The organism is Solibacillus daqui, assembly GCF_028747805.1.
Classification (GTDB): Bacteria; Bacillota; Bacilli; order Bacillales_A; family Planococcaceae; genus Solibacillus; species Solibacillus daqui.
Map to the genome: position 1 here is coordinate 1962985 of NZ_CP114887.1, position 57671 is coordinate 2020655.

The 57671-nt window shown below is 35.3% G+C and carries 60 protein-coding genes and 2 pseudogenes (2 of these 62 only partly in view); 44 read left to right on the forward strand and 18 right to left on the reverse strand.

From position 1 onward, the window contains the following. A protein-coding gene (locus O7776_RS09470; RefSeq protein ID WP_274310342.1) for a TraB/GumN family protein crosses the window boundary here: on the forward strand, positions 1–692 show its 3' portion. 661 nt of this gene lie to the left of the window's left edge; 692 of the gene's 1353 nt are visible here — the last part of the coding sequence; its start codon lies beyond the left edge, outside the window; its stop codon occupies positions 690–692. Positions 693–754: 62 nt separating this feature from the next. Here the strand turns inward: O7776_RS09470 and O7776_RS09475 are convergent, their stop codons facing one another. After that, positions 755–2122: an FAD-binding oxidoreductase gene (locus O7776_RS09475; RefSeq protein WP_274310343.1), complete on the reverse strand. Its 1368-nt coding sequence runs from the start codon at positions 2120–2122 to the stop codon at positions 755–757. 174 nt (positions 2123–2296) lie between these two features. On the opposite strand from O7776_RS09475, the gene O7776_RS09480 reads away from it, so the two are divergent. Both O7776_RS09480 and O7776_RS09485 read left to right on the forward strand, forming a co-directional pair. Next, complete coding sequence (locus O7776_RS09480) at positions 2297–2812, forward strand: sigma-70 family RNA polymerase sigma factor (RefSeq protein WP_274310344.1); 516 nt, start codon at positions 2297–2299, stop codon at positions 2810–2812. Beyond that, entirely contained in the window at positions 2799–4091 is a 1293-nt protein-coding gene (locus O7776_RS09485) for a hypothetical protein (protein ID WP_274310345.1), read from the forward strand. Before O7776_RS09480 ends, O7776_RS09485 begins: the two co-directional genes overlap by 14 nt. A gap of 98 nt (positions 4092–4189) precedes the next feature. Here the strand turns inward: O7776_RS09485 and O7776_RS09490 are convergent, their stop codons facing one another. Then, positions 4190–4528: a GlpM family protein gene (locus tag O7776_RS09490; RefSeq protein WP_241369637.1), complete on the reverse strand. Its 339-nt coding sequence runs from the start codon at positions 4526–4528 to the stop codon at positions 4190–4192. 393 nt (positions 4529–4921) lie between these two features. On the opposite strand from O7776_RS09490, the gene O7776_RS09495 reads away from it, so the two are divergent. The 9 genes from O7776_RS09495 (at position 4922) to O7776_RS09535 (ending at position 13299) form a co-directional block, all read left to right on the forward strand. Beyond that, complete coding sequence (locus O7776_RS09495; RefSeq protein WP_274310346.1) at positions 4922–5728, forward strand: AraC family transcriptional regulator; 807 nt, start codon at positions 4922–4924, stop codon at positions 5726–5728. Between the two features lie 115 nt (positions 5729–5843). Then, entirely contained in the window at positions 5844–6845 is a 1002-nt protein-coding gene (locus tag O7776_RS09500) for an ABC transporter substrate-binding protein (RefSeq protein ID WP_274310347.1), read from the forward strand. A gap of 327 nt (positions 6846–7172) precedes the next feature. Next, positions 7173–8183 (forward strand): FecCD family ABC transporter permease, encoded by a 1011-nt coding sequence (locus O7776_RS09505; protein ID WP_274310473.1) that lies wholly within the window; start codon positions 7173–7175, stop codon positions 8181–8183. Then, positions 8173–9201, forward strand: a complete 1029-nt coding sequence (locus tag O7776_RS09510) for a FecCD family ABC transporter permease (RefSeq protein ID WP_274310348.1) — start codon at positions 8173–8175, stop codon at positions 9199–9201. Before O7776_RS09505 ends, O7776_RS09510 begins: the two co-directional genes overlap by 11 nt. 6 nt (positions 9202–9207) lie before the next feature. Further along, positions 9208–9996, forward strand: a complete 789-nt coding sequence (locus O7776_RS09515; protein ID WP_274310349.1) for an ABC transporter ATP-binding protein — start codon at positions 9208–9210, stop codon at positions 9994–9996. 9 nt (positions 9997–10005) lie between these two features. Further along, on the forward strand, positions 10006–10734 hold the full coding sequence (locus tag O7776_RS09520) for an alpha/beta hydrolase (protein WP_274310350.1): 729 nt from the start codon (positions 10006–10008) through the stop codon (positions 10732–10734). Positions 10735–10962: 228 nt separating this feature from the next. Beyond that, positions 10963–11724 carry a membrane protein insertase YidC gene (gene yidC / locus O7776_RS09525; RefSeq protein WP_274310351.1) on the forward strand — a complete coding sequence of 254 codons (762 nt, stop codon included), beginning with the start codon at positions 10963–10965 and terminating at the stop codon, positions 11722–11724. Between the two features lie 259 nt (positions 11725–11983). Beyond that, a complete protein-coding gene (locus tag O7776_RS09530) occupies positions 11984–12574 on the forward strand; it encodes an NADPH-dependent FMN reductase (RefSeq protein WP_274310352.1) in 591 nt (196 codons plus the stop codon). Between the two features lie 92 nt (positions 12575–12666). Continuing rightward, entirely contained in the window at positions 12667–13299 is a 633-nt protein-coding gene (locus tag O7776_RS09535; RefSeq protein ID WP_274310353.1) for a nitroreductase family protein, read from the forward strand. A gap of 245 nt (positions 13300–13544) precedes the next feature. On the opposite strand, the gene O7776_RS09540 is transcribed toward O7776_RS09535, so the two are convergent. Further along, positions 13545–14735, reverse strand: a complete 1191-nt coding sequence (locus tag O7776_RS09540; protein WP_274310354.1) for an MFS transporter — start codon at positions 14733–14735, stop codon at positions 13545–13547. Positions 14736–14826: 91 nt separating this feature from the next. Between O7776_RS09540 and O7776_RS09545 the strand changes: the two genes are divergently transcribed. Continuing rightward, entirely contained in the window at positions 14827–16479 is a 1653-nt protein-coding gene (locus O7776_RS09545) for an ABC transporter substrate-binding protein (RefSeq protein WP_274310355.1), read from the forward strand. A gap of 212 nt (positions 16480–16691) precedes the next feature. Here the strand turns inward: O7776_RS09545 and O7776_RS09550 are convergent, their stop codons facing one another. Continuing rightward, on the reverse strand, positions 16692–17999 hold the full coding sequence (locus O7776_RS09550; protein WP_274310356.1) for a DUF2252 domain-containing protein: 1308 nt from the start codon (positions 17997–17999) through the stop codon (positions 16692–16694). A 178-nt stretch (positions 18000–18177) separates the two neighbouring features. On the opposite strand from O7776_RS09550, the gene O7776_RS09555 reads away from it, so the two are divergent. From O7776_RS09555 to O7776_RS09565, 3 genes are all read left to right on the forward strand, one after another. Further along, positions 18178–18633, forward strand: a complete 456-nt coding sequence (locus tag O7776_RS09555) for a helix-turn-helix transcriptional regulator (protein ID WP_274310357.1) — start codon at positions 18178–18180, stop codon at positions 18631–18633. Between the two features lie 15 nt (positions 18634–18648). Then, entirely contained in the window at positions 18649–18924 is a 276-nt protein-coding gene (locus O7776_RS09560; RefSeq protein WP_274310358.1) for a hypothetical protein, read from the forward strand. Between the two features lie 85 nt (positions 18925–19009). Next, positions 19010–19486 (forward strand): hypothetical protein, encoded by a 477-nt coding sequence (locus O7776_RS09565; protein ID WP_274310359.1) that lies wholly within the window; start codon positions 19010–19012, stop codon positions 19484–19486. A 209-nt stretch (positions 19487–19695) separates the two neighbouring features. Here O7776_RS09565 and O7776_RS09570 read toward each other — a convergent pair whose 3' ends face one another. Then, positions 19696–20355: a DUF2711 family protein gene (locus O7776_RS09570; protein ID WP_274310360.1), complete on the reverse strand. Its 660-nt coding sequence runs from the start codon at positions 20353–20355 to the stop codon at positions 19696–19698. Between the two features lie 440 nt (positions 20356–20795). Here O7776_RS09570 and rsgA point away from each other — a divergent pair, with 440 nt between their 5' ends. Beyond that, positions 20796–21851, forward strand: a complete 1056-nt coding sequence (gene rsgA / locus O7776_RS09575; RefSeq protein WP_274310361.1) for a ribosome small subunit-dependent GTPase A — start codon at positions 20796–20798, stop codon at positions 21849–21851. Positions 21852–22139: 288 nt separating this feature from the next. Here the strand turns inward: rsgA and O7776_RS09580 are convergent, their stop codons facing one another. Then, a complete protein-coding gene (locus O7776_RS09580; protein ID WP_274310362.1) occupies positions 22140–22529 on the reverse strand; it encodes a spore coat protein in 390 nt (129 codons plus the stop codon). A 483-nt stretch (positions 22530–23012) separates the two neighbouring features. Here O7776_RS09580 and O7776_RS09585 point away from each other — a divergent pair, with 483 nt between their 5' ends. Continuing rightward, on the forward strand, positions 23013–23513 hold the full coding sequence (locus O7776_RS09585) for a CDI toxin immunity protein (RefSeq protein ID WP_274310363.1): 501 nt from the start codon (positions 23013–23015) through the stop codon (positions 23511–23513). Between the two features lie 105 nt (positions 23514–23618). Here O7776_RS09585 and O7776_RS09590 read toward each other — a convergent pair whose 3' ends face one another. Beyond that, on the reverse strand, positions 23619–24098 hold the full coding sequence (locus O7776_RS09590) for a gamma-type small acid-soluble spore protein (protein WP_274310364.1): 480 nt from the start codon (positions 24096–24098) through the stop codon (positions 23619–23621). Positions 24099–24246: 148 nt separating this feature from the next. Between O7776_RS09590 and O7776_RS09595 the strand changes: the two genes are divergently transcribed. From O7776_RS09595 to O7776_RS09610, 4 genes are all read left to right on the forward strand, one after another. Further along, on the forward strand, positions 24247–24411 hold the full coding sequence (locus O7776_RS09595; protein ID WP_274310365.1) for a hypothetical protein: 165 nt from the start codon (positions 24247–24249) through the stop codon (positions 24409–24411). A gap of 197 nt (positions 24412–24608) precedes the next feature. Beyond that, positions 24609–25118: a MepB family protein gene (locus tag O7776_RS09600; RefSeq protein WP_274310366.1), complete on the forward strand. Its 510-nt coding sequence runs from the start codon at positions 24609–24611 to the stop codon at positions 25116–25118. A gap of 475 nt (positions 25119–25593) precedes the next feature. Continuing rightward, positions 25594–27042: a cardiolipin synthase gene (cls, locus tag O7776_RS09605; RefSeq protein ID WP_274310367.1), complete on the forward strand. Its 1449-nt coding sequence runs from the start codon at positions 25594–25596 to the stop codon at positions 27040–27042. Positions 27043–27284: 242 nt separating this feature from the next. Further along, positions 27285–29081, forward strand: a complete 1797-nt coding sequence (locus tag O7776_RS09610; protein ID WP_274310368.1) for a M3 family oligoendopeptidase — start codon at positions 27285–27287, stop codon at positions 29079–29081. A 48-nt stretch (positions 29082–29129) separates the two neighbouring features. Here the strand turns inward: O7776_RS09610 and O7776_RS09615 are convergent, their stop codons facing one another. Then, a complete protein-coding gene (locus O7776_RS09615; protein ID WP_274310369.1) occupies positions 29130–30194 on the reverse strand; it encodes a nucleoid-associated protein in 1065 nt (354 codons plus the stop codon). 625 nt (positions 30195–30819) lie between these two features. Between O7776_RS09615 and O7776_RS09620 the strand changes: the two genes are divergently transcribed. From O7776_RS09620 to O7776_RS09625, 4 genes are all read left to right on the forward strand, one after another. Then, complete coding sequence (locus O7776_RS09620; RefSeq protein ID WP_274310370.1) at positions 30820–31326, forward strand: hypothetical protein; 507 nt, start codon at positions 30820–30822, stop codon at positions 31324–31326. Positions 31327–31506: 180 nt separating this feature from the next. Next, positions 31507–31707: a hypothetical protein gene (locus O7776_RS20330; RefSeq protein ID WP_420802173.1), complete on the forward strand. Its 201-nt coding sequence runs from the start codon at positions 31507–31509 to the stop codon at positions 31705–31707. 544 nt (positions 31708–32251) lie between these two features. After that, positions 32252–32329 carry an ArsB/NhaD family transporter gene (locus O7776_RS20335; RefSeq protein WP_420802174.1) on the forward strand — a complete coding sequence of 26 codons (78 nt, stop codon included), beginning with the start codon at positions 32252–32254 and terminating at the stop codon, positions 32327–32329. A 133-nt stretch (positions 32330–32462) separates the two neighbouring features. Further along, positions 32463–33155 carry a DUF2642 domain-containing protein gene (locus O7776_RS09625; RefSeq protein WP_274310371.1) on the forward strand — a complete coding sequence of 231 codons (693 nt, stop codon included), beginning with the start codon at positions 32463–32465 and terminating at the stop codon, positions 33153–33155. A 1081-nt stretch (positions 33156–34236) separates the two neighbouring features. On the opposite strand, the gene O7776_RS09630 is transcribed toward O7776_RS09625, so the two are convergent. From O7776_RS09630 to O7776_RS09640, 3 genes are all read right to left on the reverse strand, one after another. After that, positions 34237–35595 (reverse strand): arsenic transporter, encoded by a 1359-nt coding sequence (locus tag O7776_RS09630; protein WP_274310372.1) that lies wholly within the window; start codon positions 35593–35595, stop codon positions 34237–34239. A gap of 220 nt (positions 35596–35815) precedes the next feature. Then, complete coding sequence (locus tag O7776_RS09635; protein ID WP_420802175.1) at positions 35816–35950, reverse strand: transposase; 135 nt, start codon at positions 35948–35950, stop codon at positions 35816–35818. 348 nt (positions 35951–36298) lie between these two features. Continuing rightward, positions 36299–36607, reverse strand: coding sequence for an IS110 family transposase (locus O7776_RS09640; RefSeq protein ID WP_274310373.1), 309 nt, complete (start codon positions 36605–36607; stop codon positions 36299–36301). A 595-nt stretch (positions 36608–37202) separates the two neighbouring features. Here O7776_RS09640 and O7776_RS09645 point away from each other — a divergent pair. The 6 genes and pseudogenes from O7776_RS09645 to O7776_RS09670 all read left to right on the forward strand — a co-directional run. Continuing rightward, a pseudogene (locus tag O7776_RS09645) lies at positions 37203–37369 on the forward strand (IS3 family transposase); the annotation flags it as partial. A gap of 508 nt (positions 37370–37877) precedes the next feature. After that, positions 37878–38474: a YpjP family protein gene (locus O7776_RS09650; RefSeq protein ID WP_274310374.1), complete on the forward strand. Its 597-nt coding sequence runs from the start codon at positions 37878–37880 to the stop codon at positions 38472–38474. Positions 38475–38794: 320 nt separating this feature from the next. After that, a complete protein-coding gene (locus tag O7776_RS09655; protein ID WP_241369662.1) occupies positions 38795–38986 on the forward strand; it encodes an ABC transporter permease in 192 nt (63 codons plus the stop codon). A 169-nt stretch (positions 38987–39155) separates the two neighbouring features. Then, on the forward strand, positions 39156–39872 hold the full coding sequence (locus tag O7776_RS09660; protein ID WP_274310375.1) for a class I SAM-dependent methyltransferase: 717 nt from the start codon (positions 39156–39158) through the stop codon (positions 39870–39872). Between the two features lie 146 nt (positions 39873–40018). Further along, positions 40019–40999, forward strand: coding sequence for a thymidylate synthase (locus O7776_RS09665; RefSeq protein WP_274310376.1), 981 nt, complete (start codon positions 40019–40021; stop codon positions 40997–40999). A gap of 13 nt (positions 41000–41012) precedes the next feature. After that, positions 41013–41483, forward strand: coding sequence for a dihydrofolate reductase (locus tag O7776_RS09670; protein WP_274310377.1), 471 nt, complete (start codon positions 41013–41015; stop codon positions 41481–41483). A 193-nt stretch (positions 41484–41676) separates the two neighbouring features. Here O7776_RS09670 and trhA read toward each other — a convergent pair whose 3' ends face one another. Then, positions 41677–42318 carry a PAQR family membrane homeostasis protein TrhA gene (trhA, locus tag O7776_RS09675; RefSeq protein WP_274310378.1) on the reverse strand — a complete coding sequence of 214 codons (642 nt, stop codon included), beginning with the start codon at positions 42316–42318 and terminating at the stop codon, positions 41677–41679. Positions 42319–42517: 199 nt separating this feature from the next. Between trhA and O7776_RS09680 the strand changes: the two genes are divergently transcribed. The 5 genes from O7776_RS09680 to msrB all read left to right on the forward strand — a co-directional run bounded on the left by O7776_RS09680 (position 42518) and on the right by msrB (position 46418). After that, positions 42518–43363: a DegV family protein gene (locus O7776_RS09680; protein ID WP_274310379.1), complete on the forward strand. Its 846-nt coding sequence runs from the start codon at positions 42518–42520 to the stop codon at positions 43361–43363. Positions 43364–43956: 593 nt separating this feature from the next. Continuing rightward, complete coding sequence (locus O7776_RS09685) at positions 43957–44871, forward strand: GDSL-type esterase/lipase family protein (protein WP_274310380.1); 915 nt, start codon at positions 43957–43959, stop codon at positions 44869–44871. A 5-nt stretch (positions 44872–44876) separates the two neighbouring features. After that, the gene (locus tag O7776_RS09690) at positions 44877–45449 is read left to right on the forward strand and encodes a YpmS family protein (RefSeq protein ID WP_274310381.1); all 573 of its coding nucleotides are present in this window, start codon (positions 44877–44879) and stop codon (positions 45447–45449) included. Between the two features lie 10 nt (positions 45450–45459). Beyond that, positions 45460–45990: a peptide-methionine (S)-S-oxide reductase MsrA gene (gene msrA, locus O7776_RS09695; RefSeq protein ID WP_420802163.1), complete on the forward strand. Its 531-nt coding sequence runs from the start codon at positions 45460–45462 to the stop codon at positions 45988–45990. Then, positions 45990–46418 (forward strand): peptide-methionine (R)-S-oxide reductase MsrB, encoded by a 429-nt coding sequence (msrB, locus tag O7776_RS09700; RefSeq protein ID WP_274310383.1) that lies wholly within the window; start codon positions 45990–45992, stop codon positions 46416–46418. The genes msrA and msrB overlap by 1 nt, the downstream gene beginning before the upstream one ends. Positions 46419–46464: 46 nt before the next feature. Here the strand turns inward: msrB and O7776_RS09705 are convergent, their stop codons facing one another. After that, the gene (locus O7776_RS09705) at positions 46465–48117 is read right to left on the reverse strand and encodes a methyl-accepting chemotaxis protein (RefSeq protein ID WP_337999468.1); all 1653 of its coding nucleotides are present in this window, start codon (positions 48115–48117) and stop codon (positions 46465–46467) included. Positions 48118–48346: 229 nt separating this feature from the next. Here O7776_RS09705 and O7776_RS09710 point away from each other — a divergent pair, with 229 nt between their 5' ends. Both O7776_RS09710 and deoD read left to right on the forward strand, forming a co-directional pair. After that, positions 48347–48571: a YozE family protein gene (locus O7776_RS09710; protein WP_274310385.1), complete on the forward strand. Its 225-nt coding sequence runs from the start codon at positions 48347–48349 to the stop codon at positions 48569–48571. Between the two features lie 195 nt (positions 48572–48766). Then, the gene (deoD, locus tag O7776_RS09715; protein WP_274310386.1) at positions 48767–49474 is read left to right on the forward strand and encodes a purine-nucleoside phosphorylase; all 708 of its coding nucleotides are present in this window, start codon (positions 48767–48769) and stop codon (positions 49472–49474) included. 447 nt (positions 49475–49921) lie between these two features. Here deoD and O7776_RS09720 read toward each other — a convergent pair whose 3' ends face one another. Continuing rightward, entirely contained in the window at positions 49922–50470 is a 549-nt protein-coding gene (locus O7776_RS09720; RefSeq protein ID WP_274310387.1) for a DinB family protein, read from the reverse strand. A 167-nt stretch (positions 50471–50637) separates the two neighbouring features. On the opposite strand from O7776_RS09720, the pseudogene O7776_RS09725 reads away from it, so the two are divergent. The 4 genes and pseudogenes from O7776_RS09725 to O7776_RS09740 all read left to right on the forward strand — a co-directional run. Further along, a pseudogene (locus O7776_RS09725) lies at positions 50638–50760 on the forward strand (purine-nucleoside phosphorylase); the annotation flags it as partial. 588 nt (positions 50761–51348) lie between these two features. Continuing rightward, complete coding sequence (locus tag O7776_RS09730; protein ID WP_274310388.1) at positions 51349–52680, forward strand: stalk domain-containing protein; 1332 nt, start codon at positions 51349–51351, stop codon at positions 52678–52680. Positions 52681–53389: 709 nt separating this feature from the next. After that, positions 53390–53809, forward strand: coding sequence for a pyridoxamine 5'-phosphate oxidase family protein (locus tag O7776_RS09735; RefSeq protein ID WP_274310389.1), 420 nt, complete (start codon positions 53390–53392; stop codon positions 53807–53809). 409 nt (positions 53810–54218) lie between these two features. After that, on the forward strand, positions 54219–54707 hold the full coding sequence (locus O7776_RS09740; protein WP_274310390.1) for a metal-dependent hydrolase: 489 nt from the start codon (positions 54219–54221) through the stop codon (positions 54705–54707). Positions 54708–54915: 208 nt separating this feature from the next. Here the strand turns inward: O7776_RS09740 and O7776_RS09745 are convergent, their stop codons facing one another. From O7776_RS09745 to O7776_RS09760, 4 genes are all read right to left on the reverse strand, one after another. Then, a complete protein-coding gene (locus O7776_RS09745) occupies positions 54916–55521 on the reverse strand; it encodes a kinase (protein WP_337999469.1) in 606 nt (201 codons plus the stop codon). A gap of 144 nt (positions 55522–55665) precedes the next feature. Then, positions 55666–55983, reverse strand: a complete 318-nt coding sequence (locus tag O7776_RS09750; protein WP_420802164.1) for a hypothetical protein — start codon at positions 55981–55983, stop codon at positions 55666–55668. A gap of 259 nt (positions 55984–56242) precedes the next feature. Beyond that, entirely contained in the window at positions 56243–56719 is a 477-nt protein-coding gene (locus O7776_RS09755) for a DUF4871 domain-containing protein (RefSeq protein ID WP_274310392.1), read from the reverse strand. 356 nt (positions 56720–57075) lie between these two features. Beyond that, positions 57076–57279: a DUF4083 family protein gene (locus O7776_RS09760; RefSeq protein WP_274310393.1), complete on the reverse strand. Its 204-nt coding sequence runs from the start codon at positions 57277–57279 to the stop codon at positions 57076–57078. A 298-nt stretch (positions 57280–57577) separates the two neighbouring features. Between O7776_RS09760 and O7776_RS09765 the strand changes: the two genes are divergently transcribed. Continuing rightward, positions 57578–57671 carry the beginning of a GNAT family N-acetyltransferase gene (locus O7776_RS09765; protein WP_274310394.1) on the forward strand. Its footprint extends 536 nt past the window's final position, so the window shows 94 of its 630 coding nt (coding positions 1–94); its start codon is at positions 57578–57580; its stop codon lies off the right edge, out of view.

The following is a 57671-nucleotide window of genomic DNA, read 5'->3' on the forward strand; positions in this document are numbered from 1 at the left end:
ATATCGTAGATCCAGAAGGTATGGAATACTATATGGAAAAAGCGATTTATGAAGAAGGCAAATCTATAAAAGATGATATTAGTGAAGAAGCGTATGCTAAGCTAAAAGAAGTTGCTGAGCTGCTAGAGATGCCAATCGAAGAACTGGAAACGATGAAGCCTTGGTTAATTACTAATAATTTTTCATCGTTAGCAATGGATGGTGCATTTGGTTTAACAGTTGAGGAAATGGCGATGCATGGAATCGATATGCAGTTTTTACTAAACGCTTATTTGCAGCAAAAGCCGATTTATGAGCTAGAAGGTGTCAATGCACAGGTTGATATGTTTGATGGATTATCAAAAGAAGCACAAGAAGAGTCTCTAGTTGGTGTGCTTGATAGCATTTTAGAGCCAGTAGAACAAACGGATGAAGACATTGCATTACTCTCAGAATGGTTTATGAACTGGAAAGTTGGCGATGTTGATAAATTCGCGAAGAGCTTAACTGACATCGAAGGCGATGAATCGGAATATAATAAAATGCTATTCGGTAAACGCGACGAAAACATGGCGAATTCGATTGTGGAAGTCCTTAAAAATGAACCAGGTAAATTCTTTGTCGTTGTGGGGGCAGGGCATTTCTTAGTCGATAAAAATATTCGCTACCATTTAGAGCAAGCTGGATATAGTGTAACACCATTTTACGAATAACATTTCTCCATTGTAACAAGCTCCAAAGCATGTTATTAACTATGCTTTGGAGCTTTTATGATTTAAATAAGTTTATTTGGGTTCAATATATTTTTGGGGTCAAGTGCATGCTTGATTGCTTTCATAGCTGCAAGTGCATTTCCATGCTCTTGTTGCTGATATTCCATTTTTCCAACACCAACTCCATGTTCGCCAGTACAAGTACCCCCGATAGACAAAGCATATTCTACAATTTTTTTATTGTATTGCTTCGCTCGTGTAACCTCATCCTCATGATTCAAATCAATCATTAATAACGCATGGAAGTTGCCATCGCCTACATGGCCAGTCAGCCCACCAATTAAGCCGCTCACTTCTAACTCTTTGCGCGCAAACTCAATCGCATTTGCTAATTCGTTAATTGGCACACAAACATCGGTAGACATAAGCTTTTTACCAGGATTGGCATGAATAAATGCGTACGCTAAATTATGGCGTGCATTCCACAATTGATTACGTGCGGTTGTGTCCTTTTCAAATTGAATATGGGTACAGCCAAAATCTTGTAAAATTTCCGTAGCAAATTCGATATCTTGTTGTAAACCAGCTTCATTACCGTGAAATTCTAAAAATAATGTAGGCTGTTCTGGATAATCCGTTTCACTATATTGATTTACCATACGGATTGATGCAGTGTCTACCAGCTCCACACGTCCAATTGGAATCCCAGCATGTTTTATCGCAGTAACAGCTTGAACTGCAATATTGGTTGAAGAAAATACTGCGCGGCCAGCCACTTCATGTTCTGGAATACCATATACACGCAATGTAAGCTCTGTAATACAGCCTAATATTCCTTCTGATCCAACAAACAAGCCATTCAAATGCAAACCTGACGAAGATTTAGCAGCAGAATTACCTGTATGAATAATGTCGCCATTTGCCAAAACAACCTCTAAATCACGCACTTGATCGCGCATAACCCCATAACGTACCGCCGTCGTACCACTAGCATTTGTAGCGGCCATCCCGCCTAGTGAGGCATCTGCGCCTGGGTCAACTGAGAAAAATAATCCGTGTTTTTTTAGTGCTAAATTAAGCTGAGAGCGAGTGACACCAGGTTGTACTTTTACGAGTAAATTTTCAGGCTCAATCGATAGGATAGTGTTCATTTCATTAAAATCGATCGAAATGCCGCCATTATAGGGAATAATATGACCCTCCAAACTCGAACCTCGTCCAAATGGAATAACTGGAACTTCAAATGTATTCGCTATTTTTAAAATGTCACTAACCTCTTGTGTTGAGCGAGGAAAAACAACTAAATCTGGTAATGCGGGTACGTGATAGGATTCGTCTTGTCCATGTTGTGCGCGAATAATGTCATTATCTGAAACTTGTTCAGGCGTTAAGAAAGCAAGTAACTCAACTTTTATTTGTTCATAATGCATAACATTGCCCCCAATAATCGTAATGTACGTCAACAATAACGAAATTACTTAAAATTGTAAATGTGTTTCTGAATTTTCTTGATATTAATAATTGTATATTTATAGAAAAAATAATAAAATTTTCAACCATCATACATTTTGCCTCGTTATACTAAATAGAAGGGAGTGAAAACCGTGAAAGAACAGGAGCTCGACTTATTAATGAAACAACATAGTGCGCAACTTCTACGCATTGCCTATTATTACACGAAAAATTTACATACAGCCGAAGACATTGTTCAGGATGTGTTTATAAAATTTTATCATTTGAAGCAGCCAATTGATCCGACAATAACCGAGCGATATTTAATAAAAATGACAGTCAATAAAGCGAAAGACTATTTGAAAAGCTGGCATTATCAGCGTCTTGTTTTTCAAGAAAAATGGCTGTCTTTAAAAACTTCGCAACAGGATGCACTCATTGTGCGTGATGAAGAACAGCTCATAAGCGATGCGGTACTGAGCTTGCCAATGAAAGAGCGAGAAATAGTTGCGTATTACTATTTAGAAGGGTTGACGTTGAAGGCGATTTCGGAGCTTCTTCAAATTAATGAAAATACACTGAAATCACGGCTAGTAAAAGCAAGAAAGCTATTAAGAGTGCAATTACAAGAAGTGGAATGGGAGGTGTTAAAGGATGACACGTTATAAATTAAAACAAGTAAAGCAAACTGATGAAATCGAACAGCGAATACGACAAAAGGTGCAGCAGCAAATCAGACAACCAAAGCGACAACGCAATTTTCTTATTCCGATATTAACGATCGTCGTAAGTACAGCCCTTATCTTTTTACTCATTCAGCTATTAACACCGATTGACACACGACACAATACAGCAAGCGAGCCAACCTTAATGAATATTTTTCACGAAATAGAAGGAGATGGCGTCACCTATAATCAAAATTATATGGCTTTCGATATGCAGAATTTAAGAACGCTAAAATATTATAAAGAAGTTCCATATACCGAATTTTTACAGAAAACCAACGTGAATACAATTGATATTCCTACACCATTTCAAATAGAGGATGGTAAAGTAATTGCAGTAAATGATGGCTATTTAACCGAACTTCAATTCCATTTTCCACACAAAGAAGAGTTTATCAATATTTCGATGTCAAGAACATTCGTGGAACCAATCGATTATGACACGCTTGCTGCAACACCAACAGATGCTTATGGAACACCGATTGAGCTAGAGCGCTTAAATCCTTCGACAACTCTAGTAAAAAAATTTTTAGAGGGTAATGGGGGATTAGTGTACAACTATTATTCTTATGATGAAGAGAATAATAGCGTTCATTTGACAGCGACAACTGCTAATGAATTTTATACGATTGCAGATGGTTATATTTATTACATCGGATTTAGTGAAAGTAGCTCGTTGTCAAAAACACAAATGACGGAATTTGTGAAAACTTTTATTAGTCATAATGAGTTTAAAACGCTTGAATTAGAACAAGCAACATTTGAAGATTCATGGCTTACACGTGGTGGGAAAACGATGCTCATATGCTTAGTAATAGCGATTGTAAGCTTTATTGTTGTTCCATTACTCATACAGAAACGTTCGCAAAAGGTACAAAAAATTGTATGGTCACTAGTATGGATTTTCATACAAGCGCCAATTTTGACATGGCTTATTGCTTTTTCTGTAGGTACTTTGTATCGTGACGGTTTTGCCGCTGTTGGTATGTTGACTATTACGTTCCCAGTTTTGCTGATTCTCGGGATTCTCATCATAATTTTCGCAAACAGAAAACGAATAACTTGGCTTGTAATCTTGCATGTTCTTACATTTATTTTTGCTTTTAGTACAGCGATATGGAACAGTCAATATACAGAAACTGATGAAGCAATGTATGATTTTTCTGTACCGCAATCATCCGAACTCGACTCGACAAAAACAATCAGTTATGAGAATAGCTAGGATCAAGTAATTGGCACTTCTCACCCTATTTGGTGGCAGCTTACTCACCCGTATCAAAAAACGTAACCGCGCTCCTCTTGAATGAGAAGCGCGGTTTTTCAGCTTTGTAGCATGGCCATAATCGGCTTACCGATCACCATAAACACAATGTAAATCCCAAGCGCACTTAGTACGGCTTGACCTGGCTTCCAAATGCTTGAGAAATAAAATACTAGGCTTGTAAACAGCACCATACCTATCGCACCGAAAATCGCATTTTGCTGTACAAGCTGAAATGTTTCCGCTGTCATGCTTTTCATTTGCAGGCGCATATTAAGCAGCGTTAAAATCGGCAACAGTGTAATTACACCCGATAAAAAATGCAAATTCGAACGACTTAACCATGAAGCAAGAAGCATCACGGTGCCGCCAATAATAAATTGAATGATATAAAACACGCAATAATTCCCTCAATTCCACTAAAATACAATTACTATATCGTAGTGAGAATGTTTGCACAATAGTATTTACTACGGAATAGCAACAAAGCCAACATGAAAGAAATAACCAAACAATTTTTAGCAATAATCTGCTTTCTCATATTAAAAAAATCCAGATTACAATCGCAAAAATTCATTTTGTAATTTATTCAATTTTGCTACGATTAAAATAGAATTTATGTGAAATTGAGGTAATGCCCTAAAGAGGCTTCCGTGGTAGTAAGCTTACATAAAACGATTAAAAAATTTAAAATATGCAATAAGTTTCTTGATTTATCATAACCGCTTGATGAAAATGATTATCATTTGCATAATTGAAATCATATTATATATATCAAGAAGGGAACGACAATGAATATACCAATTAATGAATTAATAAAATATTTTGCAAATGAAACAATTCAATTCTCAGATTTATTTGTGACGAGCTTAAACCCAAATATCCAAGATAGCAATCGTTACACAGCTGCCCATTATAATGGGCTCGTCATCACTTTGTCTGGCAGTGCCAATTTTTCTTTGAACGGTGAGTGCTATGCCGTGAACAAAGGGGTAGTGTTACATGCCGGTCCGCGAATGGAAATAAATATTGAAGTGACGAGTGATGAGCCTTGGCATTATGTTGTACTACATTATGAAGTTATTGAAAGTACAGTACAGTTTAAAAACTATCATTTTACTATTGATAGTGGTGAAAACCATAAAATTGATTATTTTGTACAGCAAATTATTCAGACGGAAAAAATTCCTGGAGATTTAAATAAACTTAAGTGTAAATCTAATTTTTTACATTTAATTGAAGTTCTCCTTATTTGCGCAAAAATGAAGACTGCAAATAATGTCGTCGATCATGCAGTAAGTTTTATGACTGAAAATTATGCGCAGCAGATAGCGATTGCAGAAATTGCTGAGGAGGTTGGCTGTGATCGCCGTCGTTTAGCGTATTTTTTTGATAAACAAGTGGGCATGTCACCAATTCAGTTTTTAACGGAAATTCGTCTAAAGCACTCGAAAGAAATCCTTCGTACAACAATGATGCCAGTGAAGGAGATTGCTGAGCTGGTAGGTTATCAGGACTCGTTTTATTTTTGCCGTGTCTTTAAAAAGCAATATCAGATGACGCCGACCGATTATCGCAAGCGATTTTTACAATATTGAGCAAAAGTCCATATTTGTTGTAAAAAAATCTATTTACCCTTAATCGTCAGTTTGATATCATCATGAATGTAAATAAACGATAATGAGAATCGTTATCGATACGGAGGAGTATATTTTGAAAAAATATCGTGCTTTAGTTGGTGCAGCAGCGTTAACACTTATGCTTGCGGCATGTAACGGAGATGAAGAGGAAGTAAAATCTTCAGATGCTGCTTCAACGGATGCTAAAACAGAAGAAGTAGCAAAAGAAGTGAAGCAAGAAGAGGCAACTACTCAAAAAGTTACATATTTAGGCAACGAATATGAAGTACCTACACAAACTAACACAATCATCGCAGCAAGCTTAGAAGCGATGGAAGATTCAGCTGTTTTAGGCATTAAACCGGCGGGTGTTATTTCAATGGATGGCTCTTCAATTCCAAAATACTTAGAAAACGAATTAGCTGGTGCGACAGTTGTTGGTAGTAAGAGAGAGCCTAGTGCAGAAGCGATGTTATCACTAAGCCCAGATGTAATTTTAGGTACTAGTAAATTTGATGAGACTCAAATGGCAAACTTTAATAAAGTAGCAACTACATTTCCATATTCACATATCTCAACAAATTGGAAAGAAAATTTAACTTTGCTAGGTCAGTTAGCTGGTAAAGAAGCAGAGGCAGCAGAAGCAATTACGAATTATGAATCTACTTTAACTGAGACAAAAGATAAAATTGCTAATAGCGATTTAAAAGACAAGGATGTTTTAGTTATTCGTGTACGTAGTGGATTAGCAGTTTATCCAGAAGCAGTGTATTTAAACCCTTCATTATATGAAGACTTAGGATTACAAGTACCAGCTGGATTAGCTGTTTTAGAAGCGAAAACAGAAACTAAAATTACATATGAAACGCTTGCAGAATGGAATCCAGATGTGATTTTATTACAATTCGCAGCTGACGAAAACACTGAAAATCCAGAGTTACTTAATGAAATTTTAGAAAACTCAATTTTTAAAAGCGTTACAGCAGCAAAAGAAAATCAAGTTTATGTAAATATTGTTGAACCACTGGCGCAAGGCGGAACAGCTTGGTCAAAAATCAATTTCTTAAATGCATTTAAAGAAAATGTAGTGAAATAGTGATGTGAAAAGCTGGTAAGAATTTTCTTACCAGCTTTTTAACTTTAACTTGCTTCAGCAAATTCTTTTTGTACCGAAAGCGAAGCGACAGGTAAGAAAAGGCCCTTACTTCTATAAGTGGGGGTTCAAACCACGGCTGAATAGAGGTACTTAGGCTAAGGACGCCGCATCGTGCGGCAACGCCTAAGTGACCAACATCGTGTTGGCATAAGCCCCCGGCGGATGTCACAGATTTTTAGAGGAATTTTTCAAGTGAACTTGAAAAAATCTGGACACAATTACGCCGAGGCGTAATTGATTTTATGACAGAAAAGGAGGTTTCAAATGTTGAAAAGTTCAAATCGACACATTATATTATTTTCTATCATTATGCCTATCTTAATCGTGTCGGTATTTTTATTTTCAGTTTCATTTGGTACAAAATCGATACCATTATCTGAAATCTTTAATGCGATATTTAATTTTGATGAAAATGAAGCAAACCATCAAATTATATGGTCTGGCCGAATTCCTAGAGCGCTAGCAGTTTTATTTGTTGGTGCCTTTTTAGCTGCGGCCGGGGCAATTATGCAAGGAATCACGCGAAATTTCCTAGCATCTCCTTCGATAATGGGGGTAACTGATGGTTCAGCATTTTTCATTACAATGACCTTTGTATTTTTACCTGGGATTTCTAGCTTTAAATTAGTAGTGATCTCAATGGTAGGGTCTCTTTTTGGAGCCGCATTAGTATTTGGTTTTGCTTCCATTATTAAAAATGGATTATCACCTGTACGACTCGCAATTATAGGTACAGTTATTGGTACATTTTTGAGTAGCTTTGGAACGGCCGTTGCGATGTATCATCAAATCTCGCAAACAATAACAATGTGGTATAACTCAAAAGTACATACAGTAGATATGGATTTAGTGTTGCTTTGTGTGCCAATCGGACTTGTTGGACTTGCACTTGCTATTTCATTGTCTAGTGCAGTGACGATAACAGCGCTTGGAGAGGATGTAGCGATTAGCTTAGGACAAAAAACGCGCACCGTAAAAGTGTTAAGTATGCTTTCAGTAGCTATTTTGACAGGTACTGCAGTTGCTTTAGTTGGAAAAATTGCTTTCGTAGGATTAGTTGTTCCCCATATTGTACGTATGCTTATTGGGGTGGACTATCGAATGATTATCCCATGCTCGGCAGTTTTCGGAGCATTTTTCTTATCAGCATGTGACTTAATTAGTCGTTATGTAAACTTTCCTTTTGAGACACCAATTGGAGTAGTTACGGCCATAATTGGTGTACCATTCTTCTTATATTTAATTCGTAGCAAGGGCGGTGAAAAATATGCCGCATAAAAAATCAAAATGGATATTTACTATAATTATAATGTTTCTTATGCTCCTTGCAGCGATGTATCTACATTTAACAAGTGGTATATTTACGATGTCTACATCTGAAGTGTTTAAAACGTTATTGCGCATCGAATCTACCCAAAACTTCGATTTAGTCATATTTGATTTGCGATTACCACGTCTCGTTACCGCTGCACTTGTTGGAATGGGTCTCGCGATGGCTGGGGTTGTGTTACAAGGAATTACGAAAAATGCACTTGCCGATCCAGGTATTATTGGGATTAATGCTGGTGCTGGCTGTGCAATCGTTATTTTTATGTTCTTTTTCCAAGTAGAATTAATTGATGTAGAAATTAGTAGCCTCGTGAAAATTTTAATAGTCCCTATTTTTGGGTTTATAGGTGGGGCAATTGCCGCTGCAATCATATTATTTATGTCTTACAAATATGGGCGCATGGATATGCAAAAGCTTATCTTAACCGGAATTGCGATCAATACGGGATTTAGTGCATTGACCTTGTTTTGGTCATTAAAAATGGACGAAAATGACTATCAAGCTGCTGCAATCTGGATGAATGGCTCCATTTACAATTCGAACTGGTATTTTGTATCAGCTATGCTACCTTGGTTATTCATATTAGGTTTCTATATTTATCGAAAAGCGTATATCCTTGATTATTTTCAATTAGAAGAGGAAACGATTCTTAGCTTAGGTATTTCACTTGAAAGGGAAAAAATCAAGCTTCTTTTGGCTACTGTTGGTTTAGTAAGCGCTTGTGTCTCTGTATCTGGAAGTATCGGATTTATTGGGCTGATGGCACCACATATTGCAAGACAGCTTGTTGGTATTTACCATCGTTATTTAATGCCAGTTAGTTTGTTTGTAGGGGCAATTTTACTTGTATTTTCGGATTATGTGGCGAAAACGTTATTCGCTCCGGTTGAATTGTCAGTTGGTATTGTCGTTTCAATCATAGGCATTCCTTATTTCTTATTTTTACTTGTAAAGGCGAAAGGATAAAATACAATGAAAACAGTATTTAAAGTGGATCATTTAACGACCGGCTATGAACAAGCCCGAATTATTGAAGACTTAAATGTGTCGATACCTGAAGGCAAGGTGACGACAATTATTGGTCCAAATGGTTGTGGGAAATCGACATTATTAAAAACGCTTGGTCGTATTTTGAAAAAAGAGCGTGGAGATATTTATCTACAAGAAGAAAATATGAATACAATGTCAACCAAAGATATCGCAAAAAAATTAGCACTTCTTGCGCAATCACCATCTGCGCCTGGGCAATTAAAGGTGCATGAATTGATTGCTTATGGCCGTTATCCGCACCGTAAAAATGTTGGTCGTTTAACAAAAGAAGACATTGAAAAAATCAACTGGGCGATGGAAGTCACTCAAACGAACGAGTTTCGTGAGCGTGAAATCGCAGCATTATCAGGGGGGCAACGGCAGCGTGTGTGGCTTGCGATGGCACTTGCACAAGAAACGGACATTTTATTACTAGATGAGCCGACAACATATTTAGATATGGCACATCAGCTAGAGGTGCTAGAAATTGTGGAACAGCTTAATAAAAACTACGAATGTACCATTATTATGGTACTGCATGATTTAAATCACGCAGCTCGTTTTTCACACGAATTGATTGCGATGCGTAAAGGCCAAGTGTTACATACTGGCACACCAAAAGAGTTGATGACAAAAGATATATTACAGGAAGTTTTCCAAATTGAGGCAAAAATTATTCATGATGACGAGCATGACGTTCCAGTTTGCTTTTCATACAATTTAATGAAGTAGGTGTATACATTGAAATCAACATTTAATGATTATGAATACCAGCTTGATATTTTCGTACCAGAAGAAGCTGCGCCAGCAGAAGGTTTCCCAGTGATTATCGTTTTAGATGGAACACGGTATGCACGTATGATGCACGATACACTTGCTAATCAGCTACGCAATCGTGAAAAAACCGGTGTTGAGGCTGCTATTATCGTTGGTATTGGGCATCATGAAAAAGACATTCCAAATCAACGTTTTTACGATTTTACGGCACCAGCAGAAAACTATAAATTCCCCATGCGTCGTGGCAAAGAAATGCAACCACTACCAGCAGGTGGCGCGGAAAAGTTGATGCAGTATATAACTGGGCAAGTGCTTCCACATATGGCAAAGCAATATGAAGTAAATCCTGAAAATGTATCGCTATATGGTCATTCATTGGGTGGGTTATTTGTATTATGGAGTTATTTACAACACCCGCATGTATTTACAAAATTTGCGGCACTAAGTCCATCGATTTGGTGGAACGAGCACGAGTTACTAGGAATTTTACAAAGTACCGATTTACAAAATCCTGCACCACTTTATATTACAGTCGGTGGTGAGGAAGGCGATATGGTTGACGATGCACAAAAATTCCATGAAATTGCCCACACAAAAGGCATTCAAAGTGAGTTTTATGTCGCAGAATGGGAAAATCATGCGTCGATTATTCCGACAACAATGAGCCGTGTATTACGATTTATAAAGGCATAATGTGATGGAGGAAAAAGGCTTTTGCATCGGTAAAAGCCTTTTGAAGTTTCGAAATAGTGGAATGTATTTCCAATCTCGTATAACTATTACTCAGAAAAAAGCTCGCACTAGTATATTGCGAGTTTTTTTTACTAATGAAAAACTTCCAAAATTTCAGAGTGAATACTGTTGTAAAAGTCAAAAATAGTGTACGATATTTACGGTACAAATAATGCAAGCAGGTGAATCATGAAAAAATTACAATTAAGTTTATTGTTATTAAGCACAACAATTTTATTAGCAGGCTGTCAAAGCGTTGAAAATAAGGAAGGCTTCTTCTATGCAACGTTTGTAAAGCCAATGAACTGGGCACTTGATACATTAGGAAATGCCTTTGATGGTAGCTACGGTTTAGCAATTATCGCTATTACATTAATTATTCGTTTAATCTTACTACCATTTATGTTGAAAACTTATAAGAGTCAATCCGAAATGAAAGTAAAAATGGACAGAGTTCGTCCGCAAATGACTGACATTCAGACGCGATTGAAAGAAGCAAAAACGCAAGAAGAGAAAATGAGCATTCAACAAGAAATGATGGCTTTATACAAAGAGCATAATTTAAACCCATTAAATGTAGGGTGCTTACCGACGCTTATCCAAATGCCAATCATCATGGGGCTATATTTTGCAATCAGGTATTCGACTGAAATTAAAACGCACTCGTTCTTATGGTTTGACCTTGGATCAACAGATTTAATCATGACGGCTATTGCAGGTATTGTCTACTTCATCCAAGCAAAAGTATCATTACAGACCGTTCCAGAAGCGCAAAAGGCACAAATGAAATTAATGATTTATATTTCGCCTATTATGATCGTGTTTATTTCATTATCATCTATGGCTGCACTTCCATTGTATTGGGCAGTAGGAGGAGCATTCTTAATTATCCAAACGTATATAGGAAGAAAGTTATATCCACCAGCACCTGTTGCAGAAAAAAATGAATAAACGTTTAAGACTACTGGCTAAACTGTCGGTAGTCTTTTTATTTGTGGAAATGAAAGTATAAGTTTTTCAAAAAAATCCACATTAGAAAAGATGTTAAATCGCGGAAAAGCAGCAATGATTATGTTTTGAAATAACTTTATAAAAGGTAGTTACTTTTTGTAACTTTTATGTTGACACATACTTTGCGGCGTGATATATTTATCTCGAATTTAAAATAATTCAATTCAAGGTAAAATATTTAAATGAGGTGACTTAAGTCATGAGCTTTTTCAATAAATTATTTGGTAAACACAAAGAGGAGGAATTACAAATGACACAAACATTAAACATCGGGATTATTATCGGTTCAACTCGTGAAGGGCGCGTATCTCCACAAGTAGCTGCGTGGGTAAAAGAAGTAGCAGACAAACGAGGTGATGCAAATTATACAATTATCGACATCGCGGATTACAACTTACCATTTCTAGGAACTGCTGATGCACCAGGCGCAGCAGATTGGTCTAAAGTGGTTGGCGAACAAGATGGATTCGTATTTATCGTACAAGAATATAATCACTCAATTACAGGGGCACTTAAAAACGCATTAGATTACTTACGTGTAGAATGGAATAACAAAGCAGCTGGTATTGTTTCGTACGGTTCAGTTGGTGGAGCACGTGCAGCCGAGCATTTACGTGGTATTTTAGGAGAATTGTTAGTAGCAGATGTACGCGTACACCCAGCATTATCATTATTTACAGATTTTGAAAATGGTACAAAATTCACTCCGAAAGATGTACAAGAGGATTCTGTAAACCAAATGTTAGATCAAGTAATTCCATGGTCTACAGCGTTAAAAACAATTCGATAATATGGTAGAATAGTGAATGGAATGTCCGAAAAGATTTTTCGCGACAACCCATTCCTATTTTTCATACATAATATATAAAGTGAGGGGTTAAGATGGATTTCGAACAATTAGCAACAGCGCGTCATTCAGCAGTTAATTTTGAAAAAGACTTTAAAATGACAGAAGCAGATTTTGAAAAAATTTTCAACTTAACAAAAACCGCGCCAAGTGCGTACAATTTACAATTTACAAACTACTTAGTTATTATGGACGATGATAAAAAAGAGCGTGTGCGTGCACTAAACTACGACCAATATAAAATTCATTCTGCAAGTGCAGCTGTTATCGTACTGGGAAATCGTCAAGGCATTGAGATGGAAAATGCAGAAAAAATTTATGGTCCAATGAAAATGCTAAAAATGATGGATGAACATACATACGACATGACAATGGATCTTATTCGTGGTTATTCAGAAGGCTTAAAAACAAATGATACATTAGTAAGAGAAGAGATTATCCGTAACTCCGGTCTTCATGCAATGCTGTTCATGCTTGCTGCAAAACATTATGGCTTTGATACTTGTCCTATGCATATTCATAATGTAGCAGATTTAAAAAAGGAGTTTAATATTCCAAGTCATCTTGAACCAATTATGTTAATTACGATTGGTAAAAGCGTAGATAAAACTCGCCCACGTGGCTACCGTAAGCCTGTTGGAGAATTTGTACAATTTAATAGTTTTTGATTTTCAAAACTAACTGCGATGAACTGCTGCAGTTAGTTTTTTTGTGCTATTGGGAGGGGCGGAATATTAGAGCAGCCAGATTCGAGCATATAGAATATCATGATTTTTTTTAGTGGATAAGGAATAGTCACTTTCATCTATCGGGCGTTGCTAGCAATCCTCTGTAGAAGTGAGATGATACCGTTTTATATGAACCCCAAAAAATAAAGTAGCGTTCTAATATACAGAACACCCCCAATTTTTTATTAAACCGTATGTTGAAATTTGTTTTTTAGCAATAAGACAAAGTTAAATAAAATAACTGCTGCACTTAATAAAAAGATTGGAGCAACTGGCAAGATGTCTGCCCAGATCCCACCGATAAATAAACCTACAGGTAATGCGAGCTTCATTATCATCGAAGTTGTACCCGCAACACGGCCGAGTAAATGATTTGGTGTCGTTTCTTGACGAATTGCTAAGTACACAATATTGGTCATGGTAGAAGTAGCAGTTCTAATGGCCAATAAAAGGCCCATCAATAGCCAATGCCCACTGAAAAACATGAGTGTTAAAGCCGTTGCATCTGCTAACATACTAAACGTATAAATTTGTCCACGTGTAAATCGTATACGCAATGGATGGATTAATTTAGCTCCGATAATTCCACCGAATGCAGATACAGTAAACATAAAGCCTAACTGTTCTTTCGTAAAATGCAGCTGATCTAACACATAAAATGTGAGAACGCCAATAACTAGGCTCGATGCAAAATTTGAGAAAAAGATCGTCCATGTTTGTAATAATAACGATGGATTCCCTACTAAAGCCTGTATACCTTCTCTCATCTCAGCGATAATCGAGCCTTTATTATTGCGCTTCGGTGTCGGTACAGAATCAATAAATAGTGCAATAACCGTTATACAAAGTTGACAAAAAACAAAGAGCCATAAAAACAATTCATTTGAAAGCCATAAGAGCAGCATGCCAAGTAAACCAGGTCCGATAATAGTAATCATTGTACTTAACAGTGAAAACTTAGCTTGCATGTCGGTCATAAGTGCTTTATCAAACAATTGTGGCATAATCGCATTTAGCGCACTTCCCACTGTATAGCCAATTGTCGATAATAAAAACCCAAGAACATACACATGCCACAGTACAAAATCTGTCGAAGTTAATATGTATACAAATGTTAAGGCAATAACTAATCGAATTATATTGCCGTATACTAAAACGAATTTTCGATTTATTCGATCTACAAAAACCCCAATCAGCATTCCTAGTAAAATATTTGGCAAGAAATCCATCATCCGCATTGTGCTCATCGCGAGTGCAGATTTTGTTAAGTCATACAAAATAATCGGTAAAATAAATGAAAAAATGGTCATTGAAATATTGACAAAAAAATGCAAGGTATAAATTTTTAGAAAAGTATGATTTTTGTATAAATTCATGTCCCTCACTCCTTAAAATCAGTGTAAACTAATAAAAGGAGAACAAAAAGTGAATGGTAATTTTAATTACTTCACCTTTTAGGAGGTAGCTATGAATTATGAACTAGCATTATTCAAACATTTCGAGACGCAACAACGAACAGAAACGTCTATTGAGTTAATTGCATCCATTTGGCATTGTTCGACAAGACATGCGAAAACACAATTGCATCGTTTACATGATGAGCAACTGATACAATGGGAACCGTTTAAATGGCGCGGAAAAAAACCGTTTTTAACAATTACTGCAGAAGAAATTGACATACTCCTATATGCAATGAAAACTTTATGGAAGAAAAATAAATATGAAGAAGCCATTCAATTAGCAAAGGACATGGAAAAACTCAATCATCCAACAATTCAACAATGGCTAAATGCACAATTTGGCTTGCAAAATGAAAATAACAACCACGTCTTTCGTCAAACCATGTATTATGTGGAACTTTGTTTAGATCCACTAAAGGCCTTGTCTCGCCATGATATGCATGTGTTAGAGCAAATTCATGAAACGTTATTTAAAATAGACGATTGTGGCATTGCACAACCGAATTTATTATTTCATTATGCTACGAAGGACTCTCGTACTTGGCATTTTATTTTAAAAAAAGGTGTACAATTTCATCACTTGCAAGAATTGACTGCTCAAGATGTTGTAGCAACACTTACAGCCTCTGCCAATTACTTTACTCATTTATTTAAAATTGTAAAAATAATAGCAATGGGACGGTACGAATTTCATTTGGAATTGAAAAAGCCCTGTGCACTTTTACCGTATTTTTTAGCAAGCACACGCCTCGTTATTTTACCAACGGATCGGTCGCCACAAATTGGCTGTGGGGCATTTATGTTAAAGGAAATCAGTGAAAAAGGACTAACACTGCAAGCATTTGTAAATTATTTTAATGAACGTCCTTGGATAGACAAAGTGGATATTGTATACAATGAGGCGTTTCAAAGTGATTCGATTCGTTATGAACCTTACGAGAAATCCATTCCGAGTCGAAAAATTGTATATAAAGAACCGGGAGCTTGTTATATGTGTCTCAATAGTCGCTATGGCCCGTTAGTAGATAAAGAGTTGCGTGCAGCTATTTGGCATAGGATAAAGGCGTCAGAGTATATACTGCTTGAAGAAAATGAAAACGTGGCACATGGTTGGCAGTTAGATGCAACACCTATTAATTTAGTAGAATCTAATAAAGGGCTGTTATTTGTAGGACAATTAACGATTGGTTACCAACAAATTCGTGAAGGGGTTAACCATAAAGAAAAGGCCGAAGTTTTACAAAAGCAACTAGCAAATATGGGGATCGCTTCAACCTTACAATGTATTAATTTTAAGAAACCACAGGAAGATTTAAATCAACGAATTGATATTTTTATTGGTGGAATTGCGATAGGAAAAAATGTTCCTTTATCACTCGTTCAAATGTATTTAGCTGAACCTAAACCTATGATGCAATTTGCAACGATTGAAGAAGAGCAACAAATTACAGAACGATTGCAAACAATCTTAGAAACGAATATAGACCTTACATCTTTCGAATGGATAGAACATCGTTTGCAGCAAAATTATTCGTTGAAATTTTTAACGCATCGTCATCATATTTATTACGTTAGAGAAGATACCCCGTACAAACACGTTCAGTTCGATAAAAATGGTCGTATCGATTATCGAAATATGTATTTTTCAATGGATACTTAAATCGCAAATAAATTTGTCAAGGAGACGGTTTAATAGTCTTTTCATTAAGATAATAATTTTTCGAAAGTTAGAGAATTAGAATTAAGATTGATAAAAAATTATCTTAAATAATTGCGATTTTTAGATTTAATTACAAGTAAAAAGTCGATTCATACTAAAAATTTTAGTGTGAATCGACTTTCATTGCCTGAAAGCGAGCTAGATGGACTTTTCTAACTGTGAGTTATATGTTGCGCTTCAAAATGCTGTAAATAATCTGTAAACAATACGTAATCGGCGTTTACAATCTGCTTATAGCGCATTGCTTGTAGGATAATTGCCTCGATAAAAATTTCCTCATGTCCTCGCAATTGTTTTAAAATTTCATCCTCGCTGTGATACGTAAAGACCGGTGAGTAATCCAAATCAGCACGTGAGTGAATTTTAGCTGCGATTTTCCCCATAATTTCAGTTGTCGTGTAGTAATCCTCTAATTTTCTGTAGTTTTTTGGCTTCACTTTCCGTTTGTACGGGGAACGCTCCCGAATATAATATTCCTTGTCGTCCATTGTCACATATGCTAAATACGGGTCCTGTAAATGGTGCATGGCCTTTTGTGTTCCGACCACACGTGCCCCCTGATGCGCATAATGGTTCCAAAATGGCTTATTGTAAGGCAGGAAATAGGCAGGAATCGCTGAACGTACTTCTTTCATTTCTAGCACTAAATCCTTACCACCAAGCGCATCTTGATGGCTATTAACAAGTAAATAATAGCGTTCCAATCCGATTGATGCCGTACCGGAGCCATATTTAATGGCAATATCTTTTACATGATAGTTTGGGACAAGTGCTACAATTTTCGCAAAAAGTGTTTTGTCAATTGGTTGAATTTCGTCATTCCAAATAAACACACGTTCTCCATTTGCGTTTATTTCTGTAATGTCATCTATTAGTGCTTCACGTTGGCGTTTTTCTAATTTTTTTAGCACACGCTTAATTGGGCCTTTTGTGTTCTGTTGCGTAAATACAAAACTGAGTGCGTCATCCTTTTTACTTTGGAATCGCTTTAGTTGCTTTATGTAGGCTTGTAAAAAGCGCTCAATTGCTTGCTGTTGCGTGGCTTCATCAAGTTGCTGCTCCTCTAAATAAAGTCCGATACTAATGCTCATACGAAGTACATCGTATAAAAAGGATCCAACATAGCCTTCGTCAAAATCATTGACATCAAAAACAATGTCGCCATTTTCATTTTGGAAGGCACCAAAGTTGTCCATATGCATATCGCCCATAATCCATGTTGGACGATCCTCAGGCGTATGGAACGGAGAAGGTGAATTTGTCGTGTCGTAATAATAAAGGTAAGCACTGCCACGGAAATAACGAAACGGGCTATCCGCCATTTTTTTATATTTTTCTATGCGCTGTTCCGCCGTTAAGTGCAATTTGTGGTGGTCAAATTGTTCAAAAATTGTGTGTAGCTGATCTTTACGCAATAAAATTCGTGTGTTTTGTACACTATCGAATAGTTGTTGTGTCATTATTAAAAACCCCCAATTTAGATTGTAACGATTGTATATGCTATTCATTTTACCTTATTATGGTGAGCGGCATCAATATAGCTAGTAATCTGTGAAATAGAAAAGACAGAAAACGGAATCCTGTAGTTGAAAAATTATAATTAAGGTGTAAAATTACACTAAAAGGGAGGATTTGTCTGTGGAGAAACAACAATTTATTGCACTCATTTCACAAAAAATTAAACTCGTGCGTACAGAGCAGGATTATTCGCAAGACAAAATGGCGGAACTACTTGGAATTTCGAAAAAAACGCTCGTTCAAATTGAAAAGGGGCGCATTGAAGCAGGCTGGACAACGGTAGTCGCATTTTGTGCGATTTTTAATCGAAGTGAGCTCTTACAAACGATTCTTGGCGATGAACCATTGTATTTTGTTCAGTTGTTAACGAATAAAAATGAGATTGTACCAAAGGATAAAACACTTGGTGGGAAAGTATGGTGGAAGGAGATCGAGGTTCGAGGTGATTTTCGTTTGCAGCAAAATATAATTAGTAGCCATTACCGAATTTTAGATGGTGAGCATTTTCGCATGTATAGTTCTTTTGATTTGCAAGATGCAAAAAAAAGACTGCAAGAGCTATCGCAAATAGTGTAGATGGTGGGGGACAGAATGAAAAAAAGCATTGGTTTCATCGTAAGTGTAGTTTATGCTTATCCGTTTGTTTTTTTCGCAATGTATATGGATTTTATCAAAGGGTCGCTATGGGGCTATTTGATTATGATTGCCGGCACTTCAATATTAGCTGTTATTGGTAAATTAATAATGCAAAAAAAGCTCATTATTTTAGGCAATCTGATTTCTTACTTCAGTTCCATTTATTTTGTTTATTCAATGCAAACATTGGAAGGGTGGGACGGTTATTTTAAACCTTTAACGGCGATGTAGCTACTCTTTATCGTAAGTCTACTTAATATAATGCCACAATATTTCATAGTGAAGCGAATAAATGGGAGAATGGGGAGGCTAGATAATGAATAAACGGTTATTTCTATTCTGGATTGTTGTTGTACTTAGCTTTAGCGTCAATATCATTCCATCTTTTAAATATCCAGACAGTAATATAACTATCATCCATTTTCTATTTTCATGTGTTGTCATATTAGCCCTCTTGCTATTAACGTATAAACAACTGAAAATGGTTCTTTACATAAGTGGTATCACAGGAGTCCTAATATATTGCATCAACTTATCAGTGGTCAGTAAAGCGCGGATAGATAATTCATTATTAGATATATTATTATCCATTGAATACCCGCTTTATGCCATAATCGTAACACCCTTATTTGGAATAAACTTTTTATTTTCTACAGATTATGCACATTTTGCGTTAGGCATAGCGACAATAAGCGGTGTAATTTTACTATTACTTGTCCTACTTAGACGAGAGAAACGTCTGAAAACACGTAGATTTATCGATCTTACTAAGCTAAGTAAAAAAGTGACTTGAAATCATGAAGGAGACATGGTTACTTCACCCATTCACGACCTATAGCAAGTCACTTTTTTAACTAGGTTAAATATTTGAACAATAAATTATTCGAATCGAATTTGCCCAACAAAATGGGAATGCGATTTAGGCAAGAACATAAATAGAGCCAATTCCTACTATTTATTTTATTTTGCGGTTTACTCCTTTTGAAAAGCAACAAATACTTCCTAGAAAGTATCTCTTTTGACCCAAAACCATAACGGTGTATGTTCATCGCAAATAATCGTTTCTAAGGCAAGTGATTCTAAAATTTGCTCATTAAGTACAGTACTGGATAGGTAAGTCGTCACGAAGGAATCAAAACGACTTAACCAAACAATTGTCATTGTTTCATTGGAAACGAGTAATTCCTGTTCAGGTAAATTTACAAATAATTGCGGTTCAACGAAATCTAAGGGTAATACAGAGCTTTGCAGAATAATCGGGCTCGACCAATACAGTTTTTTACTATTGCTCTTGATTAAAAGCTTTAAAAACGCTGGCCATAAAAGTGGTGACGTTTCATCGGAAGTTGGGAAAAATATATGTTTCGGCAAATATTTATGTAATTGTTCCGCTAAATCTGGTCGCGCATAGGGCTCGACTAAGGCATCAGAGTCAGAAAGTAACGCGAGTAACACATCTTCTTTACGTTTAAAATTACAAAGCTGACAAATCGTTTCCCAACGGACAGGTTTTCCGTACTGCATTTGTTGTTCGATTGTTGGGTAGTGGATAAAATGTTCTGGCATTTCAACAAACGGGTGTAAAATAAGTGCGGCACTTTTATAGTAATCCGGTATTTGTGATAAAATCGGATCTATATGCTCTATCCAAATATAATGCATGCAAGAACCCTCCTAAAATAAATGATTTTGACCACAATTTTGTAATAAATTATTCCAAGTTGCTCTTAAATATACAATAATCAAAAAGTGAATAAAATTTGTGCCATTTTAAAACGAAAGCGCTCCTAGCTTTTTTATGCAAGACTTTACAGCTTTTAATTATTTTAAAACATACTGTCGAATTGTATTGACAAAACATTTGTAAGCCTGTTATATTGATGTTAACAAATTTCGGAAGTAGGTGAGGAATATGACAAAACAATTAGAGAATGTATTCATGCAATGGGACTTGTCATATGTTGCTCACCATACGTGTGCCTTTTGAGGTATATGCTTCTTTAACGTACGTGTGTAGCCTTATGATGAGCTTCTATTGCCCATCATAAGGCTTTTTGTTTGCCTAAAAACAAAAAAATCATACGCCTAGGAGGCAAACGGAATTGAATAAACAACTATTAGGATTTAATGAATTTTTTGAACAGCAGCTTGAACAATTTGAAACAACAAATAAATTAGTGGGTCGCGTGATGTTAGAGCATAAGCATTCGTACCGTGTGATGACAGAGCAGGGAGAACTATTAGCGACAGTGTCAGGTAATTTTGCCTATCATGCATTTTCACGCAAAGATTATCCTGCAGTTGGGGACTTTGTGTTAGTCGAAAAGATGCAAGGCGAGGAGCGCGCAATCATTCATGAGTTATTTGAGCGCAAATCAAAATTTACGCGTAAAATGGCGGGTCTAGAAATTGATGAACAAATCGTAGCGGCCAATGTGGATTTAGTATTTTTAGTAATGAGCTTAAATGCGGATTTTAATGTGCGCCGTTTAGAGCGCTATTTAGTAGCGGCTTGGGATTCGGGGGCATCACCAGTTATTGTTTTAACAAAGGCTGATCTTTGTGAAGATGTGGAAAGCTATGTCCGTGAGGTGGATGCAATAGCATTTGGGGTAGATGTCCTTGTAGTGAGCGCACTTTCAGGAAAAGGTATCGAGCAGTTAAATAATCTTTTAACAGAAGGGAAAACAGCGGCATTATTAGGTTCTTCGGGTGCGGGGAAATCGACGTTAACAAATGCATTATTAAACAGCGAGCAAATGAAGGTGTCGCATATTCGAGAGGACGACGCAAAAGGTCGTCATACAACAACACACCGAGAGCTTGTCGTATTACCAACAGGCGCTTGTTTAATCGATACACCAGGCATGCGTGAATTGCAGCTATGGGATCAGGGAGATAGCTTGGCAGCGAGCTTTGCCGATATTGAACAGCTAGCCAAAAAATGCCGCTTCCGTGACTGCACACATAAAAATGAACCACATTGCGCAGTGCAATCGGCAATTAAGCAAGGCGAAATTGAACCCGCACGTTTAACGAGTTACTTTAAATTACAGCGTGAACTTGCATATATTGAAAAGAAAACGAATACCGATGCGCAATTAGCGGAAAAGCGAAAATGGAAACAAATTTCAAAGTCGTTGAAAAAACCGAAATAACAAAAAGCAGGTGTGTTTCAATATGAAGCACATCTGCTTTTCTTTAAGACACTTACTTATGTAATTTGCAATTCTTATCATAAAATAGAGACTTTTAGTAATGAGTAGTGTAATGAGAAGGTGACAAATTGAAATTTCGTTCTACAAAACACAATACTAACCAATCTAAATCAGTGAAGTTATTGACTTAGTACTTGTTATGCTTAAGTACCTTCAAAATAAAAACAAGCAGCCAATAAAATTGGTCGCTCGTTTTCTGTGTCTTTTCATTAAATATGGCGAAATCAATTAGTTAATGAAATTTTGAGGAATACATTCACGAACACCAGAATTTCTCATTGAGTTAAATAAAGCTGCACCAATCCTTAATATAACATTGCTATCAGTTCCATTTTCTAAATCATAGATTACATAATATGCATTATCAACCGTAAAAATACATTTTCGTTCTAATTCAAATCCAGGTGGAACAGTTGGGAGACTTAATACTGGTACAACCACTGGTGTATCCCCTTCATCTCTGATAAAATTGAAGGTTTGTTGGTCAATCTCATAGATATTAATTGATTCAATCTCCACGCCTTTATCTGGAACTGTAATTTCATCTTCAACTAATAGGAAAAAGCGTTCGTTTCGAAAATTGAAAAGACTTCTCGAGCCAATTTCAAATGATGCCATTTTATATTCACCTCCTTTTCTATTTTAGTAAGGTAATGTTAGCCTTACTTTATTAACATATGGTTAGAAAAAGAAATTTGATTGGATAATTGTCTATTAAGTAATGAATTACTTTTACATAAAAGAAAAAATGGTTGATAGTCCATTTTAAGATTTCATTTTTGTACGTTAGTACCATTTTTAATGAAAAAGTGTGCTGGACATGTGGGCGTGTCGCATTCGGCTGTTTCGTAACAGGTAATTTTAACAATAACGTTAGGGGTTATATGGTATGGAAGTTATCGGGGCTGAATAGAAATATATCGCTAACGATTATAGTGTTTACGGATGAGAAAAAGCAGAAAATGCAAAAATCAAAGAGTTGTTTTACTAGTATGAAAAAGATGAAGGTTTCGGCAAATACGAAAATAAACGTAAAGAAATTTAGGAAGAATGGGACAGTTGTTATTCTTAGAAATGATTGGAGAAAAGAGGGTAGAAAAAATGGACATGAAAGCACGAAAAGCAAGGTTAGAGCTGCTATTACAAAAGCAAAAAGAGAAAGAAAGAAATGATGAAATACAAATGCAATTTGGTTGGATGTTAAAACCTTTTTCAACTAAAGAAGGTATTAGGCTGTTAGATGATAAGGAAAGGGAAAAAATGAAAACTGAACTTATAGAGAGTATCCCAATAATTGAATGGGTTAGTCTTGATTTAGAGAAAATGAATAACAAGTTCGTGATACAAAATGTTAGTAGCGATAAGGTGTCATCGTTTTTTATAGATAAAGAACTATACACGGAGAATTCAGTTTATCTTTTCTTACAAGACGACCTGCCTCCTTTTAGCACATGGCCGTGGGTAAAGATGCCACTATCAAAAATTATTGAAAATATTATTGATCTAGCAGCAGAAGATGCCTATCCACAGTATGTATTTAGCCCATCACCCAAATTTGTAATAGAATTCATTGAACCGGACATCATAACAATTGCTTGGTAACAGTGAATTTAACTTAGTTACTCCAAAAAAGAAACATAATGCGTAGGAAGGTAAAAATAGATAATAAAAAACCGGTAAAAAAATACCGGTTTAAAATGGATAAACTTACTTTGTATTGTTTTCGTTATTTAGAAAACTACCAGAGGCTTGATTTTTATTAGCTTCTGCTTGTTGGAGTTGTTGTTTGACTTGGTTAACGTCAGTCTCCATTCCGAATTCTACGTTCATTGAGTTCATTGCATTCGGAGTTGCATAACTACCAGAGGCTTGATTTTTATTAGCTTCTGCTTGTTGGAGTTGTTGTTTGACTTGGTTAACGTCAGTCTCCATTCCGAATTCTACGTTCATTGAGTTCATTGCATTCGGAGTTGCATAACTACCAGAGGCTTGATTTTTATTAGCTTCTGCTTGTTGGAGTTGTTGTTTGATTTGGTTAACGTCAGTCTCCATTCCGAATTCTGCATTCATTGAGTTCATTACATTCGGAGTTGCAAAACGACCAGAAGCTTGAGTTTTGTTAGCTTCTGCCTGTTGGATCTTTTGTTTGATTTGGTTAAGATATTGATTGTTGTTGTTTTTTGGCATGAATTTCACCTCCCGAATTTAGTCTGTTCAGAAGAATTTTTATTATCCTTAGATTTTTTCGGGTTGCATTTCAACTTAAATTTACCCATTAAACAATCAAGAATAGATTCTCTCATAAGGGTTAATTTAACCTTGGGAGGTGATGACAATGTCGAATAAAAAGCAGAACAAAAATCAAGCAAATAAAGAAGAATTTGCAGAAGATTTAAGTCCTGATGATTTGGATATCCGCGAAGAGAATGATTTAACGGAAGAACAATATAAGAATTCAAATCAAGGGAAACAATCCGATAATACTAATAATAAGAAGTAAAAAAAATCCCCAGTTTTAAACTGGGGACTAATTTTTAACACGCTGTATAAATACATATTATTTTCCTGGATGATTTACATGTAATGGTGGAGGCACTATTTAATTGAAGATAATGATGATATAAAACCATGCACAATAATGGTAACTAGTCTGCAGATGCTATATTGGTATATCTTAGTGACGTTAGGAGTAAAACTATGAACAAATTTATTAAGACGTTAGCATATGCAAATAAATTATTTTATGAACCGAATAATTTAACAATAAAAAATATTCGTGAAGAAACTCAAAATTCAGATTATGGGGCTGGGATATTTCAGTTAAATTCTAAATTGGTTAGATTTAGAGTAGCAAAAATAACACCTACCAAGATAGGTCAGTTTGTTTCCTTTTGGGAAAAGGATAACGCTAACAAAAACCAAGCATTTTCATTTGACAATGCCACTGATTTACTGGTAATAAACACTTTTAATGATAATGGTGATTTTGGTCAATTCGTTTTTCCAAAAGAGGTTCTTTTAAAACAAAACATTCTTAAAACAGCTAATACAAAGGGGAAAATGGCAATAAGAGTTTATCCTAGTTGGGATATACCCACAAGCAAACAAGCGATAGCAACACAAAAATGGCAATCACCATATTTTGTTAAAATAGATGATGCTGATAGTTTGCAAATACAAGAGCTATTAAAGTTATACTCCAACTAAAGATGTTTAAAAAAAGAAAAAGCAACACCCTCTATTACATAAATTGAGTCATTTAAATATTCACAGAACAATATGACCAAAAACCGTTAAAACAGGGCATGTTGCAGTCACAATAATTCGAGACTATTGGAATTTTTCTATTTTTATGTCGTCGCATTATACATATATTTTCTAGGTTATTCTTCTGAGAGAGCGATGTATACAAGGTTTTATTTAGTGTTGAATTCCTATAAGAAGCAGCACCATTAAAAAAATCAGGTTAATAAGCAAGTAATTGACGTGAAAAAATAAATGCAGATGATGAGGTTGGCTCAAAAACCGCCCTCAATTATATATCGAATGCCTTTATGTGCGAATTAAATAGACTATTAGAGATGACAAAATGGTATCATCTAATCGTAATAGGCTTAATTACTGTCATCTGGGCAAATGTAATGAAAGCTTAAATATAAAAAATCAAATCGGGGTGAACTCCATGACAATCGCAAGTGTATTGACAATTACACTCTATGTGTTAAACATTATTTTTGCACTTATTGTTATATTTATAAGTAGAAAAAGTCCTTCATCCACATGGGCTTGGCTATTCGTATTCTTTTTCTTGCCAATTGTAGGATTTTTCCTATATTTATTATTTGGAAGAAATTTACGAAAGAAACATTTCGTTCGTTGGCGAGCAATTCACCAACACGAATTATTAGATACTTATAAAGAACAACAACAGCATATTCATAATGGTACATATGATTATCCGAATGCAATTTCAAAAAAATATGCACCGTTAATTCAAATGAATGTCGATTATAATCACGCGATGTTAAGCGCACATAATGATGTGAAACTATTCACAAATGGAAATGAAAAGTTTGATGCTGTAGTTGAGGACATTATGCAGGCGAAGGAATCGATCCATATACAATACTATATTTACAAAATGGACGATGTCGGCAAACGAATTTTTAATGCATTAGTGCAAAAGGCAAAAGAAGGGGTAGAGGTTAAGCTTATTTATGATGATTTAGGCTCGCGAAAATTACGACCGCGCCATTTACAACAGTTAATCGATGCAGGTGGACAAGCTGTGGCGTTCTTTTCATCGGTTTTCAAAATTTTAAATCCACGTGTCAATTTCCGCAATCACCGAAAGTTAGTAATTATCGATGGCAAAATAGGTTACATAGGTGGCTTTAATGTCGGGAACGAGTATGTTGGTTTAGATGAAAAATTCGGCTATTGGCGTGATACACATTTACGAATCGAAGGGCATTCAGTCTATAGTATGCAAGCCCATTTTTTATTCGATTGGCATCAAGCACGCAATGAAGAATTTAAGTCAGGGGATGAAAAATATTTTCCTTCATTTGAAATAGCAAAAACGATACCGGTTCAAATTGTTTCTAGTGGGCCAGATACCGATTATGAGTCGATTAAAAATAGTTATATTCGAATGATTCTTAGTGCAAAACGTTATGTATATATTCAATCACCATACTTTGTGCCTGATGAGGCCTTTTTACATGCCATTCAAATTGCGGCAAGTTCGGGAGTAGATGTGCGCGTGATGACACCAGAAAATACCGACCACCCATTTATTTATGGGGCAAACTCAGCCTATAATGGTGATTTACTTGAGCATGGTGGACGCGTGTTCCGTTATACGAAAGGTTTTTTACATGCGAAAATGCTTGTCATTGATGATGAAGTCGCTACGATTGGTACAACAAACATTGATGTACGGAGCTTTAGTTTAAACTTTGAAATTAATGCTCTCATTTATGATTCGGATATTGCAATGCAATGCCGTCAATTATTTGAACAAGATCAGCAGGATTGTTTTGAAATGACTAATGAGCGATTTGCACAACGAACGACATGGACAAAAGTACGTGAAGCCATTTCAAGATTAATCTCACCAATACTTTAATATTAACTTGCTATAGTAAATTTTATTTGTGCCTTAAGCTAAGCGACTGGTATCGAAGTTTTTCATTTCTATAAATGTGGGATGAATGCTTCGAGAATTAATTGATAAGCCTACATGATTTCTTATTATAGAAATTGTGTAGGCTATTTTTTATTTCAAATTCCGAAATAAATACGAGATTTTTTTACGAAAGTTTAGTAAAATGGGAATTGAATTACAATTCTGAAAGTGAGGCGTTTTACATGACAATCGCAACGTATCCACAAGTATGGGACTTAGATGTATTTTTCCCAGGAGGCTCAGCTTCACCTGAGTTAAAACAGCATATTGAAAACTTAAAACCAAAGTTTGATGTATTAAAAGAAAAGGTGGATCGATTAGAAATCCCAACTTCTACAGATGCTGCCCCAGCGTTATTATCAATTTTAGAGAGCATTAAAGAAACGTTTATGCACATTTCACAAGCGGGTGCGATGCTTTCGTGTTTAACAGCTCAAGATATTAATGACCGTGAAGCGCTTCTATTACAAGGTCAATTATCAGGAAATGCGGCAAACTTCTCGCCGATTTTAGAAAGCTTCAACCAAAAGCTTGGTCAAATCGAGCAAGCAACATTTGATGAATTAGTGAATGACACAGATTTAAACGAATTTTCGTTTATTTTAACGGAATGGCGCGAACACTCAAAAGAGTCATTGTCTGAAGAAGAAGAAGCATTAATTTCAGCGTTAGGCGTAGATGGTTACAGTTCATGGGGTCAGTTATATAGTATGCTAATTGGCGACATTAAAGTGGAAGTAGAAGTGGACGGCGAGAAAAAATTATTATCAGTCGGTCAAGCTAATAACCTATCTTCTCATAAAGATCGCACAGTGCGTAAAGCTGCGTTTGATGCGCTGGAAAACGTGTTTACAGAGCGCGAGGAATTTTTCGCTAAAACATTAAACCACTTAGCTGGATTCCGTTTAGCTGTATATAAAAAGCGCGGATGGGAATCGGTAACAAAAGAGCCACTACAAATTAACCGTATGAAGCAAGAAACAATCGATGCTATGTGGGGTGCGATTACTTCTCGCAAGGCAACGTTTGCCAACTATTTAACGCATAAAGCAAACATGCTTGGTACTGAAAAATTAGATTGGTTCGATTTTGACGCACCGGTAACAGATTCAACAGCGACAATGCCGTATCAAGAGGGAGCAGAGTTCATTTTAAAACATTTCGGCCGCTTCGGTAAGGAAATGGAAAGCTTCGCACGTAAAGCGTTTGAAGATGGTTGGATTGAAGCAGAAGATCGCGACAACAAACGTCCGGGTGGTTTCTGTACTGGTATGCCGTTATCTGAGCAATCTCGTATTTTCATGACATACTCAGGTTCAATGTCAAACGTATCAACATTAGCACACGAGCTTGGACATGCATTCCATACGTATGCATTACGCCCAGTGCATCCATTAAACCGCCGCTATGCAATGAACGTTGCTGAAACAGCCTCAACATTCGCAGAAATGATCGTAGCCGATGCTGCGGTGCAAGAAGCAACAAACGAAAAAGAAAAAATCGCATTATTAGAAGATAAAATCCAACGTTCAGTGGCATTCTTCATGAATATCCATGCACGCTATTTATTTGAAACACGCTTCTATGAAGAGCGAAAAAACGGTGTTGTATCAACAAAACGTATCAATGAGCTAATGGAAGCAGCACAAATTGAGGCACATGCAGGGGGATTAGGCGAAACACACCCACACTTCTGGGCATCAAAAATGCACTTTTACATTACTGGCGTGCCATTCTACAACTTCCCGTATACATTCGGTTACCTCTTCTCTTTAAGCATTTACGCAAAAGCGAAAGAAGAGGGAACAGGCTTCGAGGAAAAATACATGGCATTACTACGCGACACAGCGATCATGACAGTAGAAGACCTCGCGATGAAACATTTAGGTGAGGACATTACAAAACAAGATTTCTGGTTAAAAGGCATCGCACTATGTGAAGAAGATGTAGTAGAATTTATTGCATTAACTTCGAAATAATAAAACAGGCTGTTACGCAATTTGACGTAGCAGCCTGATTTTTTACTATTATAATGTTTTCTTACGCAATTTAAAGTCAACTGCATCGGCATCACGAATGGTAATCGTAAATGTGCCGTTTACTTGGTCTTGATGTACTTCGATTTTGTCGTCTAAACGTTTGTCATAACGGAAAAATATTTCACCTTCAGCAGATTTATAAATAACATTTAAATCATCACGCTTTACTTCGAACATAGGGGTGAAATCTGGATTGCGATCTGTGAACTCGTTAATGAATAATTTCGCGCCTTGCTCGACAAAATTATCGTCATTATTTTCCGGTGCAATGGCTGTGTATATATTGTGTACGGATGCATCTAGCTCGACATATTTTCCGTGTTCAAATTCATCATCAATGACACGTTGTAGGCGCGGCTTTTCTTCGTCTTCCATAGATTCAGCTATTTTTTCGTACAATTCCTTCATCAGCATTTTTGTTTTCTTTTTGTCAGATGCAATTGGTGTTGCTTGTAGGAATGTTTCCATGAAAAACTTTGCAGGCTCACCGTCTGATTGCTTATCAAGAACATAGACGTTTTCTTCAAGTGGGTTATAATCCATGCGAATCAATGCACATTTTTGCACGCGGCTAGTGGCGTCAGGTAAAATGTTTTCTATGGTTGACAGTTCTAACGTTTCTAAATCAATTTGAACGGCGTCTTTTGGATCTAGTTTTAACAATAAAATATAATCCTCACCAATCATTTCAAGATGCGCAACGAACACAGAGCCATTTGAATTCGATACATTCTGCATAATTTGATAGAGCTTGTTCGAAAGGTCATTTGCTAGCGACAAAAAGTGTGTATCATCGGTAAATTCAATATAGCGATTCATTTTTGTTAAAATGTCGTTGTCGCGATCTAAAAACTTACCTGCGACCGCTTTTGGGCTATTCATTGTTGCATCAATATAGCTTTCGAAAAATTTGCTATAAACACCTGATTCAAGTTGCGTTAAGTCCATCGTTTGGCTTGCTGACACGAATCGGCTTTGCTGCATATCAAGCAACGTTACCGCCATGCGCTTCATTTTGATGGCTAATGTTGTTTCTTCTTGTAATTCTGTCATTGTCCCGTACTCCTTTACTTCACATTCACTTAGTATATCGAACAAACGATGTAAGCTCAATTCTTTACAAATACGAACGTATATGCTAGTATAATAATGTGCTATTTTAGGTAGTACTATAAATAAATTGGCATTTCTGTTAGTGTTTTTGAGGATACTTATTCACACTGGCGCAAGCTAAAGGGCTGCAAGGACATAGTAGCAGGTTGGGACTATGTTGCTTAAGTTAGAAAAGATTAGTGGAATTTTACCGCGGTTAAAACAGAAGTTTATTAGCTTCTAATGATATAAATTCCCCGGATGATCGGGTTGAAACTTACATTTATTTATAAAACTATCTATTAAATACTAAAGGGGGTTCCTGACATTCAGGAGCCCCCTTGTCCAATTTATTAGGCAACTACATATATGTGGTTGCTTTTTATATTGTCCAAAATAAAAATCCTTTCAGCTGCATAAGCCAAGTGTGATTTTTGCATTTTGATTCTATTCCCAGTTTCCAGAATAAATAACCGACATACACTAGGCAGAAAAGTATATTCTTTTCTAAATGGGCATTTCCAATAGGTTAATTTTTCAAGTACACATACAGATAGCAAGACAATAAAAATGGGAGGGTAAAAGAATGAACAAAAAAATGCTTATGTCATTAGTTGATAAAGTTGTAAAGGTGGATCGAGGAGGTCCAGAATCGCGAGTTGGAAAGATATTGACAGCTGGAGACGATCATTTTGTGTTACTAACAGAAAAAGACGGTATCGTTTATTATAAAACGCAACACATTAAGAGCATTACCCACAATACAAGAGAGGGTATTGAATTTAATGTTGAAGTTCCAGAGGATAAAACTTATTTACTGCCAACTGATTTTACATCAGCTGTTTGTAATTTACATCATCAATGGGTGAGAATAAATCGTGGTGGACCAGAAATGTTAGAAGGAATAATGGATGAGGTCACAGATGATTATATTACCATTTACTCAAAAGATGAAATTATCCGTCTTGCCATGTATCACGTTCGTAATATTAGTTTAGGAACGTCTAGTAAAAAAGAAAAGGAAGCTAATAAGGATGAGAACACTGAAGGTAATAACGATAAGGAAAGAAGTTCTAGAAATCGAAAAAGCTAATGTTTTTTTTGTATAAAGTTTGGCTATATAAAGGAGGAAGGAATTTGATTATCCTCCTTTTCTTCTCTATCATTGGTGGTTTATTTTATAAACTATTTCTTGCTACACCTATAGATCGTAGCCAAGAGATTACAATAAATTCTACTCATTACAACTCCAATCATTATACACATAGTCAAAATCCTTCATTTTAAACCTCATCAAGTATTACCTTATTTAATTTCAGGGGCACTAATTGCTACAGCTGCTAGTGCTCCTATTGCGGTAAGTAATATTTCTGATCTGATTGCTCTAGAAATTGTTGGGCTAAGTTTAAATAGTTACGTGGAAATGGTTTTTGTCCCATCAATGATTGGAATTATTACTATTACGTTTTTTTAAAAGTCTATCCCCAAAAGAACGAAACCTATTCCGATCAATATGAATATAAATGAACAGCTGTTGCATTCTCACCCGCTGGATATTCGGACTAATTATGAAGAAATCGATTGGAAAATGTTTGAAATATCTTAATTATTGTCGTTGCAAAGAGGGCAAGTTTCTTTGTGCTATCTCCATTTGGTATTCCTATTGAATGGATTGGTATGTTTGGTGCAGCAATTTTAATCACAGTAAGATGGTTAAAAATGAAAACGGGACTTTCAGATATCATAAAAAATTATCCATGGTTTATTTTTTATTCCCATTCAATATGTATGTGCTTGTATACGTTCTTAAAAATGTAGAGTTGAATGATATTATTATCAAAGAAATTTAAGTCCTCAGTAGAACATAATTTATTGAACGTGGTCATAATTATGGGGTTATTATCAACTTTTTTGTCTAATATTTTCCATAATCTTCCTGCGGTGATGATCAGCATTGTAGGAAGATTATGGGAATGTAACTCTAACCTTTATTTTTACAAGTGGCGTATTTGGCAAACGTGATTGGAAGTGATATAGGTGCACTATTAACACCTATAGGAACTTTAGCAACGCTCATTTGGATGTTTATTTTATAAAACCATGGAATCTTAATTACTTGGGGTAATTATTTAAAAGTAACCATTCTGGTAATCCCTATAGGCTTAATTGTAAGCTTATTTAATTTATATTTATGGGTCCGCTTAATATTTGAATAGAGGAGAGGAGACATTGAAAAATTTGATTCATGAAAATTTTATTCATGATATAGATAAAGTAATTGTTAAGGTGGAAATAACAGGAAAAAATATACTTAGAGGAATAATAATAGATAGTAGTAGCGAGTTAGTTGTATTATTTAACGGTAAAGAATATTTTTATATTCCTTATCGTCATATTCATGAGATAAAAATAGATTACTTTAACGAAGATAGTCTCAATATCCCATCAATTGATACACAGCATAACCTATTTAACGGTATCAATGAAGAAATGACGTTTGAAAAAGTTCTTACAAATTCTATTGGGACCTATTTAGAAATCCACGTGTTAAATAACCAGCCATTCCATGGATATATATCCAATATACTAAAAGATTATATTGTATTCCAATCCCCCATTTACAAAAAGTTATTTGTTCCAATGAAGCATATAAAGACAATAATTCCTTATAATAACAACCTGAAACCGTATCAATTATCAGACAATGAGTTTTTTATTGAAGAATGTAATGAAAATTTCCAAGATACTTTTGAAGCACAAATTGGAAATTTAAGAAATAAACTAACCGTATTAAATGTAGGTGAAAAGAATAATTTTACCGGAGTTATAACTGATGTAAATGGGTCAATTATTGAGTTTCGTTCAGCTAAGGATAACTTCTATTATAATATTCAGCATATAAAAACGATACACACGTCTTAATGTGAGTAACGAGTTAATTTTTTTTGAATAATAATAAGTACAATGTATTTCAATAATAGCGATTTATATTATATTGCAGTTTTGTATAAATGGATTTCACAAGCAATTAAATTGTACCTATAAGATGGACACTTTTGAAAAAGTCCTTCTTGTAGGGTACTTTTGTATATCATGAAAAAAGATGTTGGAGCTGATCAAAAATGACAAAAAAGATTCTTATCGAAATAACCAAGCACTACGAAAGGGAAATTCTTATGTAATATCAGTCACCGATAAATCAATTAATTAATCTACCCGCAAAGAGAGAAGGTAACGAAGAAACACCGTACATGTCGGAACGAAATAAAGCGCAACTTCAAGCAAGGTGTGGCAGGGAAAGTATTGCTAACAAACATCACGTATTTGACGTATCAAAACGGAAACGTGCTAATTTATCAACGATTAAAAACACCTAAACGAACGAAATTTTAGCTCATGAGGGGGCAGATTATCTATCCTTAGATAATGACCTCAATACGCTAATGAAATTAAGGAAACATAAGGGTTTAGCAGAAGTGGCCATTATTCCCTGAGATCAAGGGTTCTATTATACAAGTACGATCTATCAAGCATTAGTGAAGAAAATGGGCATAGAACGGTCCATGTCATGCCGTGGAAACAGTTGGGATAAAGCGCCTCAAGAATCATTTTTTGGCCATATAATATATGAAACATTTATAAAAGATTGCGTAACACTGGTAGAAGTAAAATGAAAAATCAAGAGTTACATTACATAATATAATAACTATCGAGAGTAATGAAGATTATAAACTGCCGCCTGTAAAATACAGACAGCAGCTTCAACAAGTTTCCTAAGCTTTTTCAAAATGTCCATTACAAAGGGGTCACTTTAAACTTAATATCACTTTCACATTTTTTCATAAGCTAGCATATATTATAAAGAAGGAAGGCAATGTTTATATGAAAATACTACTCTAATCAAAGGTAATCTTTATATTTAGTAGCTCAACTAATAAATATAAAGATTATCGACATTATAGGCTGAAAAATGGTTGGATATTTAAAAAGTAAAATTATTCTTTTACTTAAGAAAAACTAATTGAACCCAATAGAAGAGCAGAAAAAGTGTGAATACAGTTGTAATTGGAATAACAATCATTGAAACGCTTAAATATTCTTTCCATTTCACTTTAATTTTATTTTGCTTTAAAATATGCATCCAGATGAGCGATGCTAGAGTTCCAATCGGTAATAATAATGACCCTATATCACTACCAATAATATTAGCAAGATAAATCGTTTTTAATGTGATCGGGTCTAGCCCCATTTCTGTTAACGTAATGGTTCCAATCATTAATGCTGGATGATTGTTAAAAATATTAGATAAAATCGAAACTAATCCACCCATGATAAAGCTTGCTTGGAATAATCCTTGATTTACGATGGGCTCACAAAATTGAACGAGTATTTCTGTCAAACCGATATTATGCAATCCATATATGAGAACATACATTGAGAAAGCAAAGATTAAAATATGCCAAGGTGTTTTCTTTAAAATGTCGATTGGATTTGTACCTAATTGATACCATCTCCAGACCAGTAGAACGACTGAACCAAGTACAGCAACTAGCGCGATTGGAATAGCGAAGTATGAAGCAACGAAAAGTAAGCATCTGATGATAAAAACAAACAATAACACTTTTAACATAAGCTTTGTTCGCTTCTTTTTTGTATCAACTGAAATAGTTCCTTTTAATGAATGATATTGTTTAGTGAAAAATAACTCTTCAATATCATACGCCGTATCTGGTAACTTCTTTGGTAATTTCTTTTTTAAAACGATAAACATAATGTATGACATAAATAATAAACCAATTGTTGCAGGTACGAACATCATTGCAGTATGCATATAAAGTGTCATATGGATAATTTCTAATGCGATTAGATTCACGATATTACTAACACCAATCGGTGCACTGGAAGCTGTTGCAATTAGTGCTCCACTTAATAAATAGGGAATCATTTGGTGTGGTTTTAGACGAAGATTTCTTAAGAGTAAAATTAAAATGGGAGTTGTAATTAAAATGCTACCATCATTATTAAATAATAGGGTCATTAAAAAGCAAAGTAGTTGAATATACCAGTATAGCCTGTATCCTGATCCTTTAGACAATACCGCTAACCGTGCAGCTGCCCAGTGGAAAAATCCAAAACTTTCTAAGATAACTGCCATAACGATTGTCGCCATAATGGTTATGGAAGCCCCTCCAATTTTATCAATGATATCCATAACATCACCTTGTGACACAGTCCCTGTTAATAAAATAACTCCTGCACCGAATGCAGCCGGCCAGGTTTCATTTAAACCTCCTGGTCTCCAAAATATAATTGATATCGTCATTAAGAAAACGAAAATGGTTAATCCTATTTCAAATGTCATGATTCTATTCCTCCCTCTATAATTGTTGATATATCAATGACTAACGCCATTTTTGAATGCCATAAAATTATTTTTCGACATATATATTTATCAGAATTTCGTAAGTGTCGATTTTTTTAACAATCTAATTGAAAGCTCCACTAAATTAATAACTATCTAATGGGTATTAATTCCTTAATCCAGTACGATACTTAATTGCACTTTTGAATCTCTGCTTTGCTTAAAATGTCTGACCCTCACGTAGTTTACAATTACCTTGTTTAGAAATGCGCTTTTGTCCATTTTGCTGAACAGAAGAGTTTTCGCGTAATGTGAGCCCCGCTAGATTAATTAATTTATTGGAGTGGATGCTCATATAGTGTAAAATAACCAAATACTGCAAGTGAATCAGCCGACGTTACGTTATCGATTCCTGGTACGGATGCTAAATAAAAATAAGCTGTCAATTATTTAGAAAGTCCTACTAACTTAGCCGTATATACCATTTCCCCAAATTTATTAAAGACTTGTAAAAACTCTGGGAAGAAGTGATCTAGCCAACGAATCATACGATTTTGAAGGACATTAAAATCTTCTTGAATTTTTGAAAGTAATGTAATACTGTTTAGTAATTTAGCTTCCACGCTTTCAATAATGCGAGGATAGCTGAATCGTAGGTCTTAAAGTAAACAGTAAACGGGGAATGACGAACGCATCCTTTTGGTTATTTTTTTGTCTGAAGGTTGACATCTAATTTCTTCGAGCTATTGAAGTACATTGGATCTCCCATTACAAATGGAATCAGGTAGTTGTTAAAAAACGATGCTAAGTTCATCCAATATTGAACTGTTGATTCGAAACCTACCGGGATTCCTTGTTTTTCATGTGATGCTTTTAATGTAAGCAGATGTTCATAAAACGCTTCAAATTCGATACGTGACTGTAAGATTGGAAATGATTTTTGGAGCACACGGCCAAGAACATCGATAGCACAAGCGATATGATTGTGTTTGGCGATGTCGATGCCGATCACGAGTGTATTTTCAGAAAATGATTTATTTTTTCATTCGTATTAAAATTCATTAAATGGAGTCCGCTCTGTAGATGTATGAGTCAATGACCGTGGACACTCAAGCATCTTACAGGAGGGCTTTTTTGTTTTTATGTCCCCGAAAATGTTTCTAACAAAAATCCTTGGAATGGTAACACTTTTGAACAACTTTTTTAAGGGTTTCTTTTAAGCATAAGGGACGGACAGGTTGCTTGACATGGAGTCTCTATAGGTATGATTCGTTGCACCAAGAATCCTGCTAGATAGGGGGTGACTTAGCCAAGTGAGGCTATCATGCCAAATGCTCCATATAAAGCCCTTCTTAGTTGAAGGATATAGTAATTGATTCTTATTCTCTATAAAAACTGTCCAATTAAGTGTAGCCTATCAACCTCCTTTCTCTTCGAAATAATTGGATTTTTCATTATAAAAATAAACTTCTTTATATGTATACTCATCCTTACTAAAAGTAACTGGATAAATATCTAAAGAATAGAAAATATATGTCTCTTCAGAACAAATAATGGAACTTATTGAAAAAGAATCATATGATACAAAACATGTTTTGTAAGTGAAATTAGATAATGCTGTTATGGAGAACTTCTTTGGTTTATAAACGGCTGAATTACCTTATTATCAAGGATTTGAAAATAAGACAATTCAGAAGTGGAGCAATATATTTATTATTACTACCACAAACGAATTAAGGGGAAGTTAAAAGGAATGAGCCCTATACAATACTGAACTCACTCCCATTCCAATTGTTTATAGGGCTTATTAAAATGTGTCAGAAATACAAAAAAAAGATTGAAGCTTAATAGAAGCCTCAATCTTTCCACTTTACCTATTTCCGTACATATGCCGCTTATAGTATTTGTTTGCTCCAATTAGCCTCAGAGCGACTCAAATTAGGGTCACACCTGCTCCAATATAAAGCATTAGTATACATTAAATGAAATTCAAAAATAATAGCTGAAACTGTATGATGCGGCATTTTACAAAGCATTGTTTTTTGTATGCACTTGTACTAAATTAGTCCGTGAAGCATAAAGAAGTCATATAACCAAGCATACATAATAAGCCTAAGCCGATTGCAATTGTCATAATTTTGTAAACCTCCCTTAAATAACTCACAATATCTTCCTTTTTATTGTACAATGTTTATAAGGAAGATGAAACCTTTTCTTAGGACATACGTATATATTTAAAGAAGAAGTTTTAAAATTATACATAATTAAAGTAGGTGGAAATTATGAAAAAATGGCTCTATAAATCACTTGTAGCATCCGTTGCATTTTTAACATTAGGTCTGATTACGCCAAACCATGAAATTTGGGCAAACTTTGACGAAGACCGTGGTAATAACAAATCCATTATTGACCGCCAAACAGATAACCAAATTTCAGCAGCTTATCAGCTAGATGAAATCATCGTTGCCCAGCAGCAATTACCGACTGTTGATACATTCATTGAAGCAGCGAAAGAACAGTCATACGTAAAATTTGGTACACGCATTGGGCCAGTAATTGAAGATGAATTTGAGTCGAATATTTTCCCTAAAATTGAAGAAGCAATCGCTGTGACAGTGGATCGACTTGGTGTAGAATCTCTATCCAATTTAAGTATTTCAGAAAAACCGAGTGGCGAATATTCAGAGAAAATTTTCCACATTGTTAATAACGATTCAAAAAAGGATGTCATTCGTTTCCACGTGCGTACAGAAAACCGTCCGTTCGAAGGCTATTACTATAATTTCCACTACCACACATTTGAAGATAATTATCAAACGCACTACAACCTAGGTGATATCTACTGGAGCAAAAACACTCCGCCTAAGTGGTTGTCATAATATTGATAAGACACTTTTTAAAATAGTAAGTCGTATTATTCGTAAAGTATCTTAAAAAACAGACTAATTCACACGTTGAATGTAGTCTGTTTTTTCTTGTCCCAAAATTGAATGAAATGCGATTTTACACTAACAATGTGATGTCCCATACATTCCTTAAGTGTATTTTAAGTGCCATAAAGTGATAAAAATTTTTTTATCAAAAAGGAGGTTTTAGTAGTGAATTTTTTTTTAGAACCGTGTAAAATAAGTGTATATACATTTTCGCAGTCGATTATTTATACTTCGAAATGTAAAATTATACCAAAGGGGGACTGCCGATGATAACCGGTCAGTTAGAGCGAGCATTCCAATTAGCGGAAAAACATAAGCTCGACGTAAATACAATTTTAGAATTAAACAAAGTAATTGCAAAGGAAGTAAACAATTCAGTAAAAGTGGAGGAGAAGATTTTACTTCAAATCATTCAATTACTTGAAAACAACAAAACCATTCTTAGGGAGGCAACATAAAAATTGGAAAAAACAATTGAGCTATATGATGATTTAGACACATTTGATTAAAGGCGCTACTCAACCCATGTAAAACGAGTAGCGCCTTTAATTATGCAATTTTTTATACATATGACCTACATTGTGGTAAAATATAACAAAAATGTTATGCGAGAGAGTAGGTAATTAGATGATTCCATTAGTGTACGATCAAGTGAATAGCAGGGGGATAGATGAAGATTTCTATCTAGTTCTATTAAATAAAATTGATGTAAAAACGATTGCAGATTTGGGCTGTGGCACAGGAAGGTTGACTACAAAGTTTGCGAAACAAGGCTATCAAATTACCGCTATTGACCCAAATGAAGAAGCGATTTCGTATGCAAAAAGTAAACCAAACGAAGGTAATATTACTTGGATTGTTGGAGATAGCTCAAATTTACATACAGCAGTGTATGATGCAATTATCATGACGGCTAATGTTGCGCAAGTATTTCTTACTGATGAAAGTTGGCAACATGTAATTTCAGATGCACACCGCGCATTAAAGCCTGGAGGACATTTCATTTTTGATACGCGTAATCCACTAGCAAAAGCGTGGGAAGAGTGGCAGCTAGATGATACACCTGATAGAGCAATAGACCCGTTGACTGGTGATCCCCTTGAAATTTGGACGTCTTATGAAGGGTTCACTGATGATGTTTTTACATTTTATGAAACCGTGAAAAATGCCCATACTAATGAAGAAGTTATTCATCTAAAAATGCAACTAATATTTAGAGCGAAAGAAACAATCGAATCCTCGCTACAAAAAGTAGGCTTTTTAACAACGAATGTCTATGCAGATTGGGCATTTAAGCAAGCCACTTCAACAGCAAACTCTTTTATTTTCCACTGTATAAAATAATTAGACTTTAATTGATGAACTGTAGTGAAAGCATAGATGTTTTTGGTTGTAGTTTTTTATTTAGAGATTCCCGACATAACTGCCTATACAAATTTGGGTGCCATCCTTATATAATAGAACGAGATAGTTATCAAGGAGTGAACATTTTGACAAACCAAGCAGACCAAGAATATTTAAAACTTCTTCAACACATTTTAGACAACGGCACAGACAAATCCGACCGCACAGGAACAGGCACGAGAAGCGTATTTGGCTATCAAATGCGTTTTGATTTATCCAAAGGCTTCCCGCTTTTAACAACAAAGCGTGTTGGTTTTAAGACTGTTGCAAGTGAGCTATTATGGTTTATTAAAGGAGACACAAATATTCGCTATTTACTTCAAAATAAGAACCACATTTGGGACGAGTGGGCATTCAAAAAATGGGTGGAATCAGACGAATATCAAGGTCCAGATATGACAGATTTCGGCCGCCGCGCATTAGTCGACGAAGCATTTAACACAGAGTATCAAAAGGAGCTAGCTTCATTTTGCGAGCGCGTATTAAACGATGATGAATTTGCACGTAAGTACGGTGATTTAGGAAATGTCTATGGCAAACAATGGCGCAATTGGACAACCTCAGAGGGTGAATCATTAGACCAGCTACAAGATGCAATCAATCAAATTAAAAATAACCCAGATTCTCGCCGCATTATTGTCAATGCATGGAATCCAGAGGATGTAATCAATGCTGGTGCGAAAGGTAGTAAAGCAGCATTACCACCTTGTCATGCGATGTTCCAGTTTTATGTGACAGACGGCAAACTAAGCTGTATGTTAACACAACGTAGTGGAGACACTTTTTTAGGTATTCCATTTAATATCGCCAGCTACGCATTATTAACGCATTTAATCGCACATGAATGCGGCCTTGAAGTAGGGGAATTTGTTCACAGTATTGGAGATGCACATATTTACGCAAACCACTTTGAACAAGTAAAAGATCAGCTAGCACGTGCACCTAAAACATTGCCAACATTAAAGCTAAACACAAACAAGCAATCAATTTTTGATTTTGAGTTGGAGGATGTTTCAGTGGAAGGTTATGACCCGCATCCATCAATAAAGGCACCGATTGCTGTGTAAAGGAGGATAAGCAATGATTTCATTAATCGTCGCACATGATAAAAACTATGTTATGGGCTATGAAAACGATATGCCATGGCATTTACCGGGTGATTTACAGTACTTTAAAGAAATGACAATGGGGAAGCCAATCATTATGGGGCGTAAAACGTTTGAATCAATAGGCATCGCATTACCTGGTCGTCGTAATATCGTGATTACCCGCAACGAAAATTACACAGCTGAAGGTATTGAAACAGTATCAAACTTAAATGCCGCGCTACAATTAGTACAAGATGCTTCAGAAATTATGATCATCGGCGGGGCACAAATTTTTGAGCAAGCAATGTCAATAGCAGAAAAATTATACATTACGCTAATCGATCATGAATTCAAAGGGGATACTTTCTTCCCACGCTACGATGCCTGGCGTTTAACGTCTAGCCAAGAAGCAGTTGATTCTGGTAAAGGGTATACATTCCGTTATTGTATTTTTGAGAAATAAGTAAAAGGCTGTACAAAAAGTTTTCACTTTTTGTACAGCCTTTTCACATGTGTAAATAATCCGCATTAGACAGTGTTTCAATGGATGTCAGCATATAGAAGAGAAAATCACCACTTCCTGTAACAACGCTTTAATGCCTAGCGTCGAGCTAGCCTCCATCCTTGGTGGAATATTGTCGTTATGTTTTCTTCATCTATAAATAAAAATACACACATCCAACCATGCAACCACAGCCCGCAATAACAAACAAATGCCAAATCGCATGATTATACGGTAGCTTTGTCCACATATAAAAAATCGAGCCAAACGTGAACAACACACCCCCGGAAAGTAACAACATAAAGCCATCAAATGTTATATAACTATAGAGAGGACGAATTAAAAAAATAATCAACCAACCCATCACGATGTACAAGGCTAATGAAAACTTCTCAAAACGGTGGATAAACATAAATTTAAAAACAACACCAAAAATCGCTATTGCCCAAATTATACAAAGCATAACAATGCCTAACACACCATCAATTGCAATTAGTAAAAAGGGTGTATACGTTCCAGCGATTAATATATAAATAGACGAATGATCTAAAATAGAGAATACGCGTTTATATTTCTCTGGCATGCTATGTAAAAGGGTAGACATTAAAAATAATAAAATGAGTGACGCACCAAATATAGAAAAAGCCGTAATTTGCTTAGCCGAACCATTTTGTGCAGCATAAATAATAAGCAATATACAGATGGGAATGCTCAGTAATAGCCCAATTCCATGTGTTATCGCATTCCATCGCTCTTCTTTTAATGTTTTATAGTCAAATGCTTCAATTGTTTGCATGTTTTTTCACGCTCCTTACTTTCTTACAATAATTTAAATAGTGATTGTTTGCGAATGTGCATTGTCATTATGTTATACTGCAATATGTCATACATACAATATGATAATTAGAGTTTCGAAAGAATGACAATCGTCATATTGGTAAAAAAATAGTAATTCTTTATAATAGTAAAGAAGATGTAAAAAGGATGTGTTTATTTTGACTCAAATCCATATTGTAACGGATTCTACATGTGATTTAACAGATGTAGAAATAAAAAAACACGGCATTCATATGGTCCCATTATCAGTGCAAATTGATGACAAGACGTATACAGATCGTGTGAATTTACAGCCGGATACTTTTATTGAATTAATGAAAAAAGCAGAAAATTTACCTAAAAGCTCTCAGCCAGCTCCAGGTATATTTAAGGAAATTTATGATGAGCTTGGTAAGGACGGATCACAAATCATTTCTATTCACATGACTGGTGGTATGAGTGGTACATATCAATCAGCATGTCAAGCTGCAGAAATGTCCGATTCAAATGTAACGGTTATTGACTCTCGATATATCGCGTTTGGACTAGCATTCCAAATTCGTGAAGCGATTCGTTTACGTGATGCAGGTGCGAGCGTAGAGGAAATCGTAGCAAGTCTAAATCAAATCCGTGAAAATACGCGTCTTTTCGTAGTGTTAGACACATTAGAAAACATGGTGAAAGGTGGGCGTATTGGTAAAGGGAAAGCGGTTGTCAGCTCATTACTAAACATTAAGCCAATTGGACATTTAGATATTGGCGAAGTGACAATTTGCGCTAAACCTCGTAGCCACAAGCAAGTTGTGAAATTTTTAATCAGTGAATTTGAAAAAGATACACAAGGTAAAGTAGTAAAATCTGTAGGTATTTCTCATGCCAATTCATTAGATACGTTAGTAAACCCTTTAATCGAACAACTACGTGCAATTGGCTATAACGGCGAAGTTGAAATGGCATTCACTTCACCAGTAATTAGTACGCATACAGGTGAAGGTGCAATGGGCTTTGTCTATTATACCGAGTAATATCTATCGAGTACTGAGCTTAGTTTCAGCATGCTTCTTTAATGTAGTTACAGTAAGATTGTTTGAAAAAAGAATAAATTAACAAATGCAAAAGGGCTTGTTCAGAAAGAAATTTCCGGACAAGCCCTTTATTTGTCAACAACGTAAATTGTAGCGCACCGTTGAGTAATTCACAAAGGAAGTTTCTACATCGTTTGTAATAGTCATTGTAATAGAGTTAACGAAAATATTAACTGTAACGCTTATTTTACGTTTCCTATTTCTTCGTTTTTTGTCACCGCACGACTCCATAGTTTAATGCATCGCTGTAAGCAACTTGAACAGTTTGGTGCTGTGGTGGCGATTTTGCTTCAAATTGGACTATAGTTGAATAAAAAGCATCTGAGATGGCGATGAAATAGATGAAGAATAAAAAATATTTGGTTCAATGTGACAAAAAAATCGTTTCTCCTTTAAAATAACAAAAAGTACTAATACATACGATATAAAGAAAAAAAGGTTTCATCTTTTTATAAATATCTAGGCAAACAATTCCATTCTTTTTCACAAATATCTTATAATAGTATAATAAAGAACTAAAAGGGGAGATTGTATTGTGGCGTATATTACTAACGATTTGTCTCATCACGCTACTATCAGCATGTTCGGTATCAATTGACCCGGAAACTGAAGAAAAGCTACCTGTTGATCAATCCTCACAAAATGGGGTTACAATCATTTCAGACATTGCCCCAAAAATAGAGGATGAAATATCGAGGACCGAGCGTATTAAAGAAATAATTAGTGATGTGTTTCAGTTAGATTGGGAGGATATAAAAGATGAATACGCACAAGATATTTTTTACTTAGCACTTGGTGATTCTTTAACGCGCGGTGTAGGGGATGAAAAACAGGATTACGGCTATACTGTTCGATTACAAAAACAATTAGAACAATGGCCAATGATCAAATCCGTAGAACTTGACAATCGTGGCAAAAACGGTCGCCGCAGTAATCAGTTATTAGCATTATTGGAAAAAGGGCAATACGATGAGGAATTGGCAAAAGCCAATCTAGTTACAATAACCCTTGGTGGTAATGATGTCATGAAAATAGTGAAGAATAACTTGTTTACAATGGAACAGTCGATGTTTGAAAAAGAATTGCCTAAATTTATAAAACGCTATGAAGAAATACTGCAAGAAATTCGGCTTCGCAATGCAGATGTGCCGATTATTTTAATAGGCTTTTATAATCCTTTGTCAATTGTGATCGATGAAGTTACGCCATTTGAGTCCATAATATCCGAATGGAACACGGAAATAGAAAATCTAAGCTTAGCAAATAACAATGTATGTTTTGTGCCAGTAGAGGATTTATTTGTATCAAATGAAGATATGGTATATCATGTAGATTTCTTCCATCCGAATAGTACGGGTTATGATCGAATGGCAGAACGCGTAATTGAAACGATGCAATCCTGTGATATTGAGTCTATGTCGAATGGTTTATTAGGTTTTGGAGAGTGAACAGCATGAATAAATGGAAAGTTGCGTTTTTTGTCTTAGCAGGTGCGATAATTATGGTACTTGTTAGTTTAGTGTATTTAATAACTTCAGACTTTAAGCAAGCAAGTCCAAGAGAGCCTATCGCGCTTGAGGGCAATATATTAACCGTCGAAACAACAGCAAAAGAATTCGAAGCAATCGCCAAACAATACTTGGCTGATGCGATGAAAAAATCTCCAGTTCCAGTAGAGCTCGTTATCGACGAAAAAATATACTTATATAGTACATTAATGGCATTTGGTTTTGAAATACCGATTCAAATGGACTTCAATCCTGTAGTAACAGATGGGAATATCGTATTAAAACAGGAGGCGGTCCATGTCGGGAAGGTTAATATTCCACCTGATATGGTGTTGAAATTAATGGCAGATGCAGTCGATTTCCCGTCTTGGATTACCGTGCAGCCAAACGATGAGCAAATCTATGTGGATTTATCACGCATTAACATTGCAAGCGGTTCACGTGTACGAGCACAAGAGATTGATTTAGCGAATGACAAGATTGTCTTACAAGTGGTCATTCCAAACGAAACAAAATAAGGGGTGAAATATGGTGACATTACAAAAAGCAACATTTGCAGGTGGCTGTTTCTGGTGTATGGTCAAGCCGTTTGATACGCAGCCTGGCATTATTGAAGTTGTATCGGGCTATACAGGTGGACATGTTGAAAATCCAACATATGAGCAAGTGTGTAGTGAAACAACTGGCCATTTAGAAGCCGTACAAATTACGTTTGACTCAAGTATCTATCCATACGAAAAATTAGTAGAGCTGTACTGGACATTGATTGACCCTACCGATGCGGGTGGGCAGTTTTATGATCGAGGAGAATCGTACACAACAGCAATTTTTTATCATGACGAGGTACAAAAGCAAATTGCAGAGTTATCAAAGGCAAAGTTAGAGGCAAGCGGTAAATTCCGTGCACCAATCGCCGTGAAATTATTACCTGCAAAACCATTTTACGAAGCAGAGGACTATCATCAGCATTATTATAAGAAAAATCCTGCCCATTATGAGCGTTACTCTGTAGGCTCAGGACGCGCTGGATTTATCGAACAGCATTGGGGGAAACGTTAATGGATAAAAATGAACGCTTAAAACAGTTAACAGATATGCAATTCCATGTGACACAAAATCAAGGAACAGAACCACCGTTTCGCAATGAGTATTATGATGTTTTTGAAGACGGGATTTATGTTGATATCATATCAGGCAAAGCACTGTTTAGCTCAACAGACAAATTTGATGCTGGCTGCGGTTGGCCTTCATTTTCAAAACCTATTGATGCTCCAGAGGTAACCGAACATTTTGATACTTCACATGGTATGCGCCGTGTGGAAGTACGCAGTAAAACAGCGGATTCTCATTTGGGACATGTATTTCCAGATGGCCCGCGTGAATTAGGTGGTTTACGATACTGCATTAACTCAGCATCGTTACGCTTTGTGCCAATTGGAGATTTAGAAAAAGAGGGCTACGGGGAGTATCTTTCATTATTCAAATAAAAAAACTCGCTCTTGTTGTGAAATTCACAATGAGAGCGAGTTTTGCTTATGTTTTAAATTCAGCGACGACACTGCGTAAATCATCTGCTTGTGCTGCGAGTTCAACCGCAGAGGCATTGATTTCTTGCATGGAGGCCGAACCTTGCGTAGCAGCTGTAGCACTAAGTTCTGTATTTGCTGCAGTATTCTCAGCTATTGCTGAAACATGGATGAACGAAGAAGTAACATCTTGAGAATGTTTTAATGTTTGTTCGATTTGAATGACCATATAACTTAAAATTTCCGATGTTTTCTCCGTTTGCTGCAAGATGTTGTGTAAAGATTCGGTTGTTTCGTTCGTTACTTCCACACCGCGAATTACTTTTTGAACTCCGGTTTCATTTTGCGAGATAATAGAGTTAACCTCAGTTTGAATGGAACGAACAATTGATGAAACTTCACTAGCAGCCAGCTGTGATTGTTCAGCTAGCTTACGAACTTCTTTTGCGACTACAGCAAAGCCTCGTCCATGTTCACCAGCGCGTGCAGCCTCGATTGCCGCGTTTAACGCTAGGAGATTCGTTTGTTCAGCAATTGCTGTAATTGTACTGATAATAGACGTTATATCATCTGATTTACGCCCTAAATTTTCAACAGTTGCCGAAGTTGAAGCCATTGTTTCCTCGATTTCAAGCATAACATTGGAAGATTGCGTGACTGAATTGCTTCCTAAGTGTGCCGATTGTTGCATCGCTGTAGCTGCTAGTTGTACTTCTAATGCTTTGTTGTTTAGTTCGTGCATCGAAATCTCAAGCTTATTCATTTCGTTGGCTGATTTACTAATGCTTGTTAAAATTTCGTTGCTGTCACTGGCGATATCTAGTGTTGAGTTTGCTATTGAGTCAATAGTGCGAGCATTTTCGTCTGCTAATGTCATTAACCCTTGAGAGCTGCTAGATACGTTTTCCGCTAGGTTAGACACACGTTTCACAAGCTTTGATATCGATTCGATTAAAATATTTGTTGAATATGCGATTTGTGAGAATTCATCTTTCGTTTTTACTTCAACGCGACGTGTTAAATCACCACCGGCTTTTGCAATATCTAAAATCGAGTGATAAATAGCATTTGTATTACGGCGAATAGATTTCCATAAAATATAGCCTAAAGTCACGGTAATAAATAAGGCGATCCCTGAAAGTACGAAAAACGAAATTTTCGAAGCAAGTGCAAACTGCTCAAGATCAGACAAAGTTTCCTCGTTACGCTGTTGTAGCATTTCAATAAGTTTAGATGTATTTTCATCGATATAGTTTTTAAAGCTTTGACTTCCACTTGTTTTAAACATTATTGCCGCATTTTCATAACCATACTTTTGACGTACTTCTATCGTCGATTTAGAATAGGATAAGTAATTTGTATAAAATTGCTGTATTAGCACTACTAACTTTAATTCCTCCTCTTGATTTTCAAGGGAGCTTTGTATCGTAGATAAATTAGCATTGATTGTTTCCTTTAAATCTTCGTAGGATTTTAAATGATAATTATCACCAGTGATGATATAGCCTTGTTCATGGCTAGAAAGCTTGGCAATATCAGTGACTAAGGTGTTAATGAGCATTTGCTGTTCTAAATTTTCATCTGCGAACTCTCGTAGGTTATTTTGCAAATTCGTAATATTGATGTACGATAAAATTTGCATAGCAATTATAATGGTCATCAAAACTGAAAAAGCGAGGACAATTCTTCCTCTAATGAGATGAATAAATTTGAAATTGGATTTTTTGCTTTTTTTCTCTTTTACATTTTTGGCTTCTATAGGTATTGATTTTTTTCTTTTAAGCAAAATAATCACCAACTTTCTGAAAAATCAATTTTTTAATATTCTACTACATTGAGGCTATTATTACACTATAAAATGGAAAATTTATAAAATAGGGGGAATTTTATTGAAAAAGTCATTTTATCATTATACTTTGACGTTTAGAGGGGGAGATTGGGATGACAATAAAGTACGTTTTGCGGAAAGTATGTTTATAGATCATGGGTTTCCGAAAATGTCTGAAGATTTTCAAGAACTATCTGACTATATAGAAATGCAATCTGATGAGTATTTGACAACAGAAGCATTCGATTCGCTGTGGGCACTGTACGAGCTGAAATTCCAATATTAATTTATTATTTGCAGAATTTAAAGAACAGTGTGTATATTAGAATTAAAATAAATCGTTTGAATAAATCAAAGTGAGATTAAGAAGTAGTGAACAAAAATGTTCGATTTTTTCAATGAAGAAAGACGTCTAACGATTGAATATTTATACGAAACCGTTTACAATTAAATAGAATGATGATGAAAAGAGGTTATATAAATGAGTGTTCATATTAGTGCCAAACAAGGCGAAATCGCAGAAATCGTTTTATTACCAGGAGATCCGCTACGTGCAAAGTATATTGCTGAAACGTTTTTAGAAGACGTAGTACAATACAACGAAGTACGTAATATCTTAGGCTACACAGGTACTTACAAGGGCAAACGCGTATCAGTTCAAGGTACGGGAATGGGTGTACCTTCTATTTCTATTTACGCTACAGAGCTTATGCAAGAATACGGTGTACAAAAATTAATCCGTGTTGGTACTTGTGGCGCGATTCAAAAGGATGTAAAGGTTCGTGACGTAATCATCGCACAAACTTCATCTACTGACTCGAATTTAAATCGCATTATTTTCGGCGGCAACCTCGACTATGCACCAACTGCAGACTTTGATTTATTATTAAAAGCTTACAACGCTGCAAAAGAAGCAGAATTAAATGTACGTGTAGGTAACATCTTCACGGCAGATATGTTCTATTCAGATGAAGAACAAAATGAAAAATTAGCACAATACGGAGTACTTGCTGTTGAGATGGAAACAGCTGCACTTTATACTCTAGCTGCGAAATTTGGACGTAAAGCATTAACAGTTCTAACAGTATCTGACCACATCATTACAGGTGAAGTAACAACTTCTGAAGAACGTCAAACGACTTTCAATGACATGATGGTAATTGCATTAGAAGCGGCGATCCAAGACTAGTCATAGCAAGGGTTTGTAAGATGGGTATTTTTAACAAGCTTCCAAAAGTGCCCATAACCTAATTTAAAAGTGCCTAACAAGTGAAAAAACTTGTTAGGTGCTTTTTATTTTAGTGTGTCAAACAAGGTGCTTGCTAGTTCCTTTTACTTCATTGTCACATGAGAATACGTGTTTAATGTTTCTTATGGTTAATAATGGTTTAAAGTCATACTTGTTTAAGTATGACTATTTTTATTACCAAAAGCTCAGTGCAAAACACATGAACCGTAATGATGTGCTAGTTATGGATGATTGGTTACTAGGATTAATCTCACAGAGCGATTCTAAGAAGCGTTCCTGTAAGTGTGTGAAGGGAGAGCATTACAAAAGGACTTGCATATATAGAGCTTATTCATAAACACAAGTCCTGTCCTTATTATCTAGTAATATCATTATTATAAGTCAATATTAATGTAAGTTATAATATTTTTTGCATAATAAAAAGTGTTGTTTTTCATGTATACCTAATATGTTAATACATTGAATTAAATTTGGATAATGTGCTATTGGGTCGGGGTAACGTATATGTCCAGCTACGTTATCGCTAATATTAGAAAGCATTTTTTCTAAATACCTAGTTTCAATATCTAGCTCGTTTACTAACCATTTAAATGAAATTTTCTCTTTAATATTCTTTGGTGGCACTAAAACAAAAGGTGCTTTCATAGGTTTATTATGTTTTTCTTTATATTCAGTAAATATATCGTCACTTTTAATGTTGTACGGCTTTCGACTTCTTATAGTAGCAATAGGCTTAGAAATCGGTATATATGATTTGTTTAACTGTCTAAATAGTCTAATCATTAAATATAAATGATAATAGGTTTCTCCAAAAGACCACTTATCCTCTTGAGGTCGTTCCCATTCTTTATCTTTAAAATCTTTGAGCACATTAGCAAATTCTTCTCGTTGCTCATAGATGATGGTGAAATGATTTTTCATGTAACTACTTTCCATAACGTCTCCTCTGAATATAATCTAATGTTTATTTATCATTAGTATAGTGTAACACATTTACAAATATTGGGGTATAGCTGTGTGGATCACTAATAAAAAAGATTGACTGTTCCCACATGCGATATGACAAGACTAATCGGCTCGTTATTAATCTACTGTCATATCAAGCATTAACTGTTCTAACAGTATCTGACCACATCAATACAGGTGAGGTAACAACTTCTGAAGAACGTCAAACGACTTTCAATGACATGATGTTAATTGCGCTAGAAGCGGCGATTCAAGTCTAGTCTTAGTAAAGGTTGAGAGACTCTAAATTTTACATAGGGACTAAAAAGGGGTTTTAACCTTTGAAATTTCCATTTGATGCCTACTAAACGAGCAATTGTTTAGTGGGTTTTTTTAGTAAAATGAATCAAATAAAGAGGTTGCATTTTGCTTCAGTTCTATTGAGATATGAGAATAAGTGTTAAGGTTGTTTAAACCATAATTTATAAGCTTTGGAAAAGAAGCAACTCTTAGTTGAAATTAAGTGTGTAGTAAAGCTCAACCGCTTCAATTATTGAACAACAATCATAGCAAGCTCGCAGTGCCATTTAACGAGCCTGTAAGAGTTGATAGATTTGGCTTGTGCTTTTTCAATGGACTTTAGGAAACTTACTTATTTCACAAAAAGGTAAAAATCCAACAATCACTATTTACAACCCTTTCACCGAATCAACATTAAACAATATTTGTAAGAAATATCATTTTTCACTTAATACTGTTAAATAAAAGAAACATTGGATATTACCCCTATCTCAAATATTTGGTTTATGTTAACATATATCTGAATCTCTAAAATTTAGGAAATATGAAAGGAAGTGTAATAATCAGATATGAAAAAGATATTGAAACCATTGATTAGTGTTATTGCGATTGGTGCCATTTCTCTATCTGTCAATACAGATAAAAATATATCTGCTAATAATATTGCAAATACATGTGAGTATGATTCGGCATCGAAAGGAAACCCTGATTATTCAACAATGAACTGTTTGTTAACCGAAACAGCATTGATTTATGATGTTCCTCCTGAAATTGTGAAGGCAATAGCGGAAGGTGAAAGTGGAAATTGGCGTCATTTCGATCAAAATGGTAAGGCGATTGTGACCGCTGATAATGGAATTGGCATTATGCAAATTACAAATCAAGCCGACTACAATCAAGATAGACTAAAAAGCGATCTTGTCTATAATATTCAAGCGGGTGTAGAGACTCTAGATAAAATGTTTAAGCGGAAGGATTTACCTAGCATCAACGGTGGAGAAAGAGATGTACTGGAGCATTGGTACTTCGCTGTCATGGCTTATAACGGTACGAAGCCAGTCAATAGTCCAATCATCCAAGCAACTGATGAAAGAAATGCCAATGCCTATCAAGAAAAGATTTTCGGAATCGTTGAAAAAATGGGGTTAATTGACTTGGAAGTGCTACCATTTTCAAGTGAAGATTTTCAATATGACTCGAACAGCAAGGAAAATATTAAATTTTCATCGATGAACTATCCTTTTGAATTACCATTAACAAAATCAAAGCATGCCTTTGAAACAAATCAAAAAGTTAATACAACAACAAATGCAAATTTAAGGTCAAGACCTACTACGGATAGTCCTTTATTGGATACTTTACGTGAAGGTGAAACGATTACCATTACGGGTCCTTTTGAATATGATGAAGTATCAACGAAGAAAAACCATTTTGTTTGGTATCCTGTGAAAAGAAGTGACGGGACAAAGGGGTATGTAGCATCAAGTTATTTAAACGACTCAACACCAACACCAAAGCCATTACCTCCAGTTACCTCTGCAAGTAATGACGTAGTAGTTGTCGATGGTGGGAAAGTAGTAAACGGCAGGACACTTGTGCCTATTCGTGTAATTTCCGAAGAGTTTAATTCAAAAGTAGATTGGAATCAAAAGTCAAAAACAGTAACAATTAATGACGGTACAAGCGAAGTTGTTTTAACTGCAAATTCTAAAAAGATTACAGTTAATGGTCAACCAAAGATCATTGATGTTCCAGTTCGAGTTGAGAATGGAAAGACTCTCGTTCCTTTAGTTGTTGCTAGTCCAAGCGGATCAAAAGCTTCATGGGATCAGAATAAGAAACAAGCTAGTATTTCATTTAATGGCAAAACTGTTATAGTCAATGTCAATCCTAACAATTAAAATTAATCTAGCCTATTAACTAACGAGAGAAAGTTAACGCTTTTCTCAAAAGCTGACCATATCTTAACAGGTAAGGTAACAACTTCTGAGGAACGTCAAACGACTTTCAATGACAGGTTGCTAATCGCACGAGAAGCAACAATCCAAGTCTAGTCATAGCAAGGGTTTATGAGGTAAGTATTTTTAACAAGTGCCCATAACCTATTTTAGGAGTGCCTACAAGTGAAAAAACTTGTTAGGTGCTTTTTATTTTAGTGTGTCATCAAGGTGCTTGCTAGTTCCTTTTGTTACATTGTCACATGCGAATACGTGTTTAATGTTTCTTAAGGTTAATAATGGTTTGAAGGCATACTTGTTTAAGTGTGCTTTTTTATTACCAAATTCTCAGTGCAAAACACATGAACCGTACTGAGGTGCTAGATATGGATGATTGGTTACGTGGATTACAGGTGGGGTAAAAACTTCTAAAGAACATCAAACGACTTTCAATGACAGGATGCTAATAGCACTAGAAGTTGCAATCCAAGGATAGATAGGAAACATACGAGCGAAGTAAGCCACTCTCCTTTATCTTTATCATCAAGAAGTGGATTTATCAAAAGATGCTTGTTTTACTATCGTTACTTCCAGCGCTAATTTTTCAAACAAACCTGTTTAATATGGATAAGGAAGGGCAAGTTAATAGTGTAACTTGAAAGGATGGGGTGAAATGACTTCTGTACGTGATGAAATACTAGAAGTATTAAATCGTGAAAAAATTGGAACGATGGCAACTGTTCGGAATGGAAAACCGTATTCTCGTTATATGACATTCAAACATGAGGACTTTGTGTTATATACGGTCACAAGTAAACATTCTGAAAAAGTAGAAGAACTGCAACAAAATCCGTATACACATATTTTATATGGCTACGAAAATGGTGGATTTGGTGATGCTTATGTAGAAATCGAAGGCAAAGTGACAGCGTTTGAAGATGAGAGCATAAAAAACAAGCTTGCTGAAATTTTTTCTAGCATTTTTATTGGTACAAAAGATGATATGTTAACGCTGAAAATTGAACCGATTCGTATGCGATTGATGAATAAGAAAGGCGAGCCACCTAAAGAATTAGAATTTACAGCTAAATAGGTTTAAGTGTATCAATTTATTCATAAAATTATGCGATGCCTAGACATAGTGAGAAATGCGCTTGCATAACAATAACTATCTTAGTATGTTTTTCTGAATTTTCATGCATCTCAAATGAATTATAAACATGCGACATTGCTTTCATTAAAGGTCATTTTTACTTATAACAAGGAAAATGCTTTTATAAGGAATGTTAAGGAATGTCGTATGTTTTTTTCTGTTTCTCTCAAATGTTTTGAGCATAATCTCTACCATGGGTTTAACAAATCTTACTGTCATTTAAGATATTCGATGATAAATATTGATTTGCTTGTGAACGTACGTTTGGAATGTATGTTCTCTTTTTGTGTAAATTATGATAAATTTAAAGTGTAATATTTATTTTATAGGCAAGGAGAATTAAAGACGAATGCTAGGGAACACACACATCATAGGAGGCATCACAGCAAGTCTTGCTTTTGCACAAATTTCTAATGAAAATCCCCTCATATTGGTAGGGGCAGGTATTGTCGGTGCACTATTGCCGGACATATGCCACGGTGGGAGTAAAATGGGGCGGACATTTCCCATTAGTTCGAAAATTGTCAATAAACTTTTTGGACATCGATCTTTCACTCATAGTTTCCTCTTTCTATTTTGTGTAGCGGTACTGATGAATGCTTTCGTACCTTATAAGGCATTCACAATAGGGCTGCTCTTAGGAATGGTTAGTCATTTTATTCTTGATATGGGAACGAGACAGGGAATTAAGTTATTTTTTCCAATAAATTTAAAATTACGTTTCCCCATCACGATCAAAACCGGTGGCAAAGTGGAAAAGTATATTTTCGCTGGGCTATGTTTGTTATCGTTGTATTTTGGTTTTGAAGTAATTATTGGAATTGTGAATATTACGTAAAATCAACCCTGCATGTGGATAAATTCATGCAGGGATTTTTGTTATTCCAAATTAAACAATTAGTATCAAAGGAGGGAATGGTAAAATTGATTGTGGTTAAAACTGGTTGGAATATTAGCCAAAATGGGCATAAAAAAAGTATGAACAAGATATGAACATGATGTGAACTGCGCCAAATTGGTTAGGCTTTTTATTATAAATGTCTCTATCAGTAGTGCATGATTGTATGAGCTAGCTCAAAAGGATTTTGCATTTTTAAATAATAGTCTTCTGCTACCCAATATCTATTTTGGTATTTTATTAATCGTTCTTCTAGTTTACCGATGTATGTGTCACGGTGAAGTACCCGCTCATATCTCACTTCTTTAGGGCAGTCAAGGAAAATTATATAATCGTAAAATGCTTTCCATTCCTCTCTCAAAAGAAATATCCCCTCTATGATTACTATGCTTTTAGGTGGTATTTGAATTGATTTGCTTATCAGAGTATCTTTATCTTTGTCGTAAAACGGCAAGTGTAACTGCTTTTCGTTTTGATGAAGTTTTTTATATAAATGTTGTTTTAGATAATTGGTATCCCATTGTAATTGATAATATTCAAACCACTCATCATGACCTGTGTTATATCTCATTTCTCTCTTAACAATATGGTCGTCAATATGAAGAATCACTACATTTTCAATTTCACTTTTTAATTGGTGTACAATCGTAGTTTTTCCTGCACCACTTAGTCCGTCGATTGCAACAATAAATGGTCTATCTAAGTAATGCTTATTATATTCCTCTTCTATTTTTTGTTTCAAAGTATCGTACATTTCCAAGTAAATTACCTCACATAAAATTCTATAAAAGGAGCAAGCAGTAGGATGTAATAAAAAGACTAGTGATTTTGTATATGAATCAAAATCACAAGTCTGATTCTTATTGAATAAAAGCTATCTATTATGGAATAGAGTTTTTTATAAATAGCTATTCTTTTCATTCCCATAAATTTCATAAGCGAAATAACCAAATAGAAAGCCAATTCCTGAACTGAAACTTAGTGTGGGTAATAATGGAATTGAGAAAAACATGCTAAGAATCAAACCTATTATGCAACCAAAAAGCATTCCCAGTGGTATTAAACTGTCTAATAAACTTTGAGCTGCTTTTGATTGTTTCTTCCCCAATTTCCCTTGCTTCTGTTTATGTTCAAGCCTTTTAATAACAAAGACCGCAATGCCTCCAACGAATCCCAGCGGTAGAACAATACCAAATAGTTCTATGAAAAACTCCAAGCCGTATTCTCCTTTCGTTTACATCCTATTGCATTAATTGTGGAATATTCAGTTATTTAATTAAGTGTATCATAATAGTAAATTTTAGGGCGGTATGAATGTGTTGGATAGCCGAAATGATTGCCAGTAATAAAGCCATGTGTGAAGCTACTGCAGTGATTGAAGATGCATAATAAAAGGACTTACATACATGAAAAACACTTATACTTGCAAGTCCTATCATTATTTATCATTAGTACCTATTCCTTCAATAATCCATTTATTTCTGATGCACTTTTACATAAATACTTCCAAATAATCTATCTCCAATGTAAGCATCTAACTTCCACATTCCACTTTTAAACAACGTCATATTTGTTGGAATGTGATGATTTGCGTCATTATTAGGGCTAAGAAAAGAAATTCTAACTTTTGGAACAATTATTATTTCCTCATTACTGTTTTCATGAGATCCTAAAACTTCAAAGTTACCAGTCAACTCGTCTTCATTCCCCCATAAATGCCACATGTACTTTTGTGTTTTATTTGGATAGAATCTACTTTCTTCATTATCATCGTAAAGAAAGCCTAAATGCCCTTCTTCGCCAATCATTGTATAACCGCCTGATTTAAAAAGGGGATTTTCATGCCAATTGTTTTGAATAACTTCTTCTTTTAGTGGCTCTTCGTTATTACAGCCTGTCACTACTAAAGATACAACTGTTATAAAGATTAAAATTACAGTTTTCTTGATCATTAAATAACACCCCATCTTTATATCTCACGCACACTTCAAAACTAAATTTAATCAACTAGAGGGAAGCAGGTACTCTCTCTACCTATAACTTAATATACGTATAATTTAATTGAGCTAGAAGGGGAATCATTTGAGTTTTCCTAATGGAACTCATTTACGGATATTAAGCTATATATGTGTGAGATTATAAAACAAGCTTGTAAGCAATCGAGATTTTACTTGTTGGAAAGTTGGTCACCTGAAACGCTCTCAGGTCGGTTTGAGAACATAACAAAAGGACTTACATATATGAAACCCAAACATACACGCTAGTGCTATTATTATTAAACAGTATTGCACGTTAGTTGAAATACGAACTACTCTTTCTCTTTTAATAGTGAAATTATCTTTTCATTTTGTTCTATTAGCATATCGAGTTTATTTCCAATCTTATTAGCATTATTACTTTTTACTGAAGAATTAATAAGTAATCTTCTTATAAAAAGAGTAAAAGAAATAAAAAATAAAATAATTAGACCAAATACAGCGACTATCGGGATAAATTGTAGAATTGCTTCCATTGTATTCCCTCCTCATGTTTCATATTAACCAATAAAAGATTTAATGCCTTAGTTATTAATCGTTTAGTTCAGTGTAACATATTTACAAATATTGGTGATTGGCGAATGATAAGGCTAATGGGGCAGGATAAATGTGCGAAATGTTTCTAGCTTAAATTGAAATGGTCACATTACTAAGGAAAGGGCTAGAAAGTATTATTAGAACTGAACAATTAGATTTAAGAATGAAGGGGATTCAGAAATCTTTATTGAATCAATATAACAGGAATACATTTACTAAGAAAAGGACGAGACTCATATGAAAATACAAAAATATACACCAGAATATGAAGATAGCTGGCTTCGTTGTAGAGTATTAGCATATTTATATACATCTTTGTACGAAGATGTTG

What these genes read in the sequence shown, in the direction of transcription:
- deoD (WP_274310386.1), top strand. Translation starts at nt 48,767, where the DNA reads ATGAGTGTTCATATTAGTGCCAAACAAGGCGAAATCGCAGAAATCGTT.
- O7776_RS09705 (WP_337999468.1), bottom strand. Translation starts at nt 48,117, where the DNA reads ATGACCATTATAATTGCTATGCAAATTTTATCGTACATCAATATTACG.
- O7776_RS09580 (WP_274310362.1), bottom strand. Translation starts at nt 22,529, where the DNA reads ATGGCATCATTTGAAATTGGCTCGAGAAGTCTTTTCAATTTTCGAAAC.
- O7776_RS09485 (WP_274310345.1), top strand. Translation starts at nt 2,799, where the DNA reads ATGACACGTTATAAATTAAAACAAGTAAAGCAAACTGATGAAATCGAA.
- O7776_RS09610 (WP_274310368.1), top strand. Translation starts at nt 27,285, where the DNA reads ATGACAATCGCAACGTATCCACAAGTATGGGACTTAGATGTATTTTTC.
- O7776_RS09550 (WP_274310356.1), bottom strand. Translation starts at nt 17,999, where the DNA reads ATGACACAACAACTATTCGATAGTGTACAAAACACACGAATTTTATTG.
- O7776_RS09515 (WP_274310349.1), top strand. Translation starts at nt 9,208, where the DNA reads ATGAAAACAGTATTTAAAGTGGATCATTTAACGACCGGCTATGAACAA.
- O7776_RS09595 (WP_274310365.1), top strand. Translation starts at nt 24,247, where the DNA reads ATGTCGAATAAAAAGCAGAACAAAAATCAAGCAAATAAAGAAGAATTT.
- O7776_RS09760 (WP_274310393.1), bottom strand. Translation starts at nt 57,279, where the DNA reads ATGGAAGCAATTCTACAATTTATCCCGATAGTCGCTGTATTTGGTCTA.
- O7776_RS09510 (WP_274310348.1), top strand. Translation starts at nt 8,173, where the DNA reads ATGCCGCATAAAAAATCAAAATGGATATTTACTATAATTATAATGTTT.
- O7776_RS09655 (WP_241369662.1), top strand. Translation starts at nt 38,795, where the DNA reads ATGATAACCGGTCAGTTAGAGCGAGCATTCCAATTAGCGGAAAAACAT.
- O7776_RS09670 (WP_274310377.1), top strand. Translation starts at nt 41,013, where the DNA reads ATGATTTCATTAATCGTCGCACATGATAAAAACTATGTTATGGGCTAT.
- O7776_RS09545 (WP_274310355.1), top strand. Translation starts at nt 14,827, where the DNA reads ATGAATTATGAACTAGCATTATTCAAACATTTCGAGACGCAACAACGA.
- trhA (WP_274310378.1), bottom strand. Translation starts at nt 42,318, where the DNA reads ATGCAAACAATTGAAGCATTTGACTATAAAACATTAAAAGAAGAGCGA.
- O7776_RS09615 (WP_274310369.1), bottom strand. Translation starts at nt 30,194, where the DNA reads ATGACAGAATTACAAGAAGAAACAACATTAGCCATCAAAATGAAGCGC.
- O7776_RS09735 (WP_274310389.1), top strand. Translation starts at nt 53,390, where the DNA reads ATGACTTCTGTACGTGATGAAATACTAGAAGTATTAAATCGTGAAAAA.
- O7776_RS09720 (WP_274310387.1), bottom strand. Translation starts at nt 50,470, where the DNA reads ATGGAAAGTAGTTACATGAAAAATCATTTCACCATCATCTATGAGCAA.
- O7776_RS09600 (WP_274310366.1), top strand. Translation starts at nt 24,609, where the DNA reads ATGAACAAATTTATTAAGACGTTAGCATATGCAAATAAATTATTTTAT.
- O7776_RS09475 (WP_274310343.1), bottom strand. Translation starts at nt 2,122, where the DNA reads ATGCATTATGAACAAATAAAAGTTGAGTTACTTGCTTTCTTAACGCCT.
- O7776_RS09585 (WP_274310363.1), top strand. Translation starts at nt 23,013, where the DNA reads ATGGACATGAAAGCACGAAAAGCAAGGTTAGAGCTGCTATTACAAAAG.
- O7776_RS09740 (WP_274310390.1), top strand. Translation starts at nt 54,219, where the DNA reads ATGCTAGGGAACACACACATCATAGGAGGCATCACAGCAAGTCTTGCT.
- O7776_RS09540 (WP_274310354.1), bottom strand. Translation starts at nt 14,735, where the DNA reads ATGAATTTATACAAAAATCATACTTTTCTAAAAATTTATACCTTGCAT.
- O7776_RS09690 (WP_274310381.1), top strand. Translation starts at nt 44,877, where the DNA reads ATGAATAAATGGAAAGTTGCGTTTTTTGTCTTAGCAGGTGCGATAATT.
- O7776_RS09620 (WP_274310370.1), top strand. Translation starts at nt 30,820, where the DNA reads ATGAACAAAAAAATGCTTATGTCATTAGTTGATAAAGTTGTAAAGGTG.
- yidC (WP_274310351.1), top strand. Translation starts at nt 10,963, where the DNA reads ATGAAAAAATTACAATTAAGTTTATTGTTATTAAGCACAACAATTTTA.
- O7776_RS09730 (WP_274310388.1), top strand. Translation starts at nt 51,349, where the DNA reads ATGAAAAAGATATTGAAACCATTGATTAGTGTTATTGCGATTGGTGCC.
- O7776_RS09495 (WP_274310346.1), top strand. Translation starts at nt 4,922, where the DNA reads ATGAATATACCAATTAATGAATTAATAAAATATTTTGCAAATGAAACA.
- O7776_RS09660 (WP_274310375.1), top strand. Translation starts at nt 39,156, where the DNA reads ATGATTCCATTAGTGTACGATCAAGTGAATAGCAGGGGGATAGATGAA.
- O7776_RS09570 (WP_274310360.1), bottom strand. Translation starts at nt 20,355, where the DNA reads ATGCATTATATTTGGATAGAGCATATAGATCCGATTTTATCACAAATA.
- msrA (WP_420802163.1), top strand. Translation starts at nt 45,460, where the DNA reads ATGGTGACATTACAAAAAGCAACATTTGCAGGTGGCTGTTTCTGGTGT.
- cls (WP_274310367.1), top strand. Translation starts at nt 25,594, where the DNA reads ATGACAATCGCAAGTGTATTGACAATTACACTCTATGTGTTAAACATT.
- O7776_RS09535 (WP_274310353.1), top strand. Translation starts at nt 12,667, where the DNA reads ATGGATTTCGAACAATTAGCAACAGCGCGTCATTCAGCAGTTAATTTT.
- O7776_RS09530 (WP_274310352.1), top strand. Translation starts at nt 11,984, where the DNA reads ATGAGCTTTTTCAATAAATTATTTGGTAAACACAAAGAGGAGGAATTA.
- O7776_RS09560 (WP_274310358.1), top strand. Translation starts at nt 18,649, where the DNA reads ATGAAAAAAAGCATTGGTTTCATCGTAAGTGTAGTTTATGCTTATCCG.
- O7776_RS09635 (WP_420802175.1), bottom strand. Translation starts at nt 35,950, where the DNA reads ATGAGCATCCACTCCAATAAATTAATTAATCTAGCGGGGCTCACATTA.
- O7776_RS09590 (WP_274310364.1), bottom strand. Translation starts at nt 24,098, where the DNA reads ATGCCAAAAAACAACAACAATCAATATCTTAACCAAATCAAACAAAAG.
- O7776_RS09565 (WP_274310359.1), top strand. Translation starts at nt 19,010, where the DNA reads ATGAATAAACGGTTATTTCTATTCTGGATTGTTGTTGTACTTAGCTTT.
- O7776_RS09650 (WP_274310374.1), top strand. Translation starts at nt 37,878, where the DNA reads ATGAAAAAATGGCTCTATAAATCACTTGTAGCATCCGTTGCATTTTTA.
- msrB (WP_274310383.1), top strand. Translation starts at nt 45,990, where the DNA reads ATGGATAAAAATGAACGCTTAAAACAGTTAACAGATATGCAATTCCAT.
- O7776_RS09755 (WP_274310392.1), bottom strand. Translation starts at nt 56,719, where the DNA reads ATGATCAAGAAAACTGTAATTTTAATCTTTATAACAGTTGTATCTTTA.
- O7776_RS09745 (WP_337999469.1), bottom strand. Translation starts at nt 55,521, where the DNA reads ATGTACGATACTTTGAAACAAAAAATAGAAGAGGAATATAATAAGCAT.
- O7776_RS09630 (WP_274310372.1), bottom strand. Translation starts at nt 35,595, where the DNA reads ATGACATTTGAAATAGGATTAACCATTTTCGTTTTCTTAATGACGATA.